At 38.6% G+C, this 57671-nt stretch carries 57 protein-coding genes, 2 tRNA genes, 2 riboswitches and 1 other annotated feature (1 of these 62 running past the window's edge); of the genes, 40 read left to right on the forward strand and 19 right to left on the reverse strand.

Going from position 1 to position 57671, the window contains the following annotated elements:
* From AC2YJL_RS00005 to AC2YJL_RS00035, 7 genes are all read left to right on the forward strand, one after another.
* A tRNA-Ser gene (locus AC2YJL_RS00005) sits at positions 1-91 on the forward strand.
* A gap of 20 nt (positions 92-111) precedes the next feature.
* Positions 112-183: transfer RNA gene (locus AC2YJL_RS00010), tRNA-Glu, on the forward strand.
* Positions 184-476: 293 nt separating this feature from the next.
* On the forward strand, positions 477-2438 hold the full coding sequence (glgB, locus tag AC2YJL_RS00015) for a 1,4-alpha-glucan branching protein GlgB (protein WP_195695770.1): 1962 nt from the start codon (positions 477-479) through the stop codon (positions 2436-2438).
* Positions 2389-3540, forward strand: a complete 1152-nt coding sequence (locus AC2YJL_RS00020) for a glucose-1-phosphate adenylyltransferase (protein ID WP_016765788.1) — start codon at positions 2389-2391, stop codon at positions 3538-3540. The genes glgB and AC2YJL_RS00020 overlap by 50 nt, the downstream gene beginning before the upstream one ends.
* 22 nt (positions 3541-3562) lie before the next feature.
* Complete coding sequence (locus AC2YJL_RS00025; protein ID WP_025750736.1) at positions 3563-4588, forward strand: glucose-1-phosphate adenylyltransferase family protein; 1026 nt, start codon at positions 3563-3565, stop codon at positions 4586-4588.
* Positions 4585-6015, forward strand: a complete 1431-nt coding sequence (glgA, locus tag AC2YJL_RS00030) for a glycogen synthase GlgA (RefSeq protein WP_230933708.1) — start codon at positions 4585-4587, stop codon at positions 6013-6015. Before AC2YJL_RS00025 ends, glgA begins: the two co-directional genes overlap by 4 nt.
* Before the next feature lie 13 nt (positions 6016-6028).
* Complete coding sequence (locus tag AC2YJL_RS00035; protein WP_230933707.1) at positions 6029-8440, forward strand: glycogen/starch/alpha-glucan phosphorylase; 2412 nt, start codon at positions 6029-6031, stop codon at positions 8438-8440.
* 38 nt (positions 8441-8478) lie between these two features.
* Here the strand turns inward: AC2YJL_RS00035 and AC2YJL_RS00040 are convergent, their stop codons facing one another.
* Complete coding sequence (locus tag AC2YJL_RS00040; protein ID WP_013059569.1) at positions 8479-9276, reverse strand: TIGR00266 family protein; 798 nt, start codon at positions 9274-9276, stop codon at positions 8479-8481.
* Between the two features lie 93 nt (positions 9277-9369).
* Positions 9370-10122 (reverse strand): TraR/DksA C4-type zinc finger protein, encoded by a 753-nt coding sequence (locus AC2YJL_RS00045; protein ID WP_230933706.1) that lies wholly within the window; start codon positions 10120-10122, stop codon positions 9370-9372.
* A 351-nt stretch (positions 10123-10473) separates the two neighbouring features.
* On the opposite strand from AC2YJL_RS00045, the gene AC2YJL_RS00050 reads away from it, so the two are divergent.
* From AC2YJL_RS00050 to AC2YJL_RS00085, 8 genes are all read left to right on the forward strand, one after another.
* Complete coding sequence (locus AC2YJL_RS00050; RefSeq protein WP_230933705.1) at positions 10474-11895, forward strand: isochorismate synthase; 1422 nt, start codon at positions 10474-10476, stop codon at positions 11893-11895.
* Complete coding sequence (gene menD, locus AC2YJL_RS00055; RefSeq protein ID WP_230933704.1) at positions 11882-13636, forward strand: 2-succinyl-5-enolpyruvyl-6-hydroxy-3-cyclohexene-1-carboxylic-acid synthase; 1755 nt, start codon at positions 11882-11884, stop codon at positions 13634-13636. The genes AC2YJL_RS00050 and menD overlap by 14 nt, the downstream gene beginning before the upstream one ends.
* A 3-nt stretch (positions 13637-13639) precedes the next feature.
* On the forward strand, positions 13640-14449 hold the full coding sequence (menH, locus tag AC2YJL_RS00060) for a 2-succinyl-6-hydroxy-2,4-cyclohexadiene-1-carboxylate synthase (protein WP_230933703.1): 810 nt from the start codon (positions 13640-13642) through the stop codon (positions 14447-14449).
* Between the two features lie 16 nt (positions 14450-14465).
* The gene (gene menB, locus AC2YJL_RS00065; RefSeq protein WP_013085280.1) at positions 14466-15284 is read left to right on the forward strand and encodes a 1,4-dihydroxy-2-naphthoyl-CoA synthase; all 819 of its coding nucleotides are present in this window, start codon (positions 14466-14468) and stop codon (positions 15282-15284) included.
* An 82-nt stretch (positions 15285-15366) separates the two neighbouring features.
* A complete protein-coding gene (locus tag AC2YJL_RS00070; RefSeq protein ID WP_230933702.1) occupies positions 15367-16830 on the forward strand; it encodes an o-succinylbenzoate--CoA ligase in 1464 nt (487 codons plus the stop codon).
* Positions 16831-16833: 3 nt separating this feature from the next.
* Positions 16834-17937 (forward strand): o-succinylbenzoate synthase, encoded by a 1104-nt coding sequence (menC, locus tag AC2YJL_RS00075; protein WP_230933701.1) that lies wholly within the window; start codon positions 16834-16836, stop codon positions 17935-17937.
* A 278-nt stretch (positions 17938-18215) separates the two neighbouring features.
* Positions 18216-18401: riboswitch (cobalamin riboswitch) on the forward strand.
* Between the two features lie 133 nt (positions 18402-18534).
* Positions 18535-20778: a ribonucleoside-diphosphate reductase subunit alpha gene (locus tag AC2YJL_RS00080; protein WP_115655009.1), complete on the forward strand. Its 2244-nt coding sequence runs from the start codon at positions 18535-18537 to the stop codon at positions 20776-20778.
* Positions 20779-20794: 16 nt separating this feature from the next.
* Entirely contained in the window at positions 20795-21838 is a 1044-nt protein-coding gene (locus tag AC2YJL_RS00085) for a ribonucleotide-diphosphate reductase subunit beta (protein WP_013059560.1), read from the forward strand.
* 29 nt (positions 21839-21867) lie between these two features.
* On the opposite strand, the gene AC2YJL_RS00090 is transcribed toward AC2YJL_RS00085, so the two are convergent.
* On the reverse strand, positions 21868-22071 hold the full coding sequence (locus AC2YJL_RS00090; protein WP_013059559.1) for a hypothetical protein: 204 nt from the start codon (positions 22069-22071) through the stop codon (positions 21868-21870).
* Between the two features lie 66 nt (positions 22072-22137).
* Positions 22138-22296, reverse strand: coding sequence for a DUF1540 domain-containing protein (locus AC2YJL_RS00095; protein ID WP_013059558.1), 159 nt, complete (start codon positions 22294-22296; stop codon positions 22138-22140).
* Between the two features lie 207 nt (positions 22297-22503).
* Here AC2YJL_RS00095 and AC2YJL_RS00100 point away from each other — a divergent pair, with 207 nt between their 5' ends.
* Genes AC2YJL_RS00100 through AC2YJL_RS00110 form a run of 3 tightly spaced genes read left to right on the forward strand, consistent with a single transcriptional unit; the run spans position 22504 to position 24069 of the window.
* The gene (locus AC2YJL_RS00100) at positions 22504-22785 is read left to right on the forward strand and encodes a DUF2325 domain-containing protein (RefSeq protein WP_487374608.1); all 282 of its coding nucleotides are present in this window, start codon (positions 22504-22506) and stop codon (positions 22783-22785) included.
* 54 nt (positions 22786-22839) lie between these two features.
* Positions 22840-23595 (forward strand): hypothetical protein, encoded by a 756-nt coding sequence (locus tag AC2YJL_RS00105; RefSeq protein WP_230933700.1) that lies wholly within the window; start codon positions 22840-22842, stop codon positions 23593-23595.
* 15 nt (positions 23596-23610) lie between these two features.
* Positions 23611-24069 carry a flavodoxin gene (locus tag AC2YJL_RS00110; RefSeq protein WP_098599933.1) on the forward strand — a complete coding sequence of 153 codons (459 nt, stop codon included), beginning with the start codon at positions 23611-23613 and terminating at the stop codon, positions 24067-24069.
* Between the two features lie 29 nt (positions 24070-24098).
* On the opposite strand, the gene AC2YJL_RS00115 is transcribed toward AC2YJL_RS00110, so the two are convergent.
* Positions 24099-25136, reverse strand: a complete 1038-nt coding sequence (locus AC2YJL_RS00115) for a cytochrome d ubiquinol oxidase subunit II (RefSeq protein WP_050688658.1) — start codon at positions 25134-25136, stop codon at positions 24099-24101.
* 15 nt (positions 25137-25151) lie between these two features.
* Positions 25152-26486: a cytochrome ubiquinol oxidase subunit I gene (locus AC2YJL_RS00120; RefSeq protein WP_013085272.1), complete on the reverse strand. Its 1335-nt coding sequence runs from the start codon at positions 26484-26486 to the stop codon at positions 25152-25154.
* A 152-nt stretch (positions 26487-26638) separates the two neighbouring features.
* On the opposite strand from AC2YJL_RS00120, the gene AC2YJL_RS00125 reads away from it, so the two are divergent.
* Complete coding sequence (locus AC2YJL_RS00125; protein ID WP_013059552.1) at positions 26639-26884, forward strand: type B 50S ribosomal protein L31; 246 nt, start codon at positions 26639-26641, stop codon at positions 26882-26884.
* Between the two features lie 29 nt (positions 26885-26913).
* On the opposite strand, the gene AC2YJL_RS00130 is transcribed toward AC2YJL_RS00125, so the two are convergent.
* Entirely contained in the window at positions 26914-27873 is a 960-nt protein-coding gene (locus tag AC2YJL_RS00130; protein WP_230933699.1) for a metal ABC transporter substrate-binding protein, read from the reverse strand.
* Between the two features lie 83 nt (positions 27874-27956).
* Positions 27957-29144, reverse strand: coding sequence for a GTP-binding protein (locus tag AC2YJL_RS00135; protein ID WP_195695779.1), 1188 nt, complete (start codon positions 29142-29144; stop codon positions 27957-27959).
* A 119-nt stretch (positions 29145-29263) separates the two neighbouring features.
* Here AC2YJL_RS00135 and AC2YJL_RS00140 point away from each other — a divergent pair, with 119 nt between their 5' ends.
* On the forward strand, positions 29264-29836 hold the full coding sequence (locus AC2YJL_RS00140; protein ID WP_230933698.1) for a beta-class carbonic anhydrase: 573 nt from the start codon (positions 29264-29266) through the stop codon (positions 29834-29836).
* A 3-nt stretch (positions 29837-29839) separates the two neighbouring features.
* On the opposite strand, the gene yidD is transcribed toward AC2YJL_RS00140, so the two are convergent.
* Positions 29840-30067 carry a membrane protein insertion efficiency factor YidD gene (gene yidD, locus AC2YJL_RS00145; protein ID WP_013059548.1) on the reverse strand — a complete coding sequence of 76 codons (228 nt, stop codon included), beginning with the start codon at positions 30065-30067 and terminating at the stop codon, positions 29840-29842.
* Positions 30068-30217: 150 nt separating this feature from the next.
* Here yidD and AC2YJL_RS00150 point away from each other — a divergent pair, with 150 nt between their 5' ends.
* From AC2YJL_RS00150 to ytkD, 5 genes are all read left to right on the forward strand, one after another.
* Entirely contained in the window at positions 30218-30691 is a 474-nt protein-coding gene (locus tag AC2YJL_RS00150) for an S-ribosylhomocysteine lyase (RefSeq protein WP_013059547.1), read from the forward strand.
* A 164-nt stretch (positions 30692-30855) separates the two neighbouring features.
* Positions 30856-31296: a Dps family protein gene (locus AC2YJL_RS00155; protein ID WP_013059546.1), complete on the forward strand. Its 441-nt coding sequence runs from the start codon at positions 30856-30858 to the stop codon at positions 31294-31296.
* An 81-nt stretch (positions 31297-31377) separates the two neighbouring features.
* Positions 31378-31803, forward strand: coding sequence for a phage holin family protein (locus AC2YJL_RS00160; protein WP_014457957.1), 426 nt, complete (start codon positions 31378-31380; stop codon positions 31801-31803).
* Positions 31804-31877: 74 nt separating this feature from the next.
* Positions 31878-32198, forward strand: a complete 321-nt coding sequence (locus AC2YJL_RS00165) for a hypothetical protein (protein ID WP_025750716.1) — start codon at positions 31878-31880, stop codon at positions 32196-32198.
* Positions 32199-32302: 104 nt separating this feature from the next.
* Entirely contained in the window at positions 32303-32773 is a 471-nt protein-coding gene (gene ytkD, locus AC2YJL_RS00170; RefSeq protein ID WP_013059543.1) for an RNA deprotection pyrophosphohydrolase, read from the forward strand.
* A 46-nt stretch (positions 32774-32819) separates the two neighbouring features.
* Here ytkD and AC2YJL_RS00175 read toward each other — a convergent pair whose 3' ends face one another.
* The 3 genes from AC2YJL_RS00175 to AC2YJL_RS00185 are packed head-to-tail and all read right to left on the reverse strand — an operon-like array spanning position 32820 to position 35383.
* Positions 32820-33626, reverse strand: a complete 807-nt coding sequence (locus tag AC2YJL_RS00175; RefSeq protein WP_230933697.1) for an ABC transporter permease — start codon at positions 33624-33626, stop codon at positions 32820-32822.
* Positions 33613-34383: an ABC transporter ATP-binding protein gene (locus AC2YJL_RS00180; RefSeq protein ID WP_230933696.1), complete on the reverse strand. Its 771-nt coding sequence runs from the start codon at positions 34381-34383 to the stop codon at positions 33613-33615. The genes AC2YJL_RS00175 and AC2YJL_RS00180 overlap by 14 nt, the downstream gene beginning before the upstream one ends.
* Position 34384: 1 nt before the next feature.
* On the reverse strand, positions 34385-35383 hold the full coding sequence (locus tag AC2YJL_RS00185) for an ABC transporter substrate-binding protein (RefSeq protein ID WP_028410470.1): 999 nt from the start codon (positions 35381-35383) through the stop codon (positions 34385-34387).
* Positions 35384-35555: 172 nt separating this feature from the next.
* On the opposite strand from AC2YJL_RS00185, the gene AC2YJL_RS00190 reads away from it, so the two are divergent.
* Both AC2YJL_RS00190 and AC2YJL_RS00195 read left to right on the forward strand, forming a co-directional pair.
* Positions 35556-36338, forward strand: a complete 783-nt coding sequence (locus tag AC2YJL_RS00190; RefSeq protein ID WP_013059539.1) for an alpha/beta hydrolase family protein — start codon at positions 35556-35558, stop codon at positions 36336-36338.
* Between the two features lie 54 nt (positions 36339-36392).
* A complete protein-coding gene (locus AC2YJL_RS00195; RefSeq protein WP_013085261.1) occupies positions 36393-36635 on the forward strand; it encodes a DUF2584 domain-containing protein in 243 nt (80 codons plus the stop codon).
* 34 nt (positions 36636-36669) lie between these two features.
* Here AC2YJL_RS00195 and pckA read toward each other — a convergent pair whose 3' ends face one another.
* Complete coding sequence (gene pckA, locus AC2YJL_RS00200; protein WP_230933695.1) at positions 36670-38259, reverse strand: phosphoenolpyruvate carboxykinase (ATP); 1590 nt, start codon at positions 38257-38259, stop codon at positions 36670-36672.
* A 374-nt stretch (positions 38260-38633) separates the two neighbouring features.
* Positions 38634-38751: riboswitch (SAM riboswitch) on the forward strand.
* Positions 38752-38883: 132 nt separating this feature from the next.
* Here pckA and metK point away from each other — a divergent pair.
* Complete coding sequence (metK, locus tag AC2YJL_RS00205) at positions 38884-40086, forward strand: methionine adenosyltransferase (protein WP_013059536.1); 1203 nt, start codon at positions 38884-38886, stop codon at positions 40084-40086.
* A gap of 32 nt (positions 40087-40118) precedes the next feature.
* Here metK and AC2YJL_RS00210 read toward each other — a convergent pair whose 3' ends face one another.
* The 3 genes from AC2YJL_RS00210 to AC2YJL_RS00220 form a co-directional block, all read right to left on the reverse strand.
* On the reverse strand, positions 40119-41264 hold the full coding sequence (locus tag AC2YJL_RS00210) for a glycosyltransferase family 4 protein (RefSeq protein ID WP_251568905.1): 1146 nt from the start codon (positions 41262-41264) through the stop codon (positions 40119-40121).
* Positions 41265-41282: 18 nt separating this feature from the next.
* Positions 41283-41807: a phosphatase PAP2 family protein gene (locus AC2YJL_RS00215; RefSeq protein ID WP_251568904.1), complete on the reverse strand. Its 525-nt coding sequence runs from the start codon at positions 41805-41807 to the stop codon at positions 41283-41285.
* 191 nt (positions 41808-41998) lie between these two features.
* Positions 41999-42526 (reverse strand): gamma carbonic anhydrase, encoded by a 528-nt coding sequence (locus AC2YJL_RS00220; protein WP_014457969.1) that lies wholly within the window; start codon positions 42524-42526, stop codon positions 41999-42001.
* Positions 42527-42634: 108 nt separating this feature from the next.
* On the opposite strand from AC2YJL_RS00220, the gene AC2YJL_RS00225 reads away from it, so the two are divergent.
* Entirely contained in the window at positions 42635-43411 is a 777-nt protein-coding gene (locus tag AC2YJL_RS00225; RefSeq protein ID WP_013059532.1) for an alpha/beta fold hydrolase, read from the forward strand.
* 31 nt (positions 43412-43442) lie between these two features.
* On the forward strand, positions 43443-44501 hold the full coding sequence (locus AC2YJL_RS00230; RefSeq protein ID WP_050688650.1) for a tetraprenyl-beta-curcumene synthase family protein: 1059 nt from the start codon (positions 43443-43445) through the stop codon (positions 44499-44501).
* Between the two features lie 12 nt (positions 44502-44513).
* On the opposite strand, the gene mnmM is transcribed toward AC2YJL_RS00230, so the two are convergent.
* On the reverse strand, positions 44514-45083 hold the full coding sequence (gene mnmM / locus AC2YJL_RS00235; protein WP_050688649.1) for a tRNA 5-(aminomethyl)-2-thiouridylate-methyltransferase MnmM: 570 nt from the start codon (positions 45081-45083) through the stop codon (positions 44514-44516).
* Positions 45080-46042, reverse strand: coding sequence for a tRNA modification radical SAM protein MnmL/YtqA (gene mnmL, locus AC2YJL_RS00240; protein WP_230933693.1), 963 nt, complete (start codon positions 46040-46042; stop codon positions 45080-45082). The genes mnmM and mnmL overlap by 4 nt, the downstream gene beginning before the upstream one ends.
* Positions 46043-46211: 169 nt before the next feature.
* Between mnmL and AC2YJL_RS00245 the strand changes: the two genes are divergently transcribed.
* From AC2YJL_RS00245 to AC2YJL_RS00280, 8 genes are all read left to right on the forward strand, one after another.
* A complete protein-coding gene (locus AC2YJL_RS00245) occupies positions 46212-46475 on the forward strand; it encodes a YtzC family protein (protein ID WP_013059528.1) in 264 nt (87 codons plus the stop codon).
* A 12-nt stretch (positions 46476-46487) separates the two neighbouring features.
* Complete coding sequence (locus AC2YJL_RS00250; protein ID WP_013059527.1) at positions 46488-46643, forward strand: hypothetical protein; 156 nt, start codon at positions 46488-46490, stop codon at positions 46641-46643.
* 158 nt (positions 46644-46801) lie between these two features.
* Complete coding sequence (locus AC2YJL_RS00255; protein ID WP_050688648.1) at positions 46802-47989, forward strand: MDR family MFS transporter; 1188 nt, start codon at positions 46802-46804, stop codon at positions 47987-47989.
* A gap of 156 nt (positions 47990-48145) precedes the next feature.
* Positions 48146-49468, forward strand: coding sequence for a GntP family permease (locus tag AC2YJL_RS00260; protein WP_251568903.1), 1323 nt, complete (start codon positions 48146-48148; stop codon positions 49466-49468).
* Between the two features lie 64 nt (positions 49469-49532).
* On the forward strand, positions 49533-49721 hold the full coding sequence (locus AC2YJL_RS00265) for a hypothetical protein (RefSeq protein ID WP_251568902.1): 189 nt from the start codon (positions 49533-49535) through the stop codon (positions 49719-49721).
* Positions 49722-49964: 243 nt separating this feature from the next.
* Positions 49965-50183: a binding site (T-box leader), on the forward strand.
* A 64-nt stretch (positions 50184-50247) separates the two neighbouring features.
* Complete coding sequence (gene leuS, locus AC2YJL_RS00270; RefSeq protein ID WP_251568900.1) at positions 50248-52662, forward strand: leucine--tRNA ligase; 2415 nt, start codon at positions 50248-50250, stop codon at positions 52660-52662.
* 239 nt (positions 52663-52901) lie between these two features.
* Positions 52902-53213, forward strand: a complete 312-nt coding sequence (locus AC2YJL_RS00275) for a rhodanese-like domain-containing protein (protein ID WP_071270224.1) — start codon at positions 52902-52904, stop codon at positions 53211-53213.
* Positions 53214-53668: 455 nt separating this feature from the next.
* A complete protein-coding gene (locus AC2YJL_RS00280; protein WP_013059521.1) occupies positions 53669-53848 on the forward strand; it encodes a sporulation protein Cse60 in 180 nt (59 codons plus the stop codon).
* Positions 53849-53852: 4 nt separating this feature from the next.
* Here AC2YJL_RS00280 and AC2YJL_RS00285 read toward each other — a convergent pair whose 3' ends face one another.
* Positions 53853-55124: a BaiN/RdsA family NAD(P)/FAD-dependent oxidoreductase gene (locus tag AC2YJL_RS00285; protein WP_050688644.1), complete on the reverse strand. Its 1272-nt coding sequence runs from the start codon at positions 55122-55124 to the stop codon at positions 53853-53855.
* A 210-nt stretch (positions 55125-55334) separates the two neighbouring features.
* Here AC2YJL_RS00285 and AC2YJL_RS00290 point away from each other — a divergent pair, with 210 nt between their 5' ends.
* Both AC2YJL_RS00290 and AC2YJL_RS00295 read left to right on the forward strand, forming a co-directional pair.
* Positions 55335-56978 carry a putative polysaccharide biosynthesis protein gene (locus AC2YJL_RS00290; protein WP_013085248.1) on the forward strand — a complete coding sequence of 548 codons (1644 nt, stop codon included), beginning with the start codon at positions 55335-55337 and terminating at the stop codon, positions 56976-56978.
* Positions 56979-57033: 55 nt separating this feature from the next.
* Positions 57034-57671, forward strand: the 5' portion of a protein-coding gene (locus AC2YJL_RS00295; RefSeq protein ID WP_114896896.1) for a pseudouridine synthase. It continues 79 nt past the right edge of the window; 638 of the gene's 717 nt are visible here — the first part of the coding sequence; the start codon lies at positions 57034-57036; its stop codon lies beyond the right edge, outside the window.

Below are 57671 nucleotides of genomic sequence, written 5' to 3' on the forward strand. Positions count from 1 at the left end.
GGAGAAGTACTCAAGTGGCTGAAGAGGCGCCCCTGCTAAGGGTGTAGGTCGTGTAAGCGGCGCGAGGGTTCAAATCCCTCCTTCTCCGCCAGTCGTTTTAAATTTAAATATGGCCCGTTGGTCAAGCGGTTAAGACACCGCCCTTTCACGGCGGTAACACGGGTTCGAATCCCGTACGGGTCATCTCAAAAAGGTTTGCATATATGCAAACCTTTTTTATTTGCGCTTTTTTAAAGATTAAGTAAACAGAAATAATAGTTAGGAATAATTACCATGAATTTTCAGAATAAAAAGTAAGTTTTAAGCAGGATTTTCCCTATGTTATATGGAATTATTCATAAAGTAATAAAGTATGAAGAGTATGGGATAAAGAGCAATTTAAAAGAACATTTATTCTATTATATTTGTAGAAAAGGTTTATGTTTTTACTGTAAAAGGGAATGAGTGGTAAGAAGCATGTATTATGTGCGTATATTATGTTTGAAGTTAAAGGGGTGGCAAAAGTGAATCTAGCGGTTCAGCCTACTGAATTTGATGTTCATTTGTATCACGAAGGAAACTTATTTCGCAGTTACTCTATTTTCGGTGCGCATCAGGTAACGGTAGAAGGAATTGAAGGCGTACGATTTTGCGTGTGGGCACCTCATGCAAAGGGTGTAAGCGTTGTAGGTGATTTTAATAAATGGAACGGTTTTCAACATTCAATGGTTAAAGTTAATGAAGAAGGTATTTGGATGACATTTATCCCTGAATTAGAACAAGGGACTATTTATAAATATGAAATCATTACACAAAGCAATCAAAAAAAATTAAAAGCAGATCCATACGCTTTCTTCAGTGAAGTACGTCCAAACACTGCGTCTATTGTTTACTCATTGGATGGGTACAAATGGAACGATCAATATTGGCGTAGAAAGAAAAAACAGCAAAATATATATGAAAGACCACTGTGTATTTACGAGCTGCATGCAGGGTCTTGGAGGACTCATGAAGATGGCAGCCTTTATACATATAGTGAATTAGCACAGGAGCTTATTCCTTATATTGCTGAACAAGGTTTTACACATATTGAGTTATTACCAGTCATTGAGCATCCGCTCGACCGATCCTGGGGATATCAAGGAATTGGATACTATTCTGCTACCAGTCGATACGGTACACCTAAAGAGTTGATGAACTTTATAGATGAGTGTCATCAAAACAATATAGGGGTTCTTTTAGATTGGGTACCCGGGCATTTTTGTAAGGATGAACATGGTCTGTATATGTTCGATGGAGAACCTACTTATGAATACAAACAAGAACCCGATCGTGAAAACTACGTTTGGGGAACAGCTAATTTCGATTTAGGAAAGCCTGAAGTACAAAGTTTTCTGATTTCGAATGCTTTGTTTTGGTTGGAGTACTTCCATATAGATGGATTTCGAGTAGATGCTGTAGCTAATATGCTTTATTGGCAAAATTCTTCTGGAAAAGCAGTGAATGATGGAGCTGTCAGCTTCTTGAAAAAGTTGAATGAAGCTGTTTTTGAATCTGATGAAACGGTATTAATGATGGCAGAAGATTCAACGGACTGGCCGCTTGTTACAGCACCTACGTATGAGGGCGGTTTAGGCTTTAATTATAAGTGGAACATGGGATGGATGAATGACGTTTTAACATACATGGAAGCTGGCGTGGAAAGACGTCCCTATCTTCACGATAAAATGACCTTTTCCCTAATGTATGCGTTTAACGAAAACTTTATTTTGCCGCTTTCTCATGATGAAGTCGTACATGGGAAAAAATCATTACTTAATAAAATGCCAGGTGATTACTGGCGCAAGTTTGCACAGCTTCGACTGCTATATGGATATTTCTTTGCACACCCTGGGAAAAAGCTTTTATTTATGGGCGGAGAGTTTGGCCAATTTGATGAGTGGAAAGATTTAGAGGAGTTGGATTGGATGCTTTATGACTTTGACATGCATCGCAATCTTAACGGATATATGAAGGATCTCATCAAGATTTATAAAAGAAGCAAGCCTTTATACGAATTAGACCATAATCCAGATGGATTTGAATGGATTGATGTTAACAACCATCATCAACAAATTTTCTCTTTTATTCGTAAGTCGAAAGAAAATCAAGAGATTTTTATAGTTGTTAGCAATTTTTCTGAGCATCCATATCATTCTTACAAAGTTGGAGTTCCAGTTGAGACAGAGTACATTGAAGTTATTAACAGTGATGACGAAGTGTACGGCGGTTCAGGCATTGTAAATAAAAAGGCACTAAAATCAGTGGATGAATCGTTTCACGGCCAACCTTTTTGCATTGAAATGAATATTCCGCCGTTTGGCATTAGTATACTACGAGCAAAGAGAAAACGAGGGGAGAGAAAACAACATGTTAAAAAAGAAATGCGTAGCGATGTTATTGGCAGGAGGAAAAGGTAGTCGGCTAAGTTCGCTTACAAAAAATCTAGCAAAGCCAGCTGTACCATTTGGTGGTAAGTATCGAATTATTGATTTTGCTTTAAGTAATTGTACAAATTCAGGTATTGAAACAGTAGGTGTATTAACCCAATATCAACCGCTAGTTCTCAATTCATACATTGGAATCGGAAGCGCTTGGGATTTGGACCGACGGAATGGTGGCGTCACGGTATTGCCTCCATATGCAGAGTCAGATGGAGTAAAGTGGTATAAAGGCACGGCTAGTGCTATTTATGAAAATTTAAACTATTTGACACAATATGATCCTGAGTACGTACTGATTCTATCAGGTGATCACATTTATAAAATGAACTATGAAAATATGCTTGATTATCATATAAACAAAGAAGCAGACGTAACGATTTCTGTTATTGAAGTACCTTGGGAAGAAGCGAGCCGCTTTGGTATTTTAAATACAAATAGTGATCTAGACGTAATGGAGTTCGATGAAAAACCACAGCGTCCTAAAAATAATCTAGCTTCCATGGGAATTTATATTTTTAAATGGAGTATTTTAAAAGAATATTTAGAAATGGATGCACGCAATCCGTATTCAAGCCATGATTTTGGTAAAGATGTTATTCCGCTTTTACTAGATGAAAAGAAAAAGCTAATTGCATACCCATTCCAAGGTTATTGGAAAGATGTAGGAACTGTAAAAAGCTTGTGGGAAGCGAATATGGATTTGTTATGTGATAAAGATGAGCTTAATTTATTTGACTCTTCATGGAAAGTATACTCTGTTAACCCTAATCAGCCTCCTCAATATATCGCGCCAAACGCCTGCGTGGTGGAGTCATTAGTAAATGAAGGGTGCGTTGTCGAAGGAAACGTAGAGCAGTCCGTGTTATTTCCAGGTGTACAAATCGGCTCAGGTTCTGAGGTTAAGAAAACGGTTGTCATGCCTACTGCAAAGATAGGTTCTAACGTATATATTGAAAACGCAATTGTTCCATCGGATATTGAAGTTCCAGACGGTACTATTATTCGACCGACCAAAGGAAGCGAAGAAGTAATTCTTGTTACTCAAGAATTGATTGAATCAGTTGCTAAATGCATTTAACGAACAGAGAGGATGAACGACATTGAATAATCAAATGCTTGGTATTATTGATGCTTGTACAAACACAACAGCGCTGCAGCCTTTAACTTTTTATAGATCGATTGCTGCCATTCCTTTTGCAGGGCGCTATCGATTAATCGATTTTACGCTTTCTAATATGGTGAACTCTGGAATTTCGAGCGTTGCCATTTTTCCTCGTGACCGCTACCGCGCATTGATGGATCATATAGGTTCAGGAAAAGAATGGGATTTGGATCGAAAGCGAGATGGATTGTTTATCTTCCCTCCTATGACAAGTGATTTACACTTAGAAAGTCCATCACTATTCACGCAGTTCCGTTACCATATTGATTATTTCTTAAGAAGTAAGCAGGAATACGTATTAATTGCGAATAGTTATACGATATGTACAGTTGACTTTGAGCACGTGCTACAACGTCATATTGCTTCAAATGCAGATATTACTGAAATGAAGCAGGGTGATAAATCGCTTAATATGTATATTATTAATAAATCGATTTTAGTTAATATTTTGCAAAATGAATCGCATGATTTTTATACGATTAAAGAAATGGTTCGATATATGGCACAATCTCATCGTGTAGAAAAGTATGAGCACCATGGATATACGGCTGAGATTTCTAGCTTAGATGCCTACTATAAAACAAGTATGGAAATTTTATCTCCAGATGTTTGGAAGCAGCTATTTATTAACGAACGTCCTGTTTTCACTAAAGTAAAAGATGAACCGCCTACTCGTTACGCAAAAAAAGCGGTTGTGAAAAACTCAATGATCGCAAACGGGTGCGTGATTGAAGGGCATGTGGAAAATAGTATTATCTTCCGAGGCGTTAAAATTGGAAAAGGTACGGTCGTTAAGAATAGCATTGTGATGCAAAAAGGCGTTATTTTAGAAAATAGTGTATTAGAAAATGTTGTTTTAGACAAAGATGTGAAAATAGGAAGTAATGAAACGTTGCTAGGTGAGTCAGGTCTACCTAGAGTCATTGCTAAAGGAACAACTCAAGGAGCGTTGATGAAGTCGTGAATGTATTATTTGCTGTATCAGAATGTGTACCTTTTATTAAAACAGGAGGATTAGCAGACGTAGCTGGTGCCCTGCCTAAAGAATTAAAAAAGTTAGGAACGAACGTATGTGTAGTCATGCCAAAGTACGGAACGATTCCTCAACATTATCAAGATGAAATGGTGATTGAAAAAGTTATTCATGTGCAGGTTGGGTGGAGAAGACAGTACTGCGGAATTGAATCGTTAACGATGGATGGCGTTAAATATATTTTCATTGATAATGAATATTATTTTAAAAGAGATAGCTTATATGGGCACTACGATGACGCTGAACGATTTGCTTTTTTCAGTAGAGCTGTGCTTGAAGCTATCCCATTTTTAGAGAATGAGCCTGATATTATTCATTGTCACGACTGGCATACGGCTATGATTCCATTTTTACTTCGTGCTAATTATGATATGTATGATCATATTCAGACGGTCTTTACGATTCATAACTTGCAATTCCAAGGAATTTTCCCTAAGAGCAATTTATATGAGTTATTAAATTTAAATGATTATTATTTTACTACAAGCCAGCTCGAGTTTTATGGGAATATTAATTTTATGAAAGCTGCGCTTGTATCAGCTGATAAAATTACCACGGTAAGTCCTACATATCGAGATGAAATTCAAATGCCATATTACGGAGAAAGTTTAGATGGATTATTGCGTCAGCGAAATCAAGATTTGATTGGGATTGTAAATGGAATCGATGAAGAAGCTTATAGCCCAGACGCAGATCAGCTTATATCTTATCCTTATTCGGTAGAAGAGATTGAAGGAAAATATAAAAATAAAAAAGAGCTCCAGCGCTATCTTGAATTAGAAGAAAATAAGGATGTTCCAATTATTTCGATGGTTACAAGGTTAACTCAGCAGAAGGGATTGGATTTAGTTAAGCACGTTTTCCATGAGACGGTTAACTTAGGGGCCCAAATTGTTATTTTAGGAACTGGAGAACACGAGTTTGAGCAGTTTTTCCGTGAGATGGAAGATACGTACCCGCAACAAGTAAAAGCCATTATTGGTTTTAATGAGGAACTTGCTCATAAAGTTTATGCCGGTACGGATTTATTTTTAATGCCTTCCCGTTTTGAGCCTTGCGGACTCGGACAATTAATAGCCTTAAAATATGGAACCATTCCAGTCGTTCGTGAAACGGGCGGCCTGAATGACACGGTCAAAGCTTATAATGAATATAGCGGAGAGGGAAATGGCTTCTCTTTTAAAAATTATAATGCTCATGACATGCTTCATACGTTAGAAAGAGCTGTTTCATTTTATCACCAGAAAGATGTATGGAAAAAATTAATGATGGATGCTATGAGTCAGGATTATAGCTGGGGGCAATCGGCATTTAAATATAATCAATTGTATTCAAATTTGACATCTACTCCATCGTGAAAGGGTGAGCAGATTGTTCTCTGATAAAAAAAGCTTTCAAGAGGCTTTTTTAAAAAAGCTGGAAATGACATATGGAAAGAGCTTTAAAGAATCTACTGTTCAAGATCACTATCATACATTAGGAAATATGGTGCGAGAGTATATTAGCAGCGATTGGATTTCAACCAATGAAATTCATAGGTCTTCACATACAAAGCAAGTGTATTATCTTTCTATCGAATTTTTATTAGGCAGACTATTAGGTCAAAATCTGTTGAACTTAGGAATTCGGGAAGTTGTAAAAGAAGGATTAAGTGAGCTGAATATTTCACTTGAAAATATTGAAGAGATAGAAGTAGACGCCGGATTAGGAAACGGCGGATTAGGCAGGCTGGCTGCTTGTTTTTTAGATTCTCTTGCTTCACTTAATCTTCCTGGCCACGGTTATGGGATTCGCTATAAACACGGTTTGTTTGATCAAAAGATTGTAAACGGCTTTCAAATTGAGCTCCCAGAACAGTGGTTAAGGCATGGGAATTCATGGGAGGTACGCAAATTAGATCAAGCTATCGAAGTGAATTTTTGGGGCGAAGTTGAAATGGTACAGGAAGACGGAAAATTTTCTTTTCGTCATGTAAAAGGAGAACCGGTCTCTGCTGTTCCTTATGACATCCCGGTTATCGGATATAAAACAGATACAGTGAATACACTTCGCCTTTGGAATGCGGAACCTTCATCATTTCCAGTACATAAAGATGTGATGGAGTATAAGCGTCAAACAGAGGCTGTATCAGAATTTTTATATCCGGATGATACACATGAAGATGGTAAAATATTAAGATTGAAACAGCAATATTTTCTTGTGTCAGCTAGCTTACAAAGTATTATCAGAGCACATCGAAATACCTATCAAACACTTACAAATTTTCACGAAAAAGTAGCCATTCATATTAACGATACGCATCCTGTACTTGCGATTCCTGAGCTAATGAGAATTTTACTGGATGAAGAAAAAATGGAATGGGAAGATGCATGGCATATTACGTCCAATACCATATCATACACAAATCATACGACTCTTTCTGAAGCCCTTGAGAAATGGCCGATTGACTTATTTCAACCCTTGCTTCCACGCGTGTATATGATTATTGAAGAAATTAATGAACGCTTTTGTAAAGAATTATGGGAAGTATATCCAGGAGACTGGCAGCGGATTGAAAATATGGCTATTTTAGCGCACGGGTTAGTAAAGATGGCTCATTTAGCAATTGTGGGAAGTTACAAAGTAAACGGCGTGGCAAAGATTCATACTGATATTTTAAAAGAACGAGAAATGAAAGATTTTTATCAGTTTTATCCTGCTAAATTTAACAATAAAACGAACGGAATTACCCACCGGCGCTGGTTGTTAAAAGCTAATCCGCAGCTTTCCTCCCTTATTACCGAGGTGATAGGAGATAAATGGATTAAACAGCCGCATTCTCTTATAAAGCTCCAAGAGTATGTGGAAGATCCAAGCTTTTTACAAGGACTAAAAACAGTAAAACAACAGCGTAAAAAGCTGCTTGCGGATATTATTCAAGAGCAAACGGGAATTAAAATCGATTCTAATTCTATTTTTGATGTGCAGGTTAAAAGGCTTCATGCTTATAAAAGACAGCTTTTAAATGTGCTGCACATTATGTATTTGTACAATCGATTAAAAGAAGACCCTAATTTTCAAATCGTTCCTCGTACATTTATTTTTGGTGCGAAAGCTTCTCCCGGTTATTATTATGCAAAAAAAGTCATCAAGCTAATTAATTCTGTAGCTGATGTTGTCAATCATGATCCACAAACATCACCGTTTTTAAAAGTCGTTTTTTTAGAAAACTATCGGGTGTCACTTGCTGAGTATATCTTTCCTGCAGCGGATGTCAGTGAACAGATTTCAACCGCCAGCAAAGAAGCTTCGGGAACGGGAAATATGAAATTCATGATGAACGGAGCGTTAACTCTTGGCACGCTGGACGGAGCGAACGTCGAAATTAGCGAGGCAGTAGGAAAAGATAATGCCTTTCTTTTTGGATTAAAAGCCGAAGAAGTGTTGAGCTATCAGCAAAATGGGGGATACCGTGCCTATGATTATTACCATCATGATAAGCGGATTCGACAAGTGCTCGAGCAGCTTACAAACGGCTTCCTACCAGACACATATGACTTGTTCGAGCCTATATATGATTCATTATTAATGCAAAATGATGAATACTATGTACTCCGTGACTTTGACTCATACGTTACGGCACAGCAAAAAGTAAACGAGGCTTATAGAAATGAAAATAAATGGCTTCAAATGAGTGCGACGAACATTGCACATTCCGGCTTTTTTTCTAGTGATCGAACGATTGAGGAATATGCATCTGATATTTGGGGAATTCACTCCACTAAAAATTTATTAAATCAATAAATAAAAAAGGTGTAGTCAAAGACTACACCTTTTTTATTTTATCTGTTGTCACCGTTTAAGAAATCACCTAAAGAACCAAGGATACTGCCTTCACCTTTACCTCCCGTTGGCGAAACTGCACTTGATAAAACGCGATCGGCTAGTCGGCTAAAAGGAAGAGATTGAATCCAAACTGTTCCTGGTCCTGACAGAGTAGCAAAAAACATGCCTTCTCCTCCAAACAGAGCTGTTTTAATTTTCCCTACATATTCGATGTTGTAGTTTACATCACGGGTCATGGCCACTAAACATCCAGTATCCACGCGAAGGCGTTCACCCGGCTGCAGCTGTCTTTTATGAATGGTCCCGCCTGCATGCAAAAATGCCAAGCCATTACCTTCTAATTTTTGCATAATAAAACCTTCACCGCCAAAGAAGCCCGTTCCTAGTTTTTTTTGAAAATCAATGCCAACGGATACGCCTTTGGCAGCGCATAAAAAGGAGCTCTTTTGACAAATGATTTTATGATCGAGCTGCTCTAAATCGACAGGAATAATCTTGCCTGGAAAAGGTGAAGCGAAAGATACTTTTCGTTTGTGATATCCGTTATTTGTATATACCGTCATAAATAAACTTTCACCAGTTAATACGCGTTTCCCAGCTCCTTTTAGTTTATTAAAAAGCCCGCTGCTGTTGGAGGAAGAACCGTCACCAAAAATGGTTTCCATCTCAATATCATCTTCCATCATCATCATTCCTCCAGCTTCTGCTATAACACTTTCTGAAGGATCTAATTCAATTTCAACAAACTGCATGTCATCTCCATACAATTTGTAATCAATTTCATGTGCATTCATCATTTTCACCTCATTATAATTCTAATCTCCTATTCATTCGATGTCATCTCCTATAGCTCCTACTAAAAATAGAAAAAAGAGTAGTATGAAGAACTACTCCTTTTCAGTGTATGGATCTTTCTCATAGGCCGGTAAGTCTCCAAATATGGTCATCGTACCTTCTTCATCCAATGCATTTTCATATCGCTCATGCTCTTTTGAAGGGTAAATAGGAAGAGGCTGTCCATATAAATCGGTAGCGGCAAAGTTTTCATAATCTTCAACGTACCCGATAGCTTCATCTGCCTCAATATAGGTTTCACTATAGTTAGACGTATCTTCTATAAAATCAGAAGGAGATTCAGACGTCCCGTAACGCGCAACGTCTTGCCAAGAATCTTCTGCGTCATATCCTGTCGTTTCGGTATCGTCATAGTCGTATTGACCAAATGGGTGATGGAGAACATTTTCTTCTACAGGTCTGTGCTTTGGAATATCCTGTGATGGACTATGTTCTCTACAGTATAAAGTAGTTGGTACAGCCTGAAGTCTTTCAAACGAGATATCTGTTCCACATACTTTGCATGTTCCATACGTGCTGTGAGCGATTGCCTGAAGTGCTTCTTCTATTTCATGTAGCTCTTGTTTTGCATGTTCATTTAGTGCAAGGTCTTTTTCACGCTCATATGTTTCCGTGGCTGTGTCACCAGGGTGGTTATCGTAGCTTGAAAGTTCTCCTACAGCATCGTGAGCGTCGCTTCGAGTTAGACCAAAATGATCATTTTGGTCAAAGTGCGATTGAACATCAGCCTGCTGCTGCTGTAAATTTTGTTTTAACTGACTGATTTCTTGTTTTGAAAGTGTCATGAAGCTCCCCCTTAAAAATTTATTGTGCTTTTGTAGTATGTGTTAAAAATTCAAAAAAACACGATTCATATTAGGAGTATTTGGGGTATTCATGAACCTAAGAGAGAAAAGGAGTGGAAAATTAAAGAAAGTTAAAGGTTATAGAAAAGGGTACGATAAAAATAACGTTCTCGAGGTGTAAGGAGTACTAAATAGATCATAAAGATTTTTGATTCATTTAATGAAAAGGCATAATTTAGACAAGCGAAATTAATTTTTTCTCGTGAATCGCGATGCTAGATTTTTTTGAACTGAAAGTTTATAATAAATTAGTTACAGACTTAAGAAAAAAGATGAACGGGGGGACGTAGTGTGATTGCAACGACCGAACAGTTAGTACAAGAATACATTAAAGATGCGATTGAGTGTGCAAAAAATGAAAATCAGCCAAAATTGGTCAGTTTAGTAAAAAAAGTAAGACCTATTGACCCCCTTATTTTTTATGCGAACGGACATGACCAGTTTTATAAAGAACGCTTTTTTTGGAAAGATCCCAACAGTTATTATACATTTGTTGGATTAGGATATGCGCATACTATTTGCACCAATGCGGCAAAAGAACGTTATTTCCACATTGAAAATGAATGGAAGCGCTTTATAAAAGAAGACTTTTATAAAAACAACCAAATTTTCCCGGATGGGACAGGTCCTCTTTTATTTGGAGGATTTTCATTTGACCCAAATCAGTATCGAGAAAACTATTGGAGTGATTTCCCGAGTTCAAAATTTATGATTCCAACAGTGTTATATACCCAGGTAGATAAAGAAGGATATTTTACCGTTAATATGATGGTTAAAGGACAAGATTCTGTAAAAGAGCACATCAATTATTTCGAAGAGGTCCAAAAACTTGTTCTTTGTGAAGAGTACGACGGGGAATCGCATATTTCACCTTTGCTGTTGGAAAAAGAGGAAATTGGGGTAGAGAAATTTAAAGGAAATATTGAAAGAGCTACTACTTTAATTAAGCAACAGGCTATAGAGAAAGTGGTTCTTGCTCGTCAATTAAAAGTAAAATTTAATGAAGATATTTCTACTGAATACGTGCTTCAGCGTCTGTTAAAGGAACAGCCAACTAGCTACACATATATTTTAGAGGGGGAGCATCAGCATTTTATCGGCGCTTCCCCAGAAAGGCTAGTGCAAAAACAAGGAGATTATGTGTTTTCCACATGTCTAGCGGGTTCGATTCCAAGAGGAAAGACAAGGCAGGAAGATCACGAACTAGGTGAGGAATTGCTTCAAGATCCAAAGAACTTAATTGAACACGATGTTGTTGTTCATATGATTAAAGAAGCGATGAATTCTTACTGTTATGAAGTAGAAATTCCAAGTAAGCCAAGTTTATATAAAACAAAGCATATTCAACATTTGTATACACCTGTTAAAGGACGTATAAAGGAAGATGTGACGCTATTTTCATTTATTCAAAAGCTCCATCCAACACCAGCGCTAGGAGGATATCCTCAACAGGAGGCCCTGCCTATTATTCGAAAGCTAGAATCCTTTGACCGAGGGTGGTATGCAGCTCCTTTAGGATGGATGGATATCAACGGAAACGGTGAGTTTATAGTAGGAATCCGCTCCGCTGTTATTCAGCAGAAAGAAGCCGTTTTATTTGCGGGCTGTGGAATTGTAGCAGATTCTACGCCTAAAAGTGAATATGAAGAAACAAGAATTAAATTCAACCCGATGCTTTCAGCTTTAGGAGGGATTATGCGTGGAACACATTAAATCATTAACAACGTATATTGCGTCATTCGTGGATGAATTAGTAGAAGCAAATGTTGAAGAAGTAGTGGTCAGTCCAGGGTCACGTTCAACACCTATTGCGATGCTTATGGCTGAGCACCCTGATATTCATGTACACTTAAATATTGATGAACGTTCCGCCGGCTTTTTTGCTCTAGGAATAGCAAAAGCAAAGAAAAAACCAGTGGCGCTTGTATGTACATCTGGAACAGCTGCAGCGAATTATTATCCTGCAGTAATTGAAGCTCACTACTCACGCATTCCTTTAGTAGTTATCACAGCGGATCGGCCGCATGAGTTAAGGGATATAGGTGCCCCCCAGGCCATTAATCAGAATCATCTTTTCGGTCAATATGCGAAGTGGTTTGTAGATACAGCTTTACCAGAAGAAAGTGCAGATATGAATCGTTATATCCGAACAGTAGCTTCAAGGGCTGTTCATACAGCTCAAGCTATACCGAGCGGTCCTGTACACATTAACGTACCTTTACGTGAACCGATTGTACCAGATTTATCTATTGAAGATTTATGGAGTCAAGGGAAACGCGGCAAATCATATGTGTCTGCTATTCATGGAGAAGCATCTCTATCTGAAAAAGGTTTCGAAGAAATTGCGAAGCGCTTAGAGGGAACAACAAAAGGACTTATTATATGCGGAGATCAAATGTCTTTAAAAGCAGTAGACAGCGTATGCCATTTAGCTGAATCTTTAAGCTTTCCGGTGCTCGCAGATCCGTTATCACAATTAAGAAGCGGCAAGCATTCAAAAGAAAATGTAATAGAGACATATGATACATTTTTAAAAAGTGATAAGGTTGATGAGCGTTTTTACCCGGAAGTTGTCATTCGTTTTGGCGCGATGCCGGTATCGAAACCGCTATTGCAATTTTTGAAAGCACACGAGCCGACAGAAATGTTTGTAGTTGACCAAGGTAAAGGCTGGAGAGACCCTACTTTACGTTCGACAGTGATGATTGAAGCCGATGAGATATTATTTTGTGAAGAACTGATCAAGCGTCTTTCAGCGAATCAAGAGGAGTCTACTTCATGGCTGAGTCTGTGGAAAAAGATTAATGCTCAAACTGCACAGGCTCTGAGGACATTAACTTCTGGCCAGGAATGGTTCGAAGGACAAGTAGTTCAAGAAATTGTTGATGTAGTACCTGAAGGCACGGCGTTGTTTGCTGGAAATTCAATGCCTGTTCGAGATATTGATTCTTTCTTCTTAAATACGGAAAAAGATATTCCACTCTTTGTAAATCGGGGCGCAAATGGAATTGATGGTGTAGTTTCGTCTGCTCTAGGCGTAAGCACGGCTTACGATCACACCGTTTTATTTATTGGTGACCTATCGTTTTATCACGATTTAAATGGTCTTTTGGCAGCTAAAATGCATAATTTAAATTTAACCGTTGTGCTAGTTAATAATGACGGCGGAGGAATTTTTTCATTTTTACCGCAGTCAAAACAAGAAAAGCACTTTGAATTTTTATTCGGTACGCCAACTGGATTAAACTTTGAGCATGCCACTCGTCTGTATGATGGCACATTTTCTTCAGCAAGCAGCTGGGAAGAATTTCGACATGCAATGAATCATGCTTTTGCAAAAGGCGGGTTGCATGTTGTAGAGATTCGTACAACTCGTACAGAAAATGTAGAGACTCATCGCAGTTTGTGGAAACTTGTTTCCGAGGAAATAAATTTGTCAAACGGTGAGGAATAAGCAATGAGGTATCAATTAAGTGGTGTATCTTACTATGTGCACACCGAGGGGAAAGGAGAGCCGCTCCTTCTGCTTCACGGTTTTACCGGTTCTTCTCAAACCTGGCGTACCTTTATGAAGAAATTCGCTAAAGACTATCAGGTGATTGCTGTTGATATTATTGGTCATGGCCAATCAGCAGCTCCGAAAGAAATCAAACCATATTCAATGGAAGCAGTTGTTGAAGCACTGCATGAGCTGCTTCAACAGCTATCTTTATCACAGGTGAATGTAATCGGATATTCGATGGGAGGAAGACTTGCTCTTTCATTTGCTCAGCGATATCCACACCTTGTGAAAAAGTTGGTATTAGAAAGCGCATCGCCTGGTTTAAAAACACGAGAAGAACAAAATCTAAGAAAAGAAAAAGATGAACAGCTGGCGAGCCGCATTATGGAAAATGGGATTGAAGAGTTTGTGAACGATTGGGAGGAAATCCCTCTTTTTCGTTCTCAAAAGCAATTGCCTCGTCATGTTCAAGAAGCGGTGCGTAAAGAAAGACTTTCTCATACAGAGATCGGCCTTTCCAACAGTTTGAAAGGAATGGGGACAGGAGTCCAGCCGTCCCTTTGGGAGAAGCTGGACGATCTGGTGATGCCGGTTTTGCTTATTACAGGAGAAGTAGATCAAAAGTTTTGTTTAATTTCCAAAGAAATGCAAACATTAATACCAAATGCTACTTCTAAAATTATTTTAGGGACAGGCCATGCAATTCACGTGGAACAACCCGAGATTTTTGGTAGAATAGTAATTGAGTTCTTAGCTACTACATAATTAGGAGGAAATAAAGATGACAGTTGAATGGACATCAGTACGTCAGTATGAAGACATTTTATACGAAACATATAACGGAATCGCTAAAATTACGATTAACCGTCCGGAAGTGCACAATGCATTCCGTCCAAAAACAGTAATGGAATTGATCGATGCATTTGCTTATGCTCGTGACGATGCAAGCGTTGGAGTAATTGTATTAGCAGGTGCTGGAGATAAAGCATTTTGCTCAGGCGGAGACCAAAGAGTTCGCGGCCACGGCGGCTATGTAGGAGAAGATGAAATTCCACGTCTAAACGTTCTAGATTTACAGCGTTTAATTCGCGTAATTCCAAAGCCGGTTGTTGCGATGGTATCAGGCTATGCAATTGGTGGTGGCCACGTTCTTCACGTTGTATGTGACTTAACAATTGCAGCGGATAACGCAGTCTTTGGACAAACAGGTCCTAAAGTTGGAAGCTTCGATGCAGGATATGGCTCTGGTTACTTAGCTCGCATCGTAGGTCATAAGAAAGCGCGTGAGATCTGGTTCTTATGCCGTCAGTACAACGCTCAAGAAGCACTAGACATGGGATTAGTAAACACAGTCGTTCCATTAGAACAGCTTGAAGCTGAAACAATTCAATGGTGTGAAGAGATGTTAGAAAAAAGTCCAACCGCTCTTCGTTTCTTAAAAGCAGCATTTAATGCTGATACGGATGGCTTAGCTGGTATCCAGCAATTTGCGGGTGACGCAACGCTTCTTTATTACACAACCGATGAGGCAAAAGAAGGTCGCGATGCATTTAAGGAAAAACGCAATCCAGACTTCCAACAGTTCCCACGTTTCCCTTAAACAGCTGAAACAGCTTGGTGATTATCATCAGGCTGTTTTTTCAATTTAATTTAGTTAATCAGTATAAAAAGGAGAGAAATTCATGAGTAGCCAAACGATTCCCAATGGGCTTATGCAAAGAGCATATTTGACGCCAAATCGAGTGGCGGTAGAAACACCGCAAACGTCTCTTACGTTTCAAGAGCTTCATAAACGTGTTCAAAAAGTAGCACATCAGCTTTCGTTTAACGGTGTAAAGCAAGGCGATACGACTGCTTTATACATGAAAAATAGCGTGGAGTTTATTGAGATTTTACATGCGGTTTCTTATATTGGTGCAAAGTTGCTGCTCGTCAACACGCGTTTGACAAACGAAGAAATTAATTATCAGCTAACAGATGCAAACGTGTCGTTGCTTATTACGGATGAAACATTTTTAATGAGAGAATTCCAAAGTTCCATTACTCAGCTTACTTTACCTGCTTTAAAAAGTTCTCCAGAAGCAGAAACGGATTTTCAAAAAACGTGGAATCTCGAGGACACATTCACCATTATGTATACGTCTGGAACAACAGGTCATCCAAAAGGAGTGCTGCAGACATATGGAAATCACTGGTGGAGTTCCGTTGGCTCAGCGCTTAATTTAGGATTAAATGAAAAAGACTGCTGGCTTATAGCGGTTCCTTTGTTTCATATTAGTGGCTTATCTATTTTAATGCGGAGCGTCTTTTACGGAATGAAAATCATTTTAGAAGAACGGTTTGAAGCAGGAGCAGTAAATGAAGCGATTGAAAACAAAGAGGTAACGATTATTTCGGTTGTCACTTCCATGCTGTCTAATATGCTCGATGAGTTAGGGGAACGAAAATATCCGCATACGTTTCGGTGCATGCTTTTAGGAGGAGGACCTGCACCGCTTACTATTTTAGAGGCTTGTGTGAATAAAGAAATTCCTGTTTATCAAACGTATGGAATGACAGAAACATCTTCACAGTTCGTTACGCTTTCACCTGAAGATAGTTTGCGAAAACTGGGATCAGCAGGTAAACCGTTATTTCCATGTGCAATGAAAATTGTAGATGAAAAAGGAAATGAGACCAGCGAAGCAGGAGAAATCATTGTTAAAGGTCCAAATGTTACAACAGGATATTTAAATAAACCTGAAGCTACTGAAAAAGCCCTTCAACAAGGCTGGTTCTATACAGGAGATATCGGGAAAGTGGATGAAGAAGGCTTTCTATATGTGTTAGACAGACGTTCAGACCTTATTATTTCAGGTGGAGAAAATGTATATCCAGCTGAAATTGAAAATGTTTTGTTGAAGCATCCCGCTGTTAAAGAGGCCGGTGTAACGGGAGTAGCTGATGAAAAATGGGGACAAGTGCCAGCTGCATGTATTGTTGTAAACGAAGACGTTTCAGATGAAGAATTATCTTTACACATTCAACAATTTTTAGCAAAGTACAAACTTCCAAAGTATTTCGTTCGAGTAGAGGAGCTGCCGCGAACGGCTTCTAATAAAATCATACGCCGGAAGCTATCATCTTTCATACAGAAAGGGAGCTAATCGATGATTATAAAAAAAGTACACCTTTATAAAATTGACATGAAGCTTCTTTCTCCTTTTTCAACAAGCTATGGTACAGTGCAGGATCGAGAATTGATTTTGCTTGAAGTAGAAGATGAAAAAGGATTTACAGGGTGGGGAGAAGTAGTTGCTTTTTCATCTCCTTGGTATACGGAAGAAACGATTCAAACATGTTTTCATATGTTAGACGATTTTTTAATTCCCTCGCTTCTTCATCAGCAGCTTCAAAAACCAGAGGATGTTCAAAAGTTATTCAAACCTCTAAAGCGAAATAACATGGCTAAAGCAGCTTTGGACTGTGCTGTATGGGATTTGTATGCAAAGAGGCAAAACAAGCCGTTATCTGAAGTAATTGGAGGAGTAAGGTCTGCTGTAGAAGCTGGAGTGGTAGTTGGCTTAAATGATATTTCCATAATGAAAGAACAAATAAAGACTTACATGAAAGATGGCTATAAGCGCTTTAAAGTGAAAATTAAGCCGGGTGCTGACTATGAGCTACTGAAACAAATTCGAGATGAATTTCCAAACATTCCTCTTATGGCTGATGCCAATTCAGCCTATACGTTAAGCGATAGTGATTCATTGAAGAAACTAGATGACTTGAATTTAATGATGATCGAACAGCCGTTAAGTTCTGATGATATCCTTGATCATCGATTGTTACAAAAGCAAATGCAGACGCCAATTTGCTTAGATGAAAGTATTGTGAGCTATGAAGATACACGTCATGCAATTGAACAAAGAAGCTGTAAGATTATCAATGTGAAAATCGGTCGAGTTGGCGGAATGTCCGTAGCAAAGCAAATTCATGATTTGTGCGCCCAGCATGGTGTAAGACTTTGGGTTGGAGGAATGTTAGAAGCCGGCATTTCACGTGCTCATAACATCGCCCTTGCGACATTGCCTTCTTTCACGATACCAGGTGATATTTCTGCGTCGTCTCGCTATTGGGAAAAAGATATTATTAAGCCCGAAGTAGAGGTAGAAGCCGGAGTAATAAAGGTGAAGGGAAAACCGGGGATAGGATACGATATTGATAAAAACTTTATCAAAACAATCACAGCATTTGAAAAAGAATACAAATAATTAAAAACCGTTTTTTATGTAAAACGGTTTTTTTATTGAGGTTGTCAATGTTTAGTAGAAAAATAGGACAAATTTTTTAAAAAGAGCACATTGTTCCATCAAGCGTGTCAAAACATGTTATGATGGAATAGTTTGATGAAAAAAGTCGAAGGATTTTATCGTAAAAAACAAAATTATTTTTGAAAATAGGTTGATAGTTTTCTAAGTTGTCCTATATAATGTGTTTATAACATAACACAATATGTTGTTTTGAAATCGATAATAAAATACTATATTTTGTGTTTTCCAGTGAAAAAGGTGTCTGATAAAAAGACTTAAAAGGGAATTTGGTGAAAATCCAAAGCTGTCCCCGCAACTGTGAATGCTGATGAAATAAGGAGATCCACTGTGAGTAAACATCATGGGAAGGCCTTAAAGTAAAAAGAAGCATAAGTCAGGAGACCTGCCTTTTTTATGTCGTTTTATCTTCTTCGGGAGGTGAGAGGGTAGAGCGAGGATTGAGAAAAGACTTAGTGTCTTCTTCTATCTTCGTTCTATTCGCTCACCGAGGTACGGTGAGCGATTTTTTATTTTGAAGTGAAGAGAGGAGCCATATTTATGGTGAATACATTAAAGCCTACAATTCTACATGAATTAACTGCATATATTGAACGTTTAAAAAAAGAATTTACGCAGCTTGATTTTTCTTTGTATGAGGAAAAGGTTATTCAAACTGTTACAGTAAAGGAAAATATGACGGACGAAAAGGTTGCAAACGTCCTAATTTTAGCAGCCTTAGAGCGTATTTCAATGGAAGAACCAGATTGGACGTACGTAGCGGCAGACGTCTACTTAAACGAACTATATCGAAAAGCAGCGGACAACCGAGGCTATGATAAAAAAGAGAAATACGGTTCGTTTTATCAGCTTATTCAAGAACTAACAAAAATCGGTATTTATAATAAACAGCTATTAAAAACATATACAGAAGAAGAAATTAATGAAATTGCTTCAGTCATTATTCCTGAACGCGATCGTTTATTTACATACATTGGATTGTTGACATTAGCAGATCGCTATTTAGCGACATCACATGATAAGCGCGTATACGAATTACCGCAAGAACGTTTTCTTATCATTGCTATGACGCTGATGTCTCAAGAAAAGAAAGAAAATCGAACAGCATTAGTAAAAGAAGCGTACTGGGCGCTTTCTAGTCTATATATGACGGTTGCCACACCAACGCTTTCAAACGCAGGAAAGAGCTACGGACAGCTATCTAGCTGCTTTATTGATACGATTGATGACAGCTTACGCGGTATTTATGATAGCAATACAGATTTGGCCACGCTTAGTAAAAATGGAGGCGGAATTGGTGTCTACCTCGGTCATATTAGAAGCCGAGGAAGTGATATAAAAGGTTTTAAAGGCGTATCATCAGGAACAATTCCATGGATGAAACAGCTAAATAATACGGCTGTAAGTGTCGATCAGCTAGGTCAACGACAAGGAGCTATTGCCGTATATTTAGACGTATGGCATAAAGACATCTTTTCATTCTTAGACGCGCGGTTGAACAATGGTGACGAACGCCAGCGCACGCATGATTTATTCACTGGCGTATGTTTGCCAGATTTGTTTATGGAAAAAGTAGAAGCACGTGAAGATTGGCACTTATTCGATCCTCACGAAGTTCGTACGCTGATGGGCTACTCGTTAGAAGATTTTTATGATGAAGAAGAAGGCAGCGGTTCATTCCGCACTCGTTACGCTGAGTGTGTAAATAATGAACAGCTTTCAAGAGAAACAGTACCTGCTATTGAAATCTTCAAGCGCATTATGCTTTCGCAGCTTGAAACAGGGACGCCTTATATGTTCTATCGTGATACGGTTAACCGAGCTAATCAAAACCGCCACGAGGGCATGATCTACTGCAGCAACTTATGTACAGAAATTACGCAAAACCAAAGCACAACGGTCGTAACAGAGGAAATTACGGAAGACGGAAAAATTATTATTACAAAGAATCCGGGCGATTTTGTTGTATGTAATCTTTCGTCTATCAACTTAGCGAGAGCCGTAACTGAAGATGTGCTTGAACGTTTAATTCCAATTCAAGTACGCATGCTTGATAATGTTATTGAGTTAAATGATTTGCCGGTACTTCAAGCAAAACTAACAAACCAAAAGTACCGCGCAGTAGGGCTTGGCACATTTGGTTGGAACCATTTGCTTGCCTTAAAGAAAATAGCATGGGAAACAGATGAAGCGGTAGCATATTGCGATGAATTGTATGAGCAAATCGCTTACTTAACCGTACAGGCAAGCATGAACTTAGCTAAAGAAAAAGGCGCATATCCATTATTTAAAGGCTCAGATTTTGAGTCAGGCGCTTATTTTGAAACACGTAAATACACAAGCGAAGCGTGGAGTGAACTGCGTAACGAAGTTCAAAACAATGGGATAAGAAATGGCTACTTAATGGCTGTAGCACCTAATTCATCAACATCTATTATTGCGGGTTCTACTGCAAGTATTGATCCGATTTTCCGTAAGTTTTATTCAGAGGAAAAGAAAAACTATAAAATCCCGGTGACGGCACCGGATTTATCGCCAGCAACAAACTGGTATTATAAGTCCGTTTATTTAATTGATCAGCACTGGAGCATTAAGCAAAACGCCAAGCGCCAGCGCCATATTGATCAATCCATTTCATTCAACTTATATGTACAAAATGATATCCGAGCAAAAGAGCTGCTGGATCTTCATATGACGGCATGGAAAGAAAAGTTAAAAACGACCTACTACGTACGTTCAACATCAAGTGAAGTCATTGAAGAATGTGAAAGCTGTCATAGTTAAAAGGAGTGAATAATTGATGACAAGCATGTTAAAACGAGAATTAATGAATGAAACAGCTCCGAACCGTTCGACAGGAATCATCAACGGCAAGAGCTCAAATATTCTAAACTGGGATGACGTCCGATTTTCATGGGCGTTCCCTAAATACAAGCGTATGCTAGCTAACTTCTGGACGCCGTTTGAAATTAATATGGGTCAAGATATTAAGCAGTTCCCTCAGTTAACGGCTGACGAACAAGAGAGCTTTTTAAAAATTATTGGCTTGCTGGCGCTACTGGACAGTATTCAATCAGATTATGCTAGCAAAGTAGCTGATTATGTAACCGATTCTTCGATTAATGCTTTAATGATTATTTTAGCGCAGCAAGAAGTGGTTCATAATCATTCGTATTCATATGTTTTATCAAGTCTTGTACCAAAAGGAAAACAAGATGAAGTATTTGAATACTGGCGCACAGACGAAAAGCTTCGCGCTCGAAATGACTTTATTACAAACGGATATAAAGCATTTAGCGAAGAAGCAACGGTTGAAAACTTTTTGAAGTCTATGGTATATGATGTTATTTTAGAAGGCCTTTTCTTCTATAGTGGATTTGCGTTCTTCTATAATCTTGCGAGAAATCAAAAGATGGTGGCGACATCTACGATGATTAACTATATCAATCGTGATGAACAGCTTCACGTTGGGTTATTTGAAAAGATTTTCAAGGAAGTACTAAATGAAAATCCAGCTTATCGTACGGAGGAGCTAGAAACGTTTGTAGTTGAAACGTTCCAAGAGGCAGCTCGTCTTGAAATTGAATGGGCGGAATCTGTTATCGGAGAAAAATTCGACGGCATCACGATGAAAGAACTGCAGCAGTATATTGAATACATGGCTAATAAACGCTGTAATCAATTAGGCTTCGGCCGAGCTGCTTTCCCAGAAGCACCGATTGAAAATCCCCTTCGTTGGATTATTGCTTACCAAGAGGTAGATTTAGGGAAAACGGATTTCTTTGAACAGAAATCACGACAATATACAAAAGCATCAGATGCGAATGGATTTGATGATCTATAAACACAAAAGCTGACTAATTTTCTTATTGATTAGTCAGCTTTTTTTAAGTGAATAAGTCCAAGTTCTAACGCACGTGTAGTAATTAAGTCATCAATTTCTTCTGGAATGTTTTCAAGTGTTCCCCATTTGTATGTCCATAAATGAGTGAACGATTGTACATAGATTGGAAAGGTTTGTTCATTTGCTTTTATTGCTTCTTCTTTAAAAAAATGAATCAGTTGTTCAGTTTTCATATTAGTCTCCTTTTTTATGATTTTGAAGAGAGAAAAAAGACAACCCAGAGGCTGTCCTTTTGCGGGTTACGCTTCAGTTGGCTTGAACGTTTTACAGTCTGTTTCATAACTGCTTGCTGCATGTTTTCCGCTATGACTTACCACGTAAATTTCTTCTGCGCTGCAGTGATTTCCATTTTTCCAAAAGTGACAGTTATTTACTTCACAAAGAATGTTTTGTTCCAACGTTAACCCTCCTTCGTATGTGATAGCTATAGTATGGTCAAAATTCAACCAACTTATAAGAAAGGTGGTAGACTTTCATTTTAATTGAGAATTTTTATCAATTAAACATTGACAAAGAGAATCATTCTCAATTAAACTGTGTATATAGTAAAGAATACAAGTTGTTGGCAAATCATTAAATGAATAATTAATTGGGAGGGAACAAACATGTCATCAGTTATGGTTGTAGGAGGAGACAGGTTAAAGCATATTACAGATCGTTTAGCGGGAGAAGGGTTTAATGAAGTCATTCATTTAGATGGCCGTAAAAGCAATATGGTGAAGCGAGAAATACCCGAACATATTGGGTTTGTATTAGTTATTACGGATTTTATTAATCACAATATGGCAAAAGTCATTAAAGAGAAAGCAAAAAAACAAAAAAAACCCATTTATTTCGTCAAACATTCATGGAGTGCTATTCGTAGAGTAATTGAGCAGATTTCATGATTTAATTTTTACTTATTATTGAGAATGAATTTCAATTAGGGTGGTGAGACATAGGTGGAACCGATAAAAGTACATATAAAAACACTCTCTAACGACCACGTCGAACAATTTATTCGATGTCCGTACAAATTTTATCAGCAGCAGCTTCTTTTGAAAAAAACATCTATAGATTGGAAACAGCTCGTTCAAGTAACTGTCCATCAAATCATTAAAACATACTATAGCAAGCCGGTTGAGTATCGCTCAAACCTCTATGTTTTACAGCTTATTGAAAAATATTGGCGCCTAAAGCCAAATATGTTTTCATCACCCGTTCACTATTACGATGTGTTAGCTAAAGTAAGCGATTATTTACTAAGGTTTTTAGGAAAGAAAGCACATGTGGAACTACCGCTTTTTGTGTTTGAGAAATACAGCGTTTATGTAGAAGAAATTCAAAGCAACCTTTCTCTAACCATTGATTTTGCTGCATGGACAGAAAAATCTTATACGCTAACAAAATTCATTCTAGATGACCATGAAGAAGTGAAAAACGCAATGAAAGACTTTATTATCGTTTTTTCGAAACAAGCTTTTAAAAAGGTTCCTGAACAAATTCGTTTTTATTCATTATTAACTGGAGAAACAACAACTTATCATATTGCCCCAGACGATTATCAAAAAGCCATACTTCAACTACATATTGTCAAAAGTGTGTTAATGGAACCAAAACATTTTCAAAAGAATTATGCATCCAGTGAGTGTGAAAACTGTCCTCTTCAACAAGAATGTGCTGAAGAAGGGGATGTGCGGCCAACACTGCTGGTGTAAAGGAGCGTTGTTTACATGAAGGAAATCTTACTAGCTTATGCGAGTATGTCAGGTAACACAGAAGCGATAGCCGATTTGATCGAAGAAGAATTAGTCAAGCATGGATTGCATGTAAAACGAGCAGAAGTATATGACATTGATGCTTCTGACCTTGTATCCGCGGAATCTATTATCTTTGGAGCTTATACGTGGGGAGATGGAGAGCTGCCAGATGATTTTTTAGATCTTTATGATGAAATGGATGATATAGATCTCACTCAAAAGCAGATGGCTGTATTTGGCTCAGGTGATTCCTCATATGATGTTTTTTGCGGAGCAGTTGATTTAATTGAAGAAAAAATAAAGGAACGCAACGGAAATATAGCCGTTCCCGGTTTGAAAATTGAGCTCTCTCCCTTTGGAGAAGATGTAGAAAAATGTAAGGTATTTGCTAAAGATTTTGCTGAAATAGTAGCAAAATCTGCTGCTTCATAAGAAAACCCGGTCAAGTGCTGACCGGGTTTTTAATATGGCTTCTTTTTGCTGTATTCTTTATTATCTTTCATAAATAGACGCCAGAAATAAAAGAATCCAGGAAATAAAATCGCAAAGCCAACAATATACACAATAAATAACGAATGGAACGCATCGGGATGTGTAAATCCATTCTCAATCGTTACGTTTGGATACACGACATACGGTAAATGACTTCGTCCGTATACGTAACTTGCTAAGAAATATTGAAGGACGATTGATACCACGGCTAAACGAGGCATTCCTTTTCCTTTTTGAGAAGGAAGCAGCAGAGCAATACCAGCTACTACAAATAGACCTACAGATCCGTAAAGAAGAGGCTTAAACTGCATCATTTTATCATATAACCAGCTGGCTTCTGATTGCATTGTAATCATAATAAAGATAGCCATTAGCAGTGAAAGAGGTCCTGTAATGAGCGCATCGCGCCGATAGACCGCATAAGCTTCCATTTCGTCAGATGACTTCGAGTAATCTGCTAATAAAAGAGACGAAAGAAACAGGGAAGAGGTAATGGCAAAACCAATAAATGAATAAACGTGCGGACTTGAAAACACTCTTGCTAAATTTAATCGCTGCGTGCCGTCAATTACATCAATAAATCCCCCTTGACTTACTGGCAGTACGGCGATTAAAAAAGCAGGAATTAACACGCCAGAGATACCGGATATATAAACTAACGCTCTCCGATATTTGAAGCTGCTAGCATAGTGTGAAAACACTAAAAATCCGCTTCGAATAGATAAGAGAAGTAAAATGATACTTCCCGGTACTAGTAGCACTGTTCCAAGCGTAAATGTAGCTCGAGGAAAAAAGCTAAACAGCGCAACAACAATCGCAACGATAAATACATTGGTTACTTCCCAAGTAGGCGATAGATATCTGTTTGCTACATCTGTAGCATTTGTTTTCGTACGGTTAATATATACCATCGACCAAAAACCAGCTCCAAAGTCCATCGTTCCCATTACGGCATAGATAAAAATGAAGCCCCATATTACAGTAATTGCTAGTAATGAATCACCCATATTCTCACATCCTTTTTAATCTGCTTGCGCAGCAAGCTCTTTAGAAAGCGGATTTCTTCTGAAATAAAACACCAGTACAAGGGCGACTGCGGCCACAAGTACGATATAAACAAGCAAAAATAAAAAAAATAGAATATGCAAATTAGCAGAAGTAGTAACAGCTTCTGATGTACGCATTATGCGGTAAATGACCCAAGGCTGTCTTCCTGTACATGCAAAAATCCATCCGAATTCAATGCCCATGATTGCAAGAGGACCGGTTGCGACAAATGCCCACATGAAAATTTTCGGGAAGCTTTTCTTCTTTAAAAACTTGTACCAAACAACGCCCACTAGCGCCACTAAAATTAAAATCGATCCGATAATGACCATACCGTTAAACAAGGTATGCACAAAAAGCGGCGGCCAATAATCCCTAGGGAAGTCATTGAGTCCAGTAATCACTGTATTAAAGCTATTACCCGACAAGAAGCTGAGCATCCATGGAAACTCAATTCCATACTTGACTCGCTGTTCTTTTTCATCTGTAAATCCGCCTAAAGCTAATGGCGCATGATCTTGCGTTTCAAATAGACCTTCAGCTGCTGCAAGTTTTTCGGGTTGATATTCGTATACTTTTTGCATAGATTCATGTCCATTCAAAGCCGTTACAAAAGAGAAAATCCCGCCGATTACTAATCCCATCATCAACGCTTTATGATGAAACTTATATTCTCTTGGATTATGTTTTCGCGCACGAAGCATTTTAAAGGCAGCGACTGAAGCAATGACGAAGCCTCCGGTTGTATAAGCAGAAACGGCTACGTGACCGGACGTTACAAAGAAGCTCGGATTAAAGAAAGCTGCCCAAGGATCTACGCTTACAATGTCTCCATTTAAAATTCGAAAGCCAGCAGGTGTCCCTTCAAATGCATGCACGTTGGTAATTAAAACGGCAGAGGCAAGTGCTCCTATTGCTACTAAAATCAGACTGATAATCCTCATTTTTCGAGAAATACGGTCCGCTGCGTATACGTAAATAGAGAGAAACAGAGCCTCAATAAAGAAAGCATAAATTTCAATTTGAAAGGGAAGAGCCATTACTTTTCCTACAATTTCCATAAAACCCGGCCAAAGCAACGCTAGTTGTACACCAGCAATTGTTCCCGTAGGAATAGCGACTCCAAGCAGGACGGCAGCTCCTTTTGTCCAGCGCTGTGCCATAAGTTCATAATCTTTATCTTTTGTTTTGTAGTAAAGAATTTCAGCCAATAAAATCATGAGAGGAATGCCAACACCAAGGGTGGCAAAAATGATATGTACTCCCATGTTCAGGCCAAACATTGAACGTGCAGTAACTAAATGATCCATTCATTTTTCAACCTTTCCAGTAAAGTATTGATAAACCTTATTGTCCACTTTTTACCACGCTTTATGCATCGGAATTGGTAAAACATATCACTTGATAATAGTAATCATTACGATTATAATGAACGTATATTGTTTTAAAGGAGAGATATTTTATGAAAACCAATATTCATCCAGACTATCGTAAAGTTGTATTTATGGACACAAATAGCGGAACATCATTTTTATCAGGATCTACAAAACAATCAAATGAGACCGTTCAATGGGAAGATGGCAACACATATCCGCTTTTAAAAGTTGAAATCAGTTCGGATACACATCCATTTTATACAGGAAAACAAAAATTTGCTGATAAAGGCGGCCGTGTAGAACGCTTTAAGCAAAAATATAAATTACAATAAAAAAACTAGCCCGGAGGCTAGTTTTTTTATTAATATAATACTTTTTTCAACGTATCAATGTTGTGTTGCATAATGGAGAAATAATCTTCTTTATTTTTAACATCGTTTTTTGTTAATGACTCTAAGTTATGAAGTGTTAAAGCTTGAGCTCCTACTTCATTTTTTACAAGCGTAGACACTTTAGGCTTTAAATTTTGGTCAAAGATAAAGTATTTGATATGGTCTTTTTTTGCTTGTTTTACGATGTTTTCTAATTGTTTTTGAGACGGCTCATTTGTAGGAGATAAACCCGCTACGCTAATTTGCTTTAAGCCGTATCGTTTTTCCCAGTAGCCATAGGCTGCATGTGATACTAAAATTTCTTTATGAGGTGCGTCGCCAATTGTTGTTTTTAACTCTTGGTCCACATCTTCAAGCTGAGTCTTTAACGCTTGGAAGTTCTTTTCAAACTCTGCTTTTTTATCTGGTTTTAATTCAATAAGTTCGTCTTTAATATTTTCTGCTAATTGAATAGCTAAAACAGGATCAAGCCAAACGTGAGGGTCTGTATCTCCGTGGTTATGCTCTTCTTCATGGGCATGTTCGTCTTCGTGGGCATGCTCATCTTCAGAACTCTTTGCTAATTTAATTCCTTTTGCAGCTTCTACTAAAGCTACATCTTCATTTTTAAGTGTAGACTGTGCTTTATCTGCAAAACCTTCAAGTCCAATTCCTGAGTAAACAAATGCGTCCGCGTTGGCGATTTTGACCATTGTTTTTGTTGTAGGCTCAAATGAGTGCGCATCTACACCGGTTGGTAAAATGCTTTTAGCTTCTACATATTTTCCACCGATTTTTTCAGTAAAGTCCTGTAAAGGGTAGATTGTTGTATAAACTTCTAATTTTTTGTTTTTATTATCAGATGCGTTATTTGCACTGCTTGAACTGCACCCTGCAAGAGCTGTTCCAATTCCTAATGCCAGCACCATTAAAAGTGGTTTGAATTTCATTATGTTGCTCCTTCCGTTTGTATCGTAACCATTTATGACCTATGTTATTATATCGTAATTATTACGATTTGAAAACTAAAAATTTACGCGCTTACTGTAAACTTCGGAAGGGGATCTTTGAGAGTAGCCCAATCTTGATTCATTTCCTCATTTGTCAGCAAACAGCGGTCTAAAGTTTCAATTATTTCCGCTTTGTTCATATCAATACCAATGAACACGAGCTCGTTAATACGATCTCCAAATTGTTCATCCCATTTTGCTCGTAATTCAGGCTCTTCTTTTAAGGTTTGTTCTCTTTCTTCCGGTGCGTAAGTTGCTATCCATTCACCTGCTGCTTGAATCATAATGGACGTACCCGCTTGAGAAAGAAGTCCTGCCATATTATTACGCGAAGCAAGCCAGAAAAATCCCTTTGCACGTACGATATCAACCGGCCAGTTCTCTAACCATTTCATAAAGCGTTCAGGATGAAGGGGACGATTCCTTCTGTATACAAAAGAAGAAATACCAAACTCTTCCGTTTCAGGCGTATGGTGTTCCTCATTTAATTCTTTAATCCATCCGGCTCCTTGACTAGCTTTTTCAAAGTCGAATAAGTCAGTATGAAGTATGGCTTCAAGGCTTACTTCACTATTAATTGTTTGGATAACAGTGGCTTCTGGATTTAATTTGTGAAGAACAGCTTGCAGCTCATCTGCATCATCTTTTGTTAACAAATCAACTTTGTTTAATAAAATGACGTTTGCAAATTCAATTTGATCGATTAATAAATCAATCACTTCTCTTGTATCGTTTTCATCTGTTCCTTCTTTGCGGTCTAATAAGCTTTCGCCGGATGAAAAGTCTTCCCAAAAGCGATTAGCATCTACCACAGTGACCATCGTATCTAACGAACATTTCTGAGTTAAATCAATGCCAAGCTCTTCATCAATATAAGTAAATGTTTGAGCAACAGGGATCGGTTCGCTGATTCCGGAGGATTCAATGACAATATAATCAATATCACCATTGTCAGCTAGGCGTTCTACTTCTTTCATTAGATCGTCTCGGAGCGTACAGCAAATACAGCCATTTTGCATTTCAACAAGTTTTTCTTCTGTTCGAGAAAATCCGCCTTGTTTAACTAAGTCTGCATCAATATTTACTTCGCTCATGTCATTGACAATGACCGCGACCTTTAAACCTTCTTTATTTTTTAAAATATGGTTCAAAAGCGTTGTTTTACCTGAACCAAGGTATCCGCTTAAAACGGTAACGGGAATTTTTTTCACTGTTTTAACCTACTTTCTTGTCTTTAAATAATAATGATTACGATTTAACACTTTTCATCTTATAGGAAAAAGTATTATAATACAAGAAAGAATTTTTTTTATGAAGGAGAAGACAGCAAATGAGCTTATTACAAGATGTTTTAGAATTCAACAAAAAATTTGTAGAAGAAAAGAAGTATGAATTTTACGAAACAAGCAAATTCCCTGATAAAAAAATGGTTATTTTATCGTGTATGGACACAAGATTAGTAGAATTGCTTCCGCACGCTTTAAATCTGCGCAACGGAGACGTGAAAATTGTTAAAAATGCAGGAGCACTTGTTTCACATCCATTTGGAAGTATTATGCGAAGCATTTTAGTAGCTGTGTACGAGCTACAAGCTGATGAGGTATGTGTAATTGGTCACCATGACTGCGGAGCAGGTAAACTTCAGGCGGAACCTTTTTTAGAGAAAGTAAGAGCAAAAGGCATCTCAGATGAAGTGATTAATACCATTGAATATTCTATGGATTTGAAACAATGGTTAACGGGTTTTGATTCAGTAGAAGAGACTGTTCAGCATAGTGTAGAGACAATCCGTAATCATCCTCTATTTTCAAAAGATACTCCTGTACATGGACTAGTTATTGATCCAAATACAGGAAAGCTAGACGTTGTTGTAAATGGGTATGAAGCAATCGAAAACAACTAAAGCTTAGTGTGATTTTTTCTCAGGTACTTCATCGATGCCACCCGGATGGAACGGGTGGCATTTTAAAATGCGTTTTACAGTCAAATAAGATCCCTTTACGGCACCAAAGCGTTTAATGGATTCAACTCCGTACTGGGAGCAAGTAGGGTAAAACCGGCACCTTGCCGGAAGAAAAGGTGAAATTCCTTTTTGATATCCTTTTATAAGTAAAAGCAAAAGCTTTGCAATCATTTATTATCACGTTCTTTCTTTCGTGTTTGCTCATACTATAAGGGATAGAAGGAATAAAAAGCAACTAAAAGAAATAAAGGTTATTAAATGGATGAAATATATCGGAATTGCATGTTATGATAGGTGAAAGAAGAAAAAAGGAGTGGGATTATGCCATCAGTAGAAAGTTTTGAGCTAGATCATAATGCGGTTAAAGCACCTTACGTAAGACACTGCGGTGTTCACAAAGTGGGAAGCGACGGCGTTGTAAATAAATTTGATATTCGTTTTTGCCAGCCAAACAAACAAGCAATGAAGCCGGACGTTATTCATACGCTAGAGCATTTATTAGCTTTTAATATTCGTACTCATGTAGAAAAATACGATCACTTTGATATTATTGATATTTCGCCTATGGGATGTCAAACTGGGTACTACTTAGTAGTGAGCGGCGAGCCAACTGTGCGTGAAATTATTGACTTGTTAGACGATACGTTAAAAGATGCAATTAACATTACTGAAATTCCAGCAGCAAACGAAAAGCAGTGCGGTCAAGCGAAACTTCACGATTTAGAAGGAGCAAAACGCTTGATGAAGTTCTGGCTAGAACAGGACAAAGAAGATTTAGAAAAAGTATTTGGTTAAAAAATAAGCAGTCCGCTGGGCTGCTTATTTTATTTGAAAAAAGTTGAAGAAGTTTCGCTGAGTCTAAAGAAAGGGAAATGTCTCTTTTTATGAAAAAAATGTTTTAATCAACTAAAAAAGGGTACAACTATATTATATAAAGAGTTCACAAAGGAGCGAAAAACATGGCAGCAAATGTAAATGAAATCGTTAATAAACAAGTAGCGAATTTTAGTGTAATGTACATAAAACTTCATAACTTTCACTGGTACGTAAAAGGTGAACAATTCTTCACTCTTCATGAAAAGTTTGAAGAGCTGTATACGGAAACAGCTACAATTATTGATGACCTTGCAGAACGCCTTTTAGCATTAGAAGGAAAACCTGTGGCAACAATGAAAGAATCGTTAGAACTTTCTTCTATTAAAGAAGCGGATGGAAGCGAAACGGCTAAAGACATGGTTGCTTCTTTAGTAAGCGATTTTGATACGCTAACTGCTGAATTAAAAGAAGGAATGGACGCAGCCGGTGAAGCGGGCGATGAAACAACAGGAGACATGCTGTTAGCCATTCATCAAAGCTTAGAAAAGCATACGTGGATGTTAAAATCATTCCTAGGCAAATAATTAAAACCTGCGAGTAATCGCAGGTTTTTTTATGATAAGATGGACGAACACTTTTCTTTCACCGGCATATACTGTAGGGATATGACTGCTGAAAGGGTGAAAAAAGTGGATATGCAGAAGCTTTCTGTCTTGATAATTTCAAGTTTAGGTTCACTGGCTTTTTTTTTATTTGGAGAGTGGGACTATTTACTAATGGCTTTAGTAGCATTAGTGGCAATGGATTACTTGACAGGCACGATTGCAGCTTTTATAAATAAACGTTTATCTAGCAAAGTAGGTTTTAAAGGAATTGCCAAAAAGATTTTTATTTTTGCCATGATTGCTGTAGCAAACTTTATCGATTCTGTATTTTGGGAAAACGGTCATATTATTCGAGATGGAGCTATTTTGTTCTATATTTTAAACGAAATGATTTCAATTACAGAAAACGCAAGAATTGTAGGGGTTCCGATTCCAGAGCCGTTAAAAAAAGCAATAGCGATTTTAAAAGACCGCTTTAAATCTTAGAGTGTATAAAAAAAGAATAAGATACAAATAAGAAAGATAAGTTGGCACTAGAAAGAAGGAGCTGAATATCTTTCATGACAAAAAAATATTATGTATCTCTGAGTTCAGGGGAAATCAATCAGTCAAATACTGCTTCAGATTGGAATTATGCGATTGAAGCAACAGATGAAGAAGTGGAGCAGCTGAGAACCTATTTAGATCAGCGCGCTTCAAGCGATTGGTCAAGCTTTTGGCGATCACATATTCCGTATCTGGAGTATCATCATGATTCTCAAAATGATATGTACGATAAAACAACAGTTGACATATATGCCATGCTTTATCAGCTGGGAGATGATGAAACAAAATCACATATCAAACAGATGAATATTTTATCTTCAGATAGAATGGAATAAGGGGTAAAAAGTAAATAAAAAAAGTACGAGCATACTTTTCTTATCAGGTATGACCGTAATGTATGATAAAATAAGGGAAAAATCAAATGGAGTTTGAGTCGACCATGTACACATTTAAGGATGCATATCATAATCAAGTATTTTTATCATTTGAAAAAAATCCATTCTCGAAAACTCCACGTCATGTTTGGGTCGTATGCAGGTATGAAAATCAATGGTTGCTAACGAATCACTCAAAACGAGGTTTAGAATTTCCCGGAGGAAAACTAGAAGGCAATGAAGTACCAGAAGAAGCAGCGGTTCGAGAAGTATTTGAAGAAACAGGCGGAGAAGTCTCTTCTTTGACTTATATTGGTCAGTACAAAGTAGTAAGTAAAGGAAAGACCATTATTAAAAATATTTATTTTGCTACTATTGGAAATGTAATTAAAAAAGAAGACTATATGGAAACAGATGGTCCCGTGATGATTGATGAACTACCTTCGGGCATTCAACAAGATGATGCATACAGCTTCATCATGAAAGATAATGTTTTACAATATGTAATGAAATATGTAAAGAGAACATTTTTGTAAAAGCATCGTATCAATAAAAATCCCCCCGTTTGTACGGGGGGATTTTTTATGAGCGTCGGATCAATTTCTTTTCTAAATAAGCAACGCCTTGGTACATAATCGTAGCGAAAATGGCAATTAATAATAAGCTGAGAAGAACAAGGGTAAAGTTGAAGACTTGGAAACCATAAATAATCATATATCCAAGCCCTTTCGAAGAAACTAAAAATTCTCCTACGATGACGCCTACCCAAGATAAGCCGACATTTACTTTAAATGTGGAAATAATGGCAGGCATGGAAGCTGGAAGAATTGCTTCTTTAAAACAGCGGGTTTTTGTTGCCCCGAAGCTTTTTAGTAATTTAATATAGTTTGGATCAACTTCTTTAAAGGCTGTGTAAACGACGATGGATGTAATGATAACGGATATGATCGCTCCCATCGTTAAAATTGAGAAAAACCCTGGCCCGATTGCTACAATTAAAATAGGGCCCAGCGCTACTTTAGGCATGGCGTTTAAAATAACGAGGTAAGGATCTAATATATGGGCAAGCCTAGTTGAATACCAAAGGGCCGTTGCAAGTAAAATACCTAGTAATGTGCCTAGAATGAAGCCAAGAACCGTTTCAAATAATGTAAAACCAATATGTTCTGCCAGCGAGCCGTCGGCAAGTTTAATTAAAAATAAATGCCATACTTTAGTAGGGGAACTGAAAATTAAAGGGTCAATCCACTTTAAACGAGAAGCCAGTTCCCAGAAGCTAAAAAAGGCTAAGAAAATGACCAGCTGTACGCTCAGTACTAATCGTTTTTCGCCCCGAACCTTGCGAAGGTAGCTTTCGTGAAGAGTATCTAGGGAACTAGTGGGTTTCAAGTTGATCAAGCTCCTTCCATATGTCCATAAATAAATCGTTATAGACAGGATGCTGTCGTGCTTCAAACGGAGAAAGGGTTCGTAAAATAGAAGGAACCGTGAATGTTTTTGCGATTTTTCCCGGCTTGGCTGAGAATAAAAAGATTCGGCTGCTCATAGCAATGGCTTCGCCGATATCGTGCGTGACCAAAACAGCCGTTTTTTGATAAGTCATCAGCGTTTTGGAGACAAGTTCTTCAAGCTTGAGTTTTGTTTGAAAATCAAGTGCTGAAAAAGGTTCATCCAAGAGTAAAATAGCGGGGTCAATGGCAAGTGTTCGGACTAAAGCGACGCGTTGTCTCATGCCTCCGGATAACTGGTGTGGATATAGGTCATCTACGCCTTGTAGACCAATTTCTTTTAGGAGTAACAGTGCTTTACTCTCTGTTTTATCTGTTAGCTGTCCGCGAATTTCAAGACCAAGTAAAATATTTTCTTTAATGGTTTTCCACGGAAACAAATAATCTTGTTGAAGCATATAACCGATGTTTGGGACTGATGTTCCGATATTTTCACCGTCTATTGTGACAGAGCCGAACGTTGGTTCAATCAAGCCTGCAATAATCGATAGAAGCGTCGTTTTTCCACATCCGCTTGGGCCGAGAAAGGAAACAAATTCTCCTTCTTCAATAGACAAATTAATATGTTCAAGTGCAGTGGTAGCAGACTTTGTCGTAAGATACATATGCTGAACATCTTGAATGTGAAGTTTTGTCATATTACTCACTCATTGCATCTTTTGCGAATTTTGTGTTGACGAGCTTGTTGTGATCGATGTGTCTTGGAAGTTCTCCAGATTCATCCATGATCTTTTGTAAATGATCCCACTCTTTTTGATCTAATAAAGGGTTGGTTGCAAAAGATTTTTGGGATTTATAGCGGTCAATCACGGTTTTTAGCGTGTCTTTAGGTGTATCTTCAAAATACGGTGCAACCACTTCAGCAATTTCATCTGAGCTATGTGTATTCACCCATTTTTGTGCTTTGTAAATAGCTCGAGTAAATTTAGCTGCCGCTTCAGGATTATTTTTTAAATAGCTTTCTTTGGCCATAAATGTTGTATAAGGAACTGTTCCTGATTCTTTTCCGAAGGAAGCAACGATATGTCCTTTTCCTTGTTGCTCTAAAATACTAGCCGTTGGCTCAAATAATTGAACGTAATCTCCAGTACCAGAAGCAAAAGCATTCGCAACGTTAGCAAAATCAATGTTTTGAACGAGTTTTACATCTTTTTTAGGATCAATATTATGCTGTTTCAACACATATTCCCCTACCATTTGCGGCATACCGCCTTTACGTTGACCAAGAAACGTTTTGCCTTTAAGCTGATCCCATGAGAAGTGATCGACTTTTTTACGCGCTACTAGAAATGTTCCGTCGGTTTGGGTTAGTTGTGCAAAGTTGATGACGGGATCACTAGACCCCTGTGCATATACGTAGATTGAAGTTTCCGAGCCGACTAAGGCGACGTCGATGCCGTCAGATAAAAGTGACGTCATTGTCTTATCTCCGCCCCACGTTGTTTTTAAATCTACTTTTAGTCCTTCTTCTTCAAAAAAGCCTTTTGAAATAGCAACGTACTGGGGAGCATAAAAGATAGAGCGAGTTACTTCGCCGACACGAACCGTTTGTACAGATGTTGTTTTGCTGCAGCTAATTAGTGGAATGAGTAAAATCATAATAGCAAGCAAAGAAAAAAGCCATTTGATTGGTTTCATAAAGCAAACCTCCTTAAAAGAATAAAATATTTTATGATAATGTATGTAAGAAAGTAGAAGAAGGTGAGTGCCTATATAACTATGTGTAAAATCAAAGAAGTATTAGCCAACAATTGAAAGTACACCTTAGCGGGAGAAAGCAGGCTAGTTATATAAAGAATGGAGGAAAAAAATGAAAGATGGAACAATTCTTCATAAACAGCGTTTCCCATCATCAAACCCTCGTGTGGCGCTGTGGGTGATTACATATGCATGTCAAGGGCTTAAGATTAAAGGAATGCTCGCAGAGCCAAAAGAAAAAGGAATGTATGACGGCTTTTTATACTTAAGAGGAGGTATTAAGAACGTAGGAACGGTTCGTCCTGCTCGACTCATTCAATTTGCTTCTCAAGGTTTTATTGTGATGGCTCCGTTCTATAGGGGAAATCAAGGAGGCGAAGGAAACGAAGATTTTGCAGGAGATGATCGTTACGATGCTTTTGCTGCTTACGATTTACTGAAACAGCTCCCCAACGTCTACCATGACCGCATTCATATTTTTGGGTTTTCAAGAGGGGGAGTGATGGCTTTACTCACAGCCATTGAAAAAAACGACAGCCGCTCTCTTGTGTTATGGGGAGGCGTCACGGATATGGTGCTGACATATGAAGAAAGAGAAGATTTAAGAAGAATGATGAAGCGGGTGATTGGAGGAACTCCTTCTAAATATCCTGAAAGATACGAATGGAGGACACCTTTGCACCGTGCTCATCTCGTCGAGCCGCCGGTCTTGCTTATTCATGGTTTAGAAGATAAAAACGTGTCGATTGATCATTCCTATCAGCTCGAATCTAAACTAAAGAAGTCCAATAAAAAAGTTACCAGCTGGTACTTCGAAAACTTTCCACATGCTTTTCCACCAAAAGAAAACCGAGAAACGGTGAAGAAGTTAACGAAGTGGATGAAAGCGCAATAAAAGATATGCTACGATAGAGAAAACAAGTAGAATAACAGTGAGGAGTGAGAAAAAATGGGGATGCCGCTAGAATTAAATACAATGATTGTGACAAAAGGCAACGAAAAGCGTGTAACGGATAACATTTTTCAAATTGAGAAAAAAGGATATCGCTTGTATCCGTTAGATATTCCATTAAACATTCACAAAACGAAAACTGGAGAATGTATTGGAACTGCTGTTGTGCGTAAGGTAGAAATGGAACAGGAAAAAACCATTGTCACATATGAACTGACAAAATTACATTCGACTAACTAAAAAACCGATCGTCTCTAAGACGATCGGTTTTTTATTAGACCCTAGGTCCTCCTAATGTGGAAATATCAGATGCCACATCATTAAAACGCTTGAAGTTCGCTTTGAATTTAGCAGCAAGCTCAGTTGCTTTTTGATTATAAGCTGTTGCATCGTTCCATGCTTTAGAAGGCTGAAGCACTTCATCAGGAACTCCCGGAACATGAGTTGGAATCGATAAACCAAAAATAGCGTCTGTTACTGTTTCGGTATTAGCTAGTTCTCCTTCAAGGGCTGCTTGAACCATAGCTCGAGTGTAACTTAACTTCATTCGTTCGCCGATGCCGTATTCACCACCGGTCCATCCAGTATTTACAAGGTAGACATTTACATTATGTTCATCGATTTTCTTTCCTAGCATTTCTGCGTAAGTTGTTGGAGCAAGAGGCAAGAAAGGCTCACCAAAGCATGTAGAGAAAGTAGCCTGTGGCGATGTTACGCCGCGCTCTGTTCCAGCTAACTTACTAGTGTATCCGCTCAGAAAATGGTACATCGCTTGTTCTTTTGTAAGCTTGCTGATTGGAGGCAAGACCCCGAAAGCATCGGCAGTTAAAAAGACAATAGCTGTAGGGTGCCCAGCAACGCTTGGCAATACTATATTATCAATAGAGTCAATTGAATAAGCGGCACGAGTATTCTCTGTTAAACTATTATCATTGTAATCTGCTACTTTCGTATTTTGATTTAACACTACATTTTCCAGTACGGCGCCGAAGCGAATTGCATTGAAGATTTGCGGTTCTTTTTCTTCGGAAAGCTGAATGCACTTCGCGTAGCATCCTCCTTCAATATTAAATACACCAGAGCTTGACCAACCGTGCTCGTCATCTCCGATTAAACGACGGTTTGCATCAGCAGAAAGCGTTGTTTTACCCGTTCCAGATAAACCAAAGAATAATGCAACGTCACCTTCTTCTCCTACGTTAGCAGAACAGTGCATGGATAGAATATTGTTTTGAGGAAGCAAGAAGTTCATCACTGAGAAAATAGATTTTTTCATTTCACCAGCGTATTCAGTTCCTCCAATTAGCACAATACGTCGCTCTAACGAAAGAATAATGAAGGTTTCAGAGTTCGTCCCGTCTGTTTCAGGATCAGCTTTGAACGTTGGAGCTGCTACAATTGTAAACGGCTTCACATCATCATTTGTTTTTTGTTCGGCTGAAGGGCGAATGAATAACTGCTGAGCGAATAGGTTGTGCCATGCAAATTCATTAACTACTTGAATTGGTAACTGATACTTTTTATCAGCTCCAGCATATCCATTAAAAACAAAAAGTTCATCCTGCTTCTTTAAGTGGGTTAAGACTTTTTTGTATAGCGCATCGAATCGCTGAGCAGAAATTGGCTGATTGACAGGTCCCCATTCAACCGTTTTTGAAGACACAGCATCGCTTACAATAAATTTATCTAAAGGAGAGCGACCTGTATATTTTCCGGTTTCGACTGACACAGCACCTGTAGAAGTCAGCGTTCCTTCGCGTCGAGCTAGAATTTTTTCAACAAGTTGTGGAACAGATAATTGGTGTTTTGTTGTTTTTAATTGAAGCAAACCATTTAATTCGATAGACATATCAACAGTACTCATGTGCACTACCTTCCTTTTTTAGCTATTATTTATTCATTAATGTTTGAAATTTATAATTAGTATAACACATTTATTTAATTATTCTATACTATTTAACTAAAAATGTTTGTGTATTATAAAAAAATGTACGTTATACCTATTTTAGACACATGTATATGTGCTAGAAGCGAAAAAAGTGAAGCTGTTTTAAATGAAAGCCTTATTTTGATCTGTCTTATTAACTAAACTTAGTGATAATTCTTAATAAGATGTACTATTTCAGAATTTGAGTATGTTACATTAAAACAGATTCAAACATAAAGAGATGATTTCCATTTGAATGTTGTTGACAGTGAAGCGCTTTTTCATGTATTATATGTCCTTGAACGGATACTCTCTTATCCCGAGCTGGTGGAGGGACAGGCCCTATGAAACCCAGCAACCATCGTCATTTTTTTGTGTAGACGATAAGGTGCTAACCTGATGCAAGGGCACAACCTTGATCGATAAGAGTGAAAGGCTTATGTAGAATTTGATACCTTTCCTCGATACAAGGAAAGGTTTTTTTATATTTTTTAACGTGTAATGAAAATAAGGGAATGAGTACCGTATCACAATGTATCGTATTTATAAGGAGGAAAACTGATGTCAACACAACGTCGTCTGTTCACGTCAGAATCTGTTACAGAGGGACATCCCGATAAAATTTGTGACCAAATTTCTGACTCAATTCTTGATGCTATCCTAGCAAAGGATCCAAATGCTCGTGTTGCTTGTGAAACAAGCGTAACAACTGGTTTAGTTTTAGTAAGTGGTGAAATTACAACTTCTACTTACGTGGATATTCCTAAAACAGTTCGTGAAACAATTAAAGGAATTGGCTATACTCGTGCAAAATATGGATTTGATGCTGAAACTTGTGCAGTATTAACATCTATCGACGAGCAGTCAGCTGATATCGCTGCTGGTGTAGACCAAGCGTTAGAAGCACGTGAAGGTCAAATGTCAGATGAAGAAATCGAAGCAATCGGAGCTGGAGACCAAGGGTTAATGTTTGGTTATGCATGTAACGAAACAAAAGAACTAATGCCTCTTCCAATTTCATTAGCTCATAAACTTGCTCGCCGTCTAACAGAAGTACGTAAAGAAGAAATTCTTCCTTACCTTCGCCCGGATGGTAAAACACAAGTAACAGTTGAATATGATGAAAACAACAAACCTGTTCGCATCGATACAATTGTTATTTCCACTCAGCATCACCCAGAAGTAACGTTAGAGCAAATTCAACGTAACTTAAAAGAATATGTTATTAATCCAGTTGTTCCAAACGAGTTAATTGATGAAAATACAAAGTATTTCATTAACCCAACAGGACGCTTCGTAATCGGCGGTCCTCAAGGAGATGCTGGTTTAACTGGTCGTAAAATTATCGTTGATACTTACGGCGGATATGCTCGTCACGGCGGCGGTGCATTCTCTGGTAAGGACGCAACAAAAGTAGACCGTTCAGCAGCTTATGCAGCTCGTTATGTTGCGAAAAACATTGTAGCAGCTGATCTTGCTGATAAATGTGAAGTACAACTAGCATATGCAATTGGTGTTGCACAACCAGTATCTATTTCAATTGATACATTCGGTACAGGAAAAGTTTCTGAAGAAGTACTAGTAGACGTAGTACGCAAAAACTTTGACCTACGTCCAGCAGGCATCATTAAAATGCTTGATTTACGTCGCCCAATTTATAAGCAAACAGCAGCTTACGGCCACTTTGGTCGTACGGATGTGGAGCTTCCTTGGGAGTTCACAGACAAAGCGGAAGCATTAAAAACTCAAGCTTTAGCTAAATAATAAAAAAATCTCCGTGAAAACGGAGATTTTTTTTATGCCCATTGAATACCTGCAGCAGATTTTTCTACGACACCTTCATATTCTGAAAGCAAATGCTGAAAAATGGCGTCCCATGATTGAGTAAGAGCGTATTGTCTCGCTGCATGGCCAAAGTGAAGCCGCTGATGCAAATCATCGAGTAAATCTGTAATAGCCGAACTGAATTCTTCTAAGGAGTGAGGTTTGCAAAGGTAGCCGTTTCGCCCATGCTGAACCATCTGTTTAACTCCTCCTGCCTTTGCTGCCACTACAGGAGTTCCAGAAGCAAGAGACTCCAGTACAACATTTCCGAAGGTTTCTGTTTCTGAAGGAAAAACAAACAAATCAGATGATGAATAGATATGAGCAAGTTGCTTACCTTCAAGAAAGCCTGTAAATGTCATATGCTCAGATGCTTGCTGCTGCATTTGTTCTTTTAAAGGGCCGTCTCCCACAATAACCCAGTGAATTTGATGCCGGATATGATCCGGTAGAGATCGTGCGATTTTTATTAAAAAATCAGCGTTCTTTTCTTTAGCTAATCTTCCTACATACGTTAAAATGTAGGGCTTTTTAATATTATATTTAATGCGAATATCAAAGCGGTCATAGTGGGGATGAAATAATTTATGATTTACTCCTCGCGACCAAATAGCTACGTTGTGAAACCCTTGTTCTTCTAGCTGCTGTTTGGTCACTTCAGAGGGAGCGAATATTTTTTGTACAGGTTTATAAAACCATTTCATATATTTTTGCAGTGGTACACGCATTTTTTCAAGTTCATAGTGAGATAAATAATCATCAAAATTGGTATGATAAGAGCCGACAAGAGGGACACCTAATCTTTTCCCGTAATAGGAGCCGCAAAGCCCCATTGTAAAAGGAGTGGCCAAATGAATAATAGAAGGATTGAATTCCTGCAGCTGCTTTTTAATTTTTAGAACGTTTGGCAATGAAAAGCGGCTGTTTGGATAAAGAAAAAACGGCATGCTGGGCGAACGGTGAACATACGTTGAAAATGACTGATCATGAGCAAATTCAGGAGCAAATACCTGGATGGGAATTTGCTTTGATTTGACGTACTGAGTAAACTGATAAAGTGTTTTAGCAGCTCCGTTAACTTCTGGAGCAAATGTATCCGTAAATAAAGCAATTCTCATTAGTACTCCTCCTATCAATTAAGTTAAAAATATGTTCAGTGAAACAGCACCTGAAAAGATGCCCAGTATCAGGCCTACCATGACATCCGTCGGATAGTGCAGACCGAGATAAATTCTTGAAATTCCTACCGTTACTGCAAGAGGCAAAAGAACAGCAGCGAAGGCTGGATAAACAATCATAAGAGGGGTAACCAACGAAAAAATAGCTGTTGTATGCCCAGATGGAAATGAATGATCTTTTAATGGATTTTCTAATACTTTTGTATGTTTTAATTGAATATAAGGTCGTTTTCTCGGATATAGTTTTTTAGCAATGGTCACAGGAATATGACTAACGGCTAGAGAAAACGCACAAGCGTAAGCGACAGATGAAGGATGCAGAAATAACAGCAAGCACGCTATCACAATGGTAAACGTGGCTCCGCCGGCGTGAGTGAGTAAACGTAAAAATCTATTTAAGTGCTTTCGATCAAAATGTTGGTTTACGCTTTTGAATAATCGGCATTCGGCATCGTATACATACTGAATTAACTTGGCTTTCATAGAGTCGCTCCCTTTTCAATAAATACGTCTTTATTATTCAGTTTAATCTTTAATTGTGGAGGCAGTACTAAAACGATGTAAATTAATATGGAAATTTCTTTACAATTGTGGAGAGAATAGAACATGATTGGAGAGTTTGTGGAGATACTAAAAAAATTCCCTCAGTATGACTTTCTGAGGGAACGTTTCCTTTATAATGAAGAATCAGATTTCTTAATAGACTTATAATACTGCCCTTTTTCTACATATTCTGTACGAATGCGCTGCATATCTTTTAAATCCTCTTCTGTCAGAGTGCGGATCACTTTAGCAGGTCGGCCGAGTGCGAGAGTATTAGGCGGTATTTTTTTACCGGGAGGCACTAAGCTTCCAGCACCGATAAAAGCACCTTCACCAATTTCCGCACCGTCTAAAATAATAGAACCCATGCCAATGAGCGCGCGTTTGCGGATGATGGAGCTATGTAAAATAACTTGATGTCCTACTGTTACATCATCCTCAATAAGCAAAGGAGCATTTGGGCTTTGGTGGAGTGTTGATTGATCTTGTATATTTACTCGTTTACCAATAATCGTAGGTGAAACATCTCCCCTAATAACAGTGTTAAACCAAATGCTGCTTTCTTCACCAATGGTGACATCTCCAGTAATCGTGACATAGTCTGCGATGAAGCAGCTGGGTGCAATGGTAGGCATTTTTTCTTTATACGGATAAATCATCAAATCATCTCCCTTTATTAGTTGAAAAAAAGTAGTAAATCTTCTAATGTAAGTGTACAAAGGTTTTTTAAGCAGGTAAACAAAAAAAAGGAAGAAGGAGTAACTCAAATGCATAAATGGGAAGCAGTAAATCCAAAAGGCGTTATTGTCATGGTCCATGGAGCAGCGGAGCATCACGGACGCTATCGCTGGCTGATTGAGATGTGGCGTTCGGTTGGAATGCACGTAATTATGGGAGACCTTCCTGGCCAAGGCTTAACAACAAGAAGAAGAGGACATATCCTATCCTTTGATGAATATGTGTATGAAGTGGAAGAATGGGTACGTGAAGCGCAAAAATATGATTTGCCTATTTTCCTGTTAGGTCACAGTATGGGAGGGCTGGCGGTTATTCGTACGCTCCAGACAAAAAACCTCCCTATATGGGGTGCGATTCTTTCCTCTCCTTGTCTAGGATTAAAAGAGCAAGTACCGGCTTATTTAGATATGCTATCTAAAGGGTTAAATAAAGTCATGCCGAACAAACTTTTCGATTTAGGTCTCACTGTTGAAAAAGCAACAAGAAACCAAGAAGTTCGAGATGAAGATGAAAATGACTCACTGTATGTTACAAAAGTTTCTGTAAGATGGTACCGGGAATTGATCCAAGCTGTCAACTTAGCTTTTAAAGATATTGATCGTTTGCCTGATGTCCCGCTTCTTGTGATGCAGGCAGGAGAAGATAAAATTATTGAAAAGCTGATTGTTAGGCAGTGGTTTGATGAAATAGAGCTAAGTGAAAAAATCTACAAAGAATGGTCTCAGCTGTATCATGAAATCTTTAATGAGCCTGAAAGAGAATACGTTTTTACATATGCAAAAAGTTTTGTCGATCTTCACATTTAATAAGTGCGGTAAGAAATTGAGGTGAAAATAAATGAAGATTCCGTCTCATCCTATTTCCTTAATGAGAAAAATTTATCGAGAAGTGTTTCCTGTCGTTCATCATGAGCTTAATTATTGGCGCGGACGAGCAAAAGAGATTCCTAATAAAGAATTGCGTACTCAAGCATTGGCAAGTATCGATACAAAAACTTTTCATTGTGAAGGGGGCGGTATCCTATCGATTTTAGCGAAAGAAAATATGATTGAATGCGTGAAATTTATTGTTGCCTACCAAACAATCAGCGATTACTTAGATAACTTATGTGACCGCAGCAATTCGCTTGACCCTAAAGATTTTGCCGCCTTACATGAATCAATGCCAGATGCGTTGAATCCTCATGCACCTCTTGGGGATTACTATCGTTTTCGAACGGATAAAGACGACGGAGGATACTTAGCCGGACTTGTCCAGACTTGTCAGCAGTCCTTGCGAAAAGCTTGTAATTACCATATAGTCTCTTCACATTTATTAGAACTAGCTAATTATTATTGTGATTTGCAAATACATAAGCATGTTGAAATCAAGGAAAGAGTTCCACGATTAGAGAATTGGTTCGATGCTCACCGGCACAGTGTTCCTGAAATGGAGTGGTATGAATTTTCAGCGTGCTCTGGTTCAACGTTAGGCATTTTTTGTTTAGTTGCTTATAGCTTTCAAGAAGAGATGACCGAAGAAATGACGCAGAAAATAAAAGCAGGATATTTTCCTTATATTCAAGGCTTACATATTTTACTCGATTATTTAATTGACCAAGAAGAAGATAAAGCAGGAGGAGATTTGAACTTTTGTTTTTATTATCCTCATTATCAGCAAATGATGGATCGCTTTTTGCATTTTGTCGTAAAAGCGGACGAATATGCTAAAAAACTGCCCGATTATCACTTTCACTGCTTTATCTATAAAGGACTCTTGGGCGTTTATTTGTCGGATCAAAAAGTGCGTGCACAAAAACATGTTCATGTGAATGCACGTAGGTTAATAAAAGCGGGGGGAGCCCTCAGCTACTTTTTCTATATCAACGGACGCTTGTACCGAATGTTAAAAAGATAAGCCATATGCGGCTTATCTTTTTTCAATAGCAATGATGAAGGGAGGGTTGTTTTGCTGATTCATGAAACGATATTGTAAAACGTGAACGTCTTTTTGATCAAGATTTTGGACATATGTTAGTAAATCGTCTCTTTCTTGTTTCCCTTGTTCGTGTCCATGATAAATAACGAGCACAATCACTCCTTCAGGTGCTAGTAAATCAAGTAACTGCTCAATTGCAGAGATTGTTGTTTCAGAAGTGGTGACAATGTCTTTATCTCCACCTGGTAAATAACCTAAATTAAAGACAGCGCCCGTGACTCGTCCTTTAATAGAACGAGGAAGCATGTTTATATTGCTGTGGCTTTCTTGGATAAGTGTTACTCTGTTTTCTACATGGTGTTCGGTCAATCGCTGCTGAGTTGCTTGAATGGCTTGAGGTTGAATATCAAATGCATATACATGACCTGTATCTCCGACTAAGTTAGCTAAGAACAATGTATCATGTCCATTTCCTGCTGTGGCATCAATCGCGACATCTCCTTGGGCCACAGCATTAGTGAGCAATTTGCGGGCAAAAGGCAGGATACGTTCTATTTTCATCTTTCCATCAACTCTTTTTCGTAATATTTTCCTTGATAGCTTTGGCGACGTTGGAGCTCTTGGTCAATGGCATTTAATACGCTCCACTTATTTACGCTCCACATCGGTCCAACCATGAGGTCTATCGGTCCATCGCCTGTAATACGATGAACAATCATCTCAGGAGGGATTACTTCGAGCTGATCGCATACAAGCTTTACGTATTCTTCAAATGAAAGAAATTCAACAAGGCCCTTTTCATACTGTTTGACCATAGGAGTTCCTTTTAGCAAATGAAGCAGATGAATCTTAATTCCTTGAACGTCTAATTTTGCTACTTCACGTACGGTTTCCATCATCATATCAGGTGTTTCTAAAGGCAAACCATTAATGATGTGAGAACAAACGCGAATACCGTGTTTTCGAAGCTTTGCTACCCCATCTACATAGCGTTGATGATCGTGTGCCCGGTTAATAAGCAGTGAAGTTCGTTCATGCACAGTTTGCAGTCCAAGTTCTACCCATAGATAAGTTCGTTCATTTAATTCAGCCAAGTATTCCACCACATCGTCGGGGAGACAGTCAGGGCGCGTGGCGATAGAAAGCCCAACAACTCCGGGAAGCTTTAAGACGGCTTCATATTTTTCACGAAGCTCCTCGACAGGAGCATGAGTATTAGTAAATGCTTGAAAGTAAGCAACGTATTTTCCGTCTTTCCATTTATGATGCATTTTTTCACGGATTTCATTAAATTGTGTCACGAGGTCATCCGCTCTGTTTCCGGCAAAATCCCCTGAGCCGGCAGCACTGCAAAACGTACAGCCGCCGTGAGCTACCGTGCCGTCTCTGTTTGGACAATCAAATCCTCCATCTAAGGCTACTTTAAATACCTTATGGCCAAAGTGGTTACGTAAGTGGTAATTCCAGGTGTGATAACGTTTGTTTTCAGATTTATACGGAAATGGGTTTGTCTGACTCAAATCAGCAACCTCCTTTTTACATGCAATATACATCAACAAATTGTATCAAAAACGTGAAAAAGTGCCAAACAAATTTAAGGATGCTTATATTTAACAGGTTCTTCTTGTCGTAAAGGGAAGTAAAGTTGCGCAATATAAGACAGAAATGAACGAATAGGAGGAATAGAGAATGACAACTCGTCAAGCAGTGGATCAACTTATGCAACAGTGTGAAGATGCTATTCGCTTTGGACAAGGTCAGTTGCAGGAAGGCATGAAGCAAGAACATTATAACGACACTGAATATACAAAAGCACAGGAAAAATTAGAAAATGCTTATAAAGAAATTGAAGAGTTTTCTCACAGTGCAAATGCACAGCAAAGAGAGCAGCTATATCGCATGCGCCTGCAAGTTCAGCAGCTGCAAAATAAATTGATCACAACTCAGCATTAAGGAGAGGATTTTATGGCAACGCGTTCAAATCAAAATAATCCGGAACAAAAAACAAAAAACGGGATCAACAGCAATGACATTGAGCTAGGAAAAGATTTTGATCCGGTAAAAGAATTAAAAGCACGAAACAGCAAGCGTGCACAGCCGGTTCGTTCGAAGCAAAAATAAGCGATAAAAAGGTGGTTTTGCATGATATTGTCATGTGAAATCACCTTTTTAAATAGTCAGCGAATTTCAAATAAATTGTCTATATGTAAAAGCATTGCGAACCCTTTAAGAAAAGACTAGAATGTACGTTGGCATTCGAATAGATAGGGGGGAGATCAATGCCCAAATCACTTTGGTTTTTGATTATTGGTATGCTTGTAAACGTAACGGGAGCTTCATTTTTATGGCCTCTCAATACAATTTATATAAATGAACATTTAGGAAAGTCGTTATCCGTCGCAGGAGTGGTTCTTATGCTGAATTCTGCGGCAAGCGTAGTAGGAAATTTGCTTGGAGGAACGCTTTTTGACAAAATTGGAGGATATAAATCCATTTTATCAGGGATTATTATTACTCTTATTGCATTAGTGGGACTCGTGTTTTTCCATGGTTGGCCTACATACGTTGTTCTCTTGGTTGTTGTAGGGTTTGGATCTGGTATTGTGTTTCCGTCTATGTATGCAATGGCAGGGTCCGTTTGGCCACAAGGCGGAAGAAAAGCATTTAATGCGATGTACGTTGCTCAAAATGCAGGAGTAGCTATTGGCGCCGCGGTAGGGGGCATTGTAGCGTCTTATTCATTTACGTATATTTTCTTAGCTAATACAATTTTATACGTTATTTTTCTGCTTATTGCTATTTTTTCATATCGTCATATTTCGGTTACCGTAGGACAAACGAATGTCCTTAATGAAGCAGGGAGCATTGGGCATAGAACGAAGCTGACTGCTCTTCTTATTTTATGTACGGGGTATGTTTTATGCTGGGTGGCGTATGTTCAGTGGCAAACAACGATTGCTACGCATACGCGTGAGCTGAATATACCTCTTTCCAGCTACAGTTTGCTTTGGACGATTAACGGGATTTTAATTGTAGTCGGTCAGCCTTTGATTGTACCCATCATTCAAAAAGTAGCAAAAACGTTAAAAGTACAGGTCCTAATTGGAACGGTTATTTTTGTGGCTTCTTTTGTTATCGTGGTGAATGCTACAACATTTCCGCAGTTTTTAACAGCAATGGTTGTGTTAACAATTGGAGAAATGTTCGTTTGGCCGGCCATTCCAGCTGTTGCAAGTCAGTTGGCTCCATCTGGAAAAGAAGGATTTTATCAAGGTGTAGTTAACAGCATGGCTACTGCAGGTAAAATGATTGGTCCTCTCTTTGGAGGCGTTATTTTCGATGCGTTTAATATGTCTACGCTGTGCTATTTATTAATTGGGCTATTGCTATTCAGCATGTGTACAACATGGATATACGATTATAAATTAAAAGAAAAACGTCAGCGTTCGTTAACCATCTCTAAATAAATAGAGATGGTTTTATTTTTGACTGCTTAATAAACGTAGGAATGTCTTCAGTATTCCTTTAATAATATAGTAAGGGTCGTGACAAGCAAAGAAAGGAGTATATACCTGTAAATATGTAAGCGTTTTCTAATTATATGACTTCATGGGGGGCTAAACATGCTTAGTATGATTGGATTAATTGGAGGATTATTGCTGCTCATTGTATTAACGATGAGAGGCATGAATTTATTTATAGCAGGTCCGCTCAGTGCTTTAGTTGTTGCGTTAACAAGCGGAATGCATTTATTTCCACAGCTTGTGAAAGAAGGAGAAGCAAATTTTGTTGGAAATTACATGTCTGGTTTCACAGGATTTATTGCGGCTTGGTATTTAATGTTTCTATTGGGGGCCGTCTTTGGAAAAGTAATGGAAGACAGCGGGGCCGCTGATAGTGTTTCCCGCTGGATTGTCAGTAAACTAGGAATGAAAAGAGCAGTATTGGCGATTGTACTTGCCTGTGCGGTCTTAACATACGGAGGAGTCAGTCTGTTTGTAGTAGCATTCTCTGTTTATCCAATGGCTTTAAGCTTATTCAAACAAGCCGATTTGCCGAGGCGGTTTATTCCTGCTGCTTTAGCATTTGGTTCGGTTACGTTTACGATGACCTCGGCTGGGTCGCCTGAAATCCAAAACTGGATTCCAATTGAATATTTAAAGACTAGTCCGTATGCAGGATGGGAAGTTAGTTTAGTTGTAGCGGTAGTGATGGCTGTATTCGGCTACTGGTGGTTAAAGCGCTTGATTTCAAAAGCAGTTAAAAATGGGGAGCGTTTTATATCACGCGAGAAAGATCCAGTAGTAACGGAAAATCAGTCTCTTCCTAATCCTTTATTAAGTTTGCTTCCGCTTGTGGTCGTGCTCATTATTTCTTTTGCACTTCATAAGCCCCTTCAGCAATCTGCGCTGATTGTTGCACTTTTAAGCGGCATCATTGTCACATACATTGTAAATCGAAAGCATTTTAAAGGATTTTGGAATGCAGCTTCAGAAGGAACGCTGGGTGCGTTAATTGCTATTGGGAATACAGCTGCTGTCGTAGGTTTTGGAGGGGTTGCTAAGGCTGTTCCCGCGTTTGGAGTGGCTGTAGATGCCATGACGCATATTCCAGGAAGTCCGTTGATTGGAGGAGCTATTGCCGTGAGTGTTATCGCAGGGATGACTGGTTCGGCTTCAGGAGGTCAGGCGATTGCTTTGCCAATTTTAGCGCCTCACTATCTAGATGCTGGTGTAAATCCAGAAGCTCTCCATCGCGTAGTAGCTATTTCCTCTGGAGTATTAGATTCCTTGCCTCATAATGGTTATGTCGTAACAACAATTAATTCTATTTGCGGAGAAACTCATAAAGATGCGTATGGATCAGTTGCAGCAATGACGGTGATTGTGCCGCTTGTTGGTCTTGTACTTGCGATCATCCTGTTTTCTTTTGGATTTGGCATTTAATAATAGCAGCTAAAGAAAGTAGGGACTGGGATAAAAGTATTTTAGGTGAAGGAAGATCCGAACGATGAATCGTTCGGATTTTTTCATGTTTATAGTGAACGTAGGTTTCATTTGTTTAGGTGCTTCTAGCTGCGGAGTGGAGGGCAAGACAAAGACTCCTGTAGGTGAGACCCCGCATGAGTGTAAGAAACGAGGAGGATCATCGGCTGCCAGAGGAAAGAGGAGCCTTGCACGGAAATCAACAGCGGTGTAACCAAGAAATTCATACTAGCGCATTTATCCCATTTGTTCGTTTTTAAATTGGATTGATTTAATTATGTCTCAATCCCTTTTTTGTTTGGCCGTGGATGTATGTTTTTGGGAGAAGTTGTTCATATATAAGAATAAAAGAGAGGATTTAGCAACAAAGCAGTGCTGCAGTGCAGAAACTTTTACAAAATCCCTTGAACAACTTGCAGTTTACGAACATATTATTTACAATACAAGGTAGTATGATGTAAAAACTATGATAAGGAATAGTAGTGAACGAAGCGAGCTAAGAGAGCTGACGGGTGGTGCGAGTCAGCAAACGAGCGTTCATGAACTCACCTTGGAGTTGTAAATGTGAAGTAAAGTAACATTTGCCGTCTATCCGCGTTAAGGAAAATGAGTGAGTACATAATTGTGCTAATTTGGGTGGTACCGCGGGAAGTTTATTCAACCTCTCGTCCCTTTGTTTGAGGGATGAGGGGTTTTTTAGTTTAATTAAATACAGCTGGAGCGTACAAGGAGGATTATGTATGGCTTTTAATCATGAAAAGATCGAACAAAAATGGCAAAAAGTTTGGGAAGAAAATAAAACATTTAGAACAACGGAAGATGAAGGAAAGCGTAAGTTTTACGCATTAGATATGTTCCCTTATCCATCTGGAGCGGGTTTACACGTTGGGCATCCAGAAGGTTATACAGCAACGGATATTTTATCTCGTATGAAGCGTATGCAAGGATACAATGTACTTCATCCAATGGGATGGGATGCATTCGGACTACCTGCTGAACAGTACGCATTGGATACAGGAAATGATCCGGCTGAGTTCACTGAACTTAACATTAATAATTTCCGTCGTCAAATCAAATCGTTAGGTTTCTCTTACGATTGGGAGCGTGAAATTAATACAACGGATCCTACCTACTACAAATGGACGCAGTGGATTTTCTTACAGCTATATAAAAAGGGCTTAGCTTATGTGGATGAAGTAGCTGTGAACTGGTGTCCTGCTTTAGGAACAGTGCTTGCAAACGAAGAAGTTATTGACGGCAAAAGTGAGCGTGGGGGACATCCGGTTGAGCGTCGTCCAATGAAGCAGTGGATGCTTAAAATCACAGCTTATGCAGATCGTTTACTAGAAGATTTAGATGAGCTTGATTGGCCAGAAAGTATTAAAGAAATGCAGCGCAACTGGATTGGCCGCTCTGAAGGAGCTCACGTACACTTCACAATCGATGGATACGAGGACACGTTTACCGTGTTTACAACGCGTCCTGACACGCTATTTGGGGCAACGTATGCCGTTTTAGCACCTGAACATCCGTTTGTAGAAAAAATTACAACAGCCGAACAAAAAGAAGCAGTAGAAACGTATTTAGATCAAATTAAAAGCAAAAGCGATTTAGAACGTACAGACTTAGCTAAAGACAAAACTGGCGTATTCACTGGTGCTTATGCAATTAACCCTGTAAACGGCGAGAGAATGCCAATTTGGATTGCTGACTATGTTCTAATGAGCTATGGCACCGGTGCAATTATGGCTGTTCCGGCTCACGATGAGCGTGATTATGAATTTGCGGTTAAATTTGAACTGCCGATTAAAGAAGTGGTAGCGGGCGGAGACGTTTCAAAAGAAGCTTATACAGGCGACGGCGAGCACGTTAATTCAGACTTCTTAAATGGTTTAGATAAAGAAGAAGCAATTTCAAATATGATTCAGTGGCTTCAAGCAAATGAAAAAGGTGAAAAACAAGTAACGTACCGTCTGCGTGACTGGTTATTCAGCCGTCAGCGCTACTGGGGTGAACCAATTCCTGTTATTCACTGGGAAGATGGCACAACAACGGCAGTTCCTGAAGATCAGCTTCCGCTTGTGTTACCAAAAACGACTGAAATCAAACCGTCAGGCACAGGTGAATCTCCGTTAGCAAACATTGATGACTGGGTGAACGTTGTAGATCCGGAAACAGGCAAAAAAGGGCGCCGCGAAACAAATACAATGCCTCAATGGGCAGGCAGCTGCTGGTATTACTTACGCTACATTGATCCAACAAACAGTGAAGCGTTAGCAGATGCAGATAAATTAAAAGAATGGTTACCGGTTGATATTTATATCGGTGGAGCTGAACACGCTGTTCTTCACTTATTATATGCTCGTTTCTGGCATAAGTTTTTATATGATATCGGCGTAGTTCCAACAAAAGAGCCGTTCCAAAAACTGTTTAACCAAGGTATGATTCTTGGAGAAAACAACGAAAAAATGAGTAAGTCAAAAGGTAACGTTGTAAACCCAGACGAAATCGTAGAAAGCCACGGTGCAGATACGCTTCGCCTTTACGAAATGTTTATGGGACCTTTAGATGCATCAATCGCTTGGTCAACAAAAGGGCTTGATGGTGCACGCCGTTTCTTAGATCGTGTATGGCGCTTACTTGTTAACGATAACGGTGAATTAAGCAGCAAGGTTCAAGAAAGCAATGACACTACGCTTGAACGCGTGTATCACCAAACGGTGAAAAAAGTAACGGAAGATTACGAAGGCCTCCGTTTTAATACAGGTATCTCTCAGCTTATGGTATTCATCAATGATGCATACAAAGTTGACGTGCTGCCAAAGCAATACGTAGAAGGATTTGTGAAGCTATTAGCACCAATTTGTCCTCATACGACTGAGGAATTATGGAGCAAACTAGGTCACGAAGATACAATTTCGTATGAGGCTTGGCCTGCGTTTGACGAAGCGAAACTTGTAGATGATGAAGTGGAAATTGTCGTTCAAATTAACGGTAAAGTACGTGCAAAAGTTAATGTACCTGCTGAGGCATCTCGTGAAGAGCTTCAAGATATTGCAATGGCTAATGAAGATGTTCAAGAGTTCATTGAAGGTAAGACAGTGCGCAAAGTGATTGCTGTGCCTGGTAAATTAGTAAACATCGTAGCTAATTAAGTATGGATGTAGAAGAGAACCCCTGACTAAAGAGCAGTCAGGGGTTCTGTTCTAGACCTAAGCGCCTGATGTCCGCCTTTCGGGTTTGACATCAGGTGCTTAGTCAAACCTTTAACTACGATTGGAAAAGCTTAGGCATCTTGCTGCTTAAGCTTTTCTTATTTAGTGGCATAAAGGTATTTGAATTTGCTACAATAGCGATAGCAAGCTGAATGAAAGAATAGAGAGGAATGACGAAGATGGAAGAAGTAAAAGTAATTACGCCTGAAGAACTTCAAAAACGCGTTGAAAATGGAGAAGAACTTCATTTAGTTGATGTGCGCGAAGATGAAGAAGTAGCAGAAGGAATGATTCCAACTGCTAAACACATTCGTATGAATGATATTCCAGCTAATGTGGATTATTTCGATAAAGACAAAGAATATATTTTCATTTGCCGTTCGGGCCGCCGCAGTGAAAACGTATGTTACTACCTTCAAGAACAAGGATATAAAGTAACAAATATGGTTGGCGGTATGTTAGAGTGGGAAGGAAAAACGGTTAATAAATAAAAAAGAGGCTGGGACAAAAGTATCTTAGCTGAAGTGAAAAATGAACCATTGATCAACACGTTTGATTAGTGGTTCATTTTTTTTGTTTCGTTTCTCCTAGCAGTTGATTGGAGGGTAAGGGGAAGACTCCTGCGGGAAAAGCAGAACAGGTGAGACCCTGCGGAAAGCGAAGTCTTGCACGGAAATCGGCTTCCGTATTACAAGCGGTTCAGCTCATGTATCTCATTTGTTCGTCTTTAGATTGGATTCATTTCGTTATGTCTCACTCTCTTTTTTGAATGAAACTTCTGCCATCCGACTAAAATGATAGCAGGAAAACAAATGATGACTAAATCTATAAAAGCCCTCATAAAAATAGAGGTAGTAAGAGATTGAAAATCAGTACAAAAACCATCATCAAGAGAAACAGTCCATTCTGATTGAAACAAATTTGATAGGACAAGGTGGTCGAAGCTGTGATACAAGTAAAAATGTTTGATAAAGAGCATGAAAAAGATTTAGAATTTGCGGTGAATCGATTTTTACGGAAATTAGAGGATGAAGACGTCGTTGATATTAAATACCAAGTGACAGTTGATGTTGATCGTGATGAGCAGGTGTACTGTTTTTCAGCCATGGTTATGTATAAAGCCTAGCATATTATGCTAGGCTTGTTGCAAATTCTCCTGCATTACTCCCCGCCAAACGGCCTGTTACAAGAGCAGAAGTGATATTGTATCCTCCAGTGTATCCATGGATATCAAGAATTTCCCCGCAGAAGTAAAGGCCTTGCATAAATTTCGAAGACATTTCTTTTGGGTGAATTTCTTTAACAGATACGCCGCCTCCTGTGACGAATGCTTTTTCTAAAGAAAGCGTGCCGTTTACAGCAAATTCAAATCGCTTGCACAGTCTTGCGAATTCTCTCAGTTTCTCATGCTGAAGCTGTCCTGCTAGCGCCTGACTATCAATGCCTGTCTGCTCGAGTAAAAACAATAGATAGCGTTCAGATACAAAACCTTTTAAGACATTTTTAATTGCTTTTTTCGGCTCTTCTTTTGTTGTTTTGACTAATTGTTGAAAAATATCTTCTTCGTTTTGGCTAGGAAATAAATCAAGAGACATTTGAACAGTATTGCTTTTTTGTTTCTTTAACTCTTTAACAACATATTGGCTGCAGCGAAGAGCGGCAGGGCCAGAGATGCCAAAGTGAGTGAAAATCATATCCATTTGATGAGTAATGACAGGCTTGCCTTTTTTATTTAGCACGCTTAGTCCTACATTGCGAAGCGATAGACCTTGAAGCGTTTTGGTTTTAATAAAGTGTTCGCTAGATGTAATAGGAACTTCTGTTGGGTAAAGCTCAGTAATTTTATGTCCGGCATCTTTTGCCCATTGATAACCGTCTCCTGTCGAACCTGTATGAGGTACTGATTTTCCACCTACTGCAATCACAACGCTTTTCGTTTGGATTGCTTCCCCGTTTTGAAGCACAACTTCTTTCACGGTGTTGTTCTCATAGTTTACGCGTTTAACGGCTGTGTTTGTGCGAATCGTCACACGAAGACGGTGAAGTTCGCTAATTAATGCGTCAACAACAGATTGCGCTTTATTGCTAACCGGAAACATACGGCCGTGATCTTCTTCTTTTAATTTAATTCCAAGGCCTTCAAAATAAGAGATGATATCTTCGTTATTAAAAACAGAAAACGCACTGTATAAAAAGCGCCCGTTTCCTGGAATGTGTTTAATAAGTTCATCAATGGGAAGACGGTTTGTCACATTACAGCGTCCGCCTCCAGAAATGGCAAGCTTTCGTCCAAGTTTATTGCCTTTATCAATTAATAATACGTTTGCACCTGACTCACCAGCTGCAATCGATGCCATCAAACCAGAAGGTCCTCCTCCGATTACGACTACATCATATATCATACTTTCACCAACCTGTCTATTCTTAAAAAAATTTAGTTTGTTCACTGACAAATCTCTCAACATTGGATAAAATGGGCTATAGTCTTTGTTTTTTAGTTTGTTGACGAGTGCGAGTGAGTATAAGACCTTTCTTAGTGTATACTGTCACTTGCTTCTTTTCAATTCTATCATTATTATCAGTATGTAACATTAAGTATCGGAGGCAAACGTATGTCTGATTCAAAATTGTTAAGAGGGACCTTTGTGCTGACGCTTGGCACCTATGTATCCCGAATCTTGGGAATGATTTATTTATTTCCATTTGCGATCCTTGTTGGAACCGTAGGGGGAGCACTGTTTGGTTACGGATATAACCAATATGCTATTTATTTAAGTATTGCTACAGCCGGTATGCCAATGGCCGTATCGAAATTTGTATCAAAATATAATGCACTCGGTGATTACTATACGAGTAGAAGAATGTACCGGGCCGGCATGAAATTAATGCTTGTCACAGGAATACTTGCATTTTTACTTTTATATTCGTTAGCTCCTGTTATGTCTAGAATTACGCTGGGAGGTTCTGATTTAAATAACTCCTTAGAAGATGTAGTAATGGTTATGCGAATGGTTAGTGTTGCGTTAATTGTAGTACCGATGATGAGTTTAATGCGAGGATTTTTCCAAGGTCACCAGTCTATGGGACCAACAGCTGTTTCACAAGTAGTTGAACAGCTTGTGCGGGTTGTCTTTTTATTGGCATCTACCTATATCGTCATCAAAGTTGTCCATGGAAGTCTTGCATTAGCCGTTGGATTTGCTACGATGGGGGCTTTTGTAGGAGCTCTTGCTGGACTGGCCGTATTAATTTGGTACTGGAAAAAACGAAAGCCTTATCTTGATAAAATGGTGAACGAGCAGACGGTAACGCCTACGCGTATTTCTACCGTATCCATTTTTAAAGAGCTGCTTACGTATTCATTGCCATATGTATTTGTCAGCTTAGCTATTCCGCTGTATCAGTATGTGGATCAATTCACATTTAACCGTGCGATGGTAGCGGCTGGACAAAAAGAAATAGCGGAGTCCATGAACGGAATTGTTCAGTCTTATGTTCCAAAGCTTGTGATGATTCCTGTTTCATTAGCTACTGCGTTTGGTTTGACTCTTGTACCAACGATTACACGTTCATTTGTGAATAAAGATTATAATGTATTGCAAAAGCAAATTGATCAAACATATCAAACGATTATGTTTCTTGTGCTGCCAGCATCTGTAGGGTTAATGGCTTTAGCTGGCCCAGCCTATACGTTTTTCTTTGGAACAGATGCATCGGATGCGGGTGGTAATGTCTTGCTTTATTATGCACCGGTAGCTTTGTTATTCTCATTTTTTACGGTTAATGGAGCTATTTTACAAGGAATCAACAAACAAAAATATGCTGTTTTAAGTCTATTATTTGGATTGATTGTGAAAATTGTGGTGAACGTTCCATTTATTCTTATGTTCCACGAGATTGGTTCAGTTTTAGCGACAGCACTAGGCTATATCGTATCTCTTGTTTATATGTTTGCGCTTATTCAAAAACACGCAAAATATAACTACAGTGAGTTTATAAAACGTTCTGTGCTTATTCTCATTTTTGTTGCGATTATGGGAATCAGCGTAAAAATTGTCGCCGCAGTGATTGGTCTGTTTACAACGCCAGGACGATTCTCTGCCACTGTTATTACGATTATAGGAGCAGCAGTAGGCGGCCTTATTTACTTTATTATTACCTATCGTTCAAGCCTGCTTGAAAAAGTAATGGGAGCGAGGGTAACAGGTGCAATTGAAAGAAAGATACTGCGCCGAAATAAACAGCGCAGTGCCTAAGTAAGAAGATGACTCGTTAGAGTCATCTTCTTTTCAAAAAAGAGGAGGATATTACATGCGTTTGGATAAATTGCTTTCTACTATTGGGTACGGAAGCCGAAAAGAAGTGAAAGGTCTTTTAAAGACTGGAGCTGTTAAGGTAGATGGTACAGCGGTTAAAGATGCCAAGGTACACGTTAATCCAGATGAACAAGAAATAACTGTACATGGCGAAGCCGTTTCTTACCGAGAATTTGTTTACTTTATGCTGCATAAGCCGCAAGGTGTCATATCAGCGACCGAAGATTCTCTTCATGAAACAGTGTTGGACTTACTGGAAATTGACGATGCTGTGTACGATCCATTTCCGGTAGGGCGTTTAGACAAAGATACAGAAGGGCTCTTGCTGCTGACAAATGACGGTCAGCTTGCACATCAGCTGCTATCTCCTAAAAAGCACGTTCCTAAAACGTATTTTGCAAAAATTAATGCACCGGTGACTGAAGAAGATGCTGAAGCATTTAGACAGGGTGTCACTCTTGATGATGGATACGTAACAAAATCAGCAGAGTTAAAGATACTAACAAGCGATGTGGAATCAGAAATTGAATTAACGATCGTTGAAGGGAAATTTCATCAAGTGAAGCGTATGTTTGAAGCAAGAGGAAAAAAAGTAACGTATTTAAAACGTTTATCTATGGGAGCTTTGCTATT

The sequence above is a fragment of the Priestia sp. SRI_019 genome, from assembly GCF_057586255.1.

Bases quoted from the DNA above. Each gene is read 5' to 3' on its own strand.
- AC2YJL_RS00080 (WP_115655009.1), top strand. From the start codon at position 18,535: ATGGTGAATACATTAAAGCCTACAATTCTACATGAATTAACTGCATAT.
- AC2YJL_RS00125 (WP_013059552.1), top strand. From the start codon at position 26,639: ATGAAAACCAATATTCATCCAGACTATCGTAAAGTTGTATTTATGGAC.
- AC2YJL_RS00085 (WP_013059560.1), top strand. From the start codon at position 20,795: ATGACAAGCATGTTAAAACGAGAATTAATGAATGAAACAGCTCCGAAC.
- mnmM (WP_050688649.1), bottom strand. From the start codon at position 45,083: ATGAAAATAGAACGTATCCTGCCTTTTGCCCGCAAATTGCTCACTAAT.
- AC2YJL_RS00220 (WP_014457969.1), bottom strand. From the start codon at position 42,526: ATGATTTATCCGTATAAAGAAAAAATGCCTACCATTGCACCCAGCTGC.
- AC2YJL_RS00190 (WP_013059539.1), top strand. From the start codon at position 35,556: ATGAAAGATGGAACAATTCTTCATAAACAGCGTTTCCCATCATCAAAC.
- AC2YJL_RS00275 (WP_071270224.1), top strand. From the start codon at position 52,902: ATGGAAGAAGTAAAAGTAATTACGCCTGAAGAACTTCAAAAACGCGTT.
- AC2YJL_RS00250 (WP_013059527.1), top strand. From the start codon at position 46,488: ATGGCAACGCGTTCAAATCAAAATAATCCGGAACAAAAAACAAAAAAC.
- AC2YJL_RS00185 (WP_028410470.1), bottom strand. From the start codon at position 35,383: ATGAAACCAATCAAATGGCTTTTTTCTTTGCTTGCTATTATGATTTTA.
- AC2YJL_RS00115 (WP_050688658.1), bottom strand. From the start codon at position 25,136: ATGGGTGATTCATTACTAGCAATTACTGTAATATGGGGCTTCATTTTT.
- AC2YJL_RS00155 (WP_013059546.1), top strand. From the start codon at position 30,856: ATGGCAGCAAATGTAAATGAAATCGTTAATAAACAAGTAGCGAATTTT.
- AC2YJL_RS00040 (WP_013059569.1), bottom strand. From the start codon at position 9,276: ATGAATGCACATGAAATTGATTACAAATTGTATGGAGATGACATGCAG.
- AC2YJL_RS00100 (WP_487374608.1), top strand. From the start codon at position 22,504: ATGTCATCAGTTATGGTTGTAGGAGGAGACAGGTTAAAGCATATTACA.
- AC2YJL_RS00160 (WP_014457957.1), top strand. From the start codon at position 31,378: ATGACTGCTGAAAGGGTGAAAAAAGTGGATATGCAGAAGCTTTCTGTC.
- AC2YJL_RS00195 (WP_013085261.1), top strand. From the start codon at position 36,393: ATGGGGATGCCGCTAGAATTAAATACAATGATTGTGACAAAAGGCAAC.
- AC2YJL_RS00120 (WP_013085272.1), bottom strand. From the start codon at position 26,486: ATGGATCATTTAGTTACTGCACGTTCAATGTTTGGCCTGAACATGGGA.
- AC2YJL_RS00150 (WP_013059547.1), top strand. From the start codon at position 30,218: ATGCCATCAGTAGAAAGTTTTGAGCTAGATCATAATGCGGTTAAAGCA.
- AC2YJL_RS00140 (WP_230933698.1), top strand. From the start codon at position 29,264: ATGAGCTTATTACAAGATGTTTTAGAATTCAACAAAAAATTTGTAGAA.
- glgB (WP_195695770.1), top strand. From the start codon at position 477: ATGTTTGAAGTTAAAGGGGTGGCAAAAGTGAATCTAGCGGTTCAGCCT.
- leuS (WP_251568900.1), top strand. From the start codon at position 50,248: ATGGCTTTTAATCATGAAAAGATCGAACAAAAATGGCAAAAAGTTTGG.
- AC2YJL_RS00255 (WP_050688648.1), top strand. From the start codon at position 46,802: ATGCCCAAATCACTTTGGTTTTTGATTATTGGTATGCTTGTAAACGTA.
- AC2YJL_RS00165 (WP_025750716.1), top strand. From the start codon at position 31,878: ATGACAAAAAAATATTATGTATCTCTGAGTTCAGGGGAAATCAATCAG.
- AC2YJL_RS00265 (WP_251568902.1), top strand. From the start codon at position 49,533: ATGAATCGTTCGGATTTTTTCATGTTTATAGTGAACGTAGGTTTCATT.
- AC2YJL_RS00215 (WP_251568904.1), bottom strand. From the start codon at position 41,807: ATGAAAGCCAAGTTAATTCAGTATGTATACGATGCCGAATGCCGATTA.
- AC2YJL_RS00290 (WP_013085248.1), top strand. From the start codon at position 55,335: ATGTCTGATTCAAAATTGTTAAGAGGGACCTTTGTGCTGACGCTTGGC.
- pckA (WP_230933695.1), bottom strand. From the start codon at position 38,259: ATGAGTACTGTTGATATGTCTATCGAATTAAATGGTTTGCTTCAATTA.
- menH (WP_230933703.1), top strand. From the start codon at position 13,640: ATGAGGTATCAATTAAGTGGTGTATCTTACTATGTGCACACCGAGGGG.
- AC2YJL_RS00210 (WP_251568905.1), bottom strand. From the start codon at position 41,264: ATGAGAATTGCTTTATTTACGGATACATTTGCTCCAGAAGTTAACGGA.
- AC2YJL_RS00130 (WP_230933699.1), bottom strand. From the start codon at position 27,873: ATGAAATTCAAACCACTTTTAATGGTGCTGGCATTAGGAATTGGAACA.
- AC2YJL_RS00180 (WP_230933696.1), bottom strand. From the start codon at position 34,383: ATGACAAAACTTCACATTCAAGATGTTCAGCATATGTATCTTACGACA.
- metK (WP_013059536.1), top strand. From the start codon at position 38,884: ATGTCAACACAACGTCGTCTGTTCACGTCAGAATCTGTTACAGAGGGA.
- menC (WP_230933701.1), top strand. From the start codon at position 16,834: ATGATTATAAAAAAAGTACACCTTTATAAAATTGACATGAAGCTTCTT.
- AC2YJL_RS00090 (WP_013059559.1), bottom strand. From the start codon at position 22,071: ATGAAAACTGAACAACTGATTCATTTTTTTAAAGAAGAAGCAATAAAA.
- AC2YJL_RS00110 (WP_098599933.1), top strand. From the start codon at position 23,611: ATGAAGGAAATCTTACTAGCTTATGCGAGTATGTCAGGTAACACAGAA.
- AC2YJL_RS00245 (WP_013059528.1), top strand. From the start codon at position 46,212: ATGACAACTCGTCAAGCAGTGGATCAACTTATGCAACAGTGTGAAGAT.
- AC2YJL_RS00285 (WP_050688644.1), bottom strand. From the start codon at position 55,124: ATGATATATGATGTAGTCGTAATCGGAGGAGGACCTTCTGGTTTGATG.
- AC2YJL_RS00225 (WP_013059532.1), top strand. From the start codon at position 42,635: ATGCATAAATGGGAAGCAGTAAATCCAAAAGGCGTTATTGTCATGGTC.
- ytkD (WP_013059543.1), top strand. From the start codon at position 32,303: ATGTACACATTTAAGGATGCATATCATAATCAAGTATTTTTATCATTT.
- yidD (WP_013059548.1), bottom strand. From the start codon at position 30,067: ATGATTGCAAAGCTTTTGCTTTTACTTATAAAAGGATATCAAAAAGGA.
- AC2YJL_RS00260 (WP_251568903.1), top strand. From the start codon at position 48,146: ATGCTTAGTATGATTGGATTAATTGGAGGATTATTGCTGCTCATTGTA.
- AC2YJL_RS00020 (WP_016765788.1), top strand. From the start codon at position 2,389: ATGTTAAAAAAGAAATGCGTAGCGATGTTATTGGCAGGAGGAAAAGGT.
- menB (WP_013085280.1), top strand. From the start codon at position 14,466: ATGACAGTTGAATGGACATCAGTACGTCAGTATGAAGACATTTTATAC.
- AC2YJL_RS00070 (WP_230933702.1), top strand. From the start codon at position 15,367: ATGAGTAGCCAAACGATTCCCAATGGGCTTATGCAAAGAGCATATTTG.
- AC2YJL_RS00045 (WP_230933706.1), bottom strand. From the start codon at position 10,122: ATGACACTTTCAAAACAAGAAATCAGTCAGTTAAAACAAAATTTACAG.
- AC2YJL_RS00230 (WP_050688650.1), top strand. From the start codon at position 43,443: ATGAAGATTCCGTCTCATCCTATTTCCTTAATGAGAAAAATTTATCGA.